We start from the raw sequence: 56167 nt of genomic DNA, 5'->3' as shown, positions 1-56167 counted from the left end.
AAGCCCTGAGCGCCGCTGCCGAGACCGTCATGGAACCGATCGAACTCTTCAGTTACTGGCGGTCCAGCGCGGCGTACCGCGTGCGGATCGGGCTGAACCTCAAGGGCCTGCCGCACCGGATCACCCCGGTGCACCTGGTCCGCGAGGGCGGTGAACAGCACAGCGCGGCGTATGCCGCGCTCAACCCGCAGGAACTGGTGCCGACCCTGCGCCATGGCGAGCGCGTGCTGCAGCAGTCAATGGCGATCCTGGAGTACCTCGACGAGGTATTCCCGGCCACGCCGTTGCTGCCCGGCGATGCCGAGGGCAGGGCGCGCGTGCGGGCACTGGCCCAGCTGGTGGCCTGCGACATCCACCCGCTCAACAACCTGCGGGTGATGCAGTACCTGGACCGCACCCTGCAGGCCAGCGCCGAGGAGCGCACGCAGTGGACGCTGCACTGGATGGCGGAGGGGCTGGCGGCGATGGAAACCCTGCTGGCCGGCCATGCCGCGACGGGCACTTTCTGCCATGGCGACCAGCCCGGCCTGGCCGATGCCTGCCTGGTGCCGCAGCTGTACAACGCGCACCGGTTCGGCCTGGATCTGGCGCCGTACCCGATCCTGCAGCGAATCGAAGCTGCCTGCCTGGCGCTGCCGGCCTTCGACGCAGCGCGGCCCGAGCATCAGATCGACGCGGGGTGACGGTGGGCATCGACCGATCGACGCAGGGAGACGGGTAGGCATCGACCGTTGGTCGATGCGCCGTGTCAATTGCCCCCACCAACGGTGGGGACCTACTGGAACCCGTGCGTGATCGCCGGTGCCGAGCTGGCCGAGTAATCCGCGTACGGGTCGTGCTCGCTGCCGCCTTCGGACAGCCGGAACTTCAACGCCAGGCCATCGCGCGAATCGGCCGCGCGCAGCGCTTCCTCCTGCTCGATGATGCCGTTCTTGGCCATCCGGAACAGGCACTGGTCGAAGCTCTCCATGCCTTCCTCCAGCGACGCTTCCATCGCCGCCTTGATCTCGTGCACCTGGCCGCGGCGCAGCAGGTCGCGGATCATCGGCGTGTTGATCAGCACCTCGGTGGCCGGCAGGCGACGCCCGTCCTTGCCCTTGACCAGGCGCTGGGACACCACCGCGCGCAGGTTCAGCGAGAGGTTCATCAGCACGTTGCGGTGCGCGCTCTCGGGGAAGAAGTTGAGGATGCGCTCGATGGTCTGGTCGGCGTTGTTGGAGTGCAGGGTGGCCAGGCACAGGTGCCCGGTTTCGGCGAACGCGATCGCCGCCTCCATCGTCTCGGCATCCAGGATCTCGCCGATCAGGATCACGTCGGGTGCTTCACGCATCGCGTTCTTCAGCGCGTCGTGGAAGGTATGCGTGTCCAGCCCGACCTCGCGCTGGTTCACGATCGACATCTTGTGCTTGTGCAGGTATTCGATCGGGTCCTCGATGGTGAGGATGTGCCCGGTCGTGGTGGTGTTGCGGTGGTCGATCATCGAGGCCAGCGAGGTCGACTTGCCCGAGCCGGTCGAGCCGACCACCAGCACCAGCCCGCGCGGGGTCATGATGACGTCCTTCAGGACCTGGGGCAGGTTGAGCTCTTCGATGCTGGGGATCTTGCTGCGGATCGCACGGATCACCATGCCGACCTCACCGCGCTGCTTGAACACGTTGACGCGGAAGCGCCCGGCATCGGGCAGGGCAATGGCCATGTTGAGCTCGAGCTCGCGCTCGAACTGCGGGGCCTGGCCTTCATCCATCAACGAGTAGGCGATCTTCTTGACCATCCCGGGCGGCAGCCCGGTATTGCCCAGCGGATAGAGTTTCCCCTCGATCTTGATGTATACCGGTGCTCCGGTCGTCAAGAACATGTCCGACGCGTTCTTTTCGGTCATCAGCTTCAGGAAATAGCCGATATCCATGCGAAATGTTTCCCCAACAATCAGCGGCTTGCCATTGCAAGCGCACCGCAGGCTTCCGACAATGGCCGCGCACACAACTCTGGCGACGGCACCCCCAATGAATCCTAGCTTCGCACAAATACGACGGGCCCTGTATGTGACGGTGTGCGCATTCGCGCTCTCTGGTGCTGCACAGGCGCAGGATGGCGCCCTGGAACTGATGCAGGCCCGGCAGGCGGTCGACAAGGCCACCCAGGCCGATGCCGACCAGTACGCCCCGGACCTGATCGCCGTGGCCCGCCAGGGCCTGGAGCAGGCCCAGCGCGCGGCCGGCGACCGCCGCGAGCGCAAGAACGCGCCGATGCTGGCCGTTCGCGCCACGGTCGATGCCGACCTGGCCCGCGCCCGCAGCGAAGAAGCCACCGCCACCGCCCAGTTGCAGCTGCGTCGCACTGAAGTCAGCCAGCTGCAGCGCCAGCTCGCCACCGGGGAGGACCGCTGATGATGTCCACCAAGATGCGCATGCCCTGCCTGCTGCTGGCCGTCAGCCTCAGCCTGCCGCTGCTGGTCCAGGCCGCCGATGACCCCGCCGTGGCCCAGCTGACCCAGCGCCTGATGGCGATCCAGGCCAACCCGGATGCGGCCCCGCTGGCCGCCTTCGAGCGCCTGCAGGCCCAGCAGGCCGTGGCCGACCTGGCCAAGGCCAAGCGCCGGGATTTGGACCAGGCCCGCTACGTGGCCGAACGCCGGGTCGAGATCGCCGAAACCAGCGTCCGCGCCGCCCTGGCCCAGCGTGAGGTCGACCAGCTCGAACGCACCCGCAGCGAGCTGCTGATCGAAGCCAGCCGCCGCGATGCCCAGCGGGCCCGCCAGGAAGCCGAGCGCCTGCGCGTCCAGGCCCAGATCCAGGCCGAGGAAAGCGAACGCCTGCGCCAGGCGGCCGAACAGGAAGCCCTGGCCCGCCAGGACGCCGAAACCGCGCTCACCAGCGTGGCCGGCAAGCAGACCGCCCGCCTGAGCGCGGCCCAGCAGAACGCGGCCAAGCTGGCCCGTGAAGAAGCCGAGCTGGTGGCGGGCAGCAAGCTGCCGGGCTCCAAATTCGATAGCCGTGGCGAAGTGTTCACCTTCAACGGTGACGCCTTCGCGGCCGGCAAGGGCAGCCTGTCCGGCGGTGCCAAGGGCCAGGCCAAGGCGCTGGCCGAGTACCTGAACATCGGCAAGAAGGGCCGGGTCCGGATCGAGGCCTACGACGCCGCGGCCGGTGTCGGCCAGCAGCGCGCCGAGGCGCTGCGCGACGCGCTCGTGGCCGCCGGTGTGAGCGCCAGCCGGCTGCAGGTCAGCGGCAAGAAGGCGGCGGCGACCAAGGCGCGTTCCGCCGAGGTCATCATCGCGCCGTGATACTTGGCCGGTACCGCGTCATGCCCGTCGGGCATGACGCAACTGGTTGTTTTTGTTTAATTTCCGTTGTTCTGCGTGTTCAGCCTGAACCCCGCCTAGGCGGGCTCGACGATATCGTCTGAAAGGGTTGAACCGGCTTCGAAGCAAGCGTAGGGTCAGTTGTCCGGGTCGCCTTCCGCGGCCTGGACGATTGGAGGGCCGGCAATGCACCAGCGCCACGAATCACAGCAGTCCGAGGTCCAGGTTGAACTGGACGCCGCTGCGGGTTCGCAGGTCAGGGTTGCCCGGCACTCCGCCCCAAGCAGCGCCCCGTGCCGTCAGGCCGGGGCGTTCTTGTTTCTGCAGAAGCGATAGGAGGTTCATCATGTTTGAAGGTCAGCCCCAGAGCGACATCGACGCACGGCGCAAGCAGGATCCGGAATTCAAGGCGCTCTACGAACGGCACCAGAAGTTGAACAAGAAGTGCATGGATGCCGAGCTGGGCGTACTTCCGATAGACCGCCTCACCCTGGGACAGATGAAGCGTGAGAAGCTGCTGGCCAAGCAGAAGCTGGAACGGATGTACGCCTCCCCCGTGCACTGACGCCTTTACCTCCACGTCTATTAGCCCCTACGTCGCGGGCGGTTCCGGTCACCTCGTCGACCGGTGCCGTCCGCGCCGCTTGATGAACGCGGCAACCTGACTTTCGCCGCCAACCGTCGGATAATCACCGGTCCGGCCGCATTGCGGCGCGAATCGATGTGAACCGATGGCAATCCACTCCTCCGTACTCGAACTCATTGGCCAGACCCCGATCGTCAAGGCCCAGCGCCTGGATACCGGCGTCTGCGAGCTTTACCTGAAGCTCGAGAGTGCCAATCCCGGAGGATCGATCAAGGACCGCATCGGCCTGTCGATGATCGAAGCCGCCGAGCAGCGGGGCGACCTCAAGCCGGGCGCGACCCTGGTCGAGGGCACCGCCGGCAACACCGGCCTGGGCCTGGCGCTGGTCGCCCAGCAGAAGGGCTACAAGCTGATCCTGGTGGTACCGGACAAGATGAGCCGCGAGAAGATCTTCAATCTCAAGGCGATGGGTGCCGAAGTGCGCCTGACCCGGTCGGACGTGGCCAAGGGGCATCCGGAGTACTACCAGGACATGGCCAAGCGCGTGGCCGAGGAAACCCCGGGCGCCTACTTCATCAACCAGTTCGGCAACCCGGACAACCCGGCCGCGCACGAGTTCGGCACCGGCCCGGAAATCCTGGCGCAGATGGACGGCGACCTAGACGCGATCGTGTTCGGCTGCGGCAGCTCGGGCACCATGACCGGCCTCTCGCGCGCCTTTGCCACCCTCTCGCCGAAGACCGAGCTGGTGCTGGCCGATCCGGTTGGCTCGATCCTGGCCGAATACATCAATGACGGCGTGCTCAACGACAAGTCGGGCAGCTGGCTGGTGGAAGGCATCGGCGAGGACTTCCTGCCCTCGATCGCCGATTTCAGCCGCGTCACCAAGGCCTACGCGATCAGCGATGCCGAGAGCTTCCACACCGCGCGCGAGCTGCTGGGCAAGGAAGGCATCCTCGGCGGCTCCTCGACCGGCACCCTGCTGGCCGCGGCGCTGAAGTACTGCAAAGAGCAGACCACTCCGAAGAAGGTGCTGGTGCTGGTCTGCGATACCGGCAACAAGTACCTCTCCAAGATGTACAACGACTACTGGATGCTGGACAACGGCTTCCTGGAGCGCCCGCAGTCGGGCGACCTGCGCGATCTGATCCTGCGCCCGTACGGCCAGCGCGACACCGTGGTGATCGGCCCGAACGACCTGCTGACCACCGCCTACCAGCGCATGAAGCTGTATGACGTCTCGCAGCTGCCGGTGATGGACGGCGACCAGCTGGTCGGCATCGTGGATGAAAGCGACGTGCTGCTGCATGTCTACGGCGACGAAGCCCGTTTCCGCGACCCGGTCGCCACCGCGATGGTCAGCAAGCTGGACCGCCTGGACGTGAAATCGCCGATCGAGGCCCTGTTGCCGGTGTTCGACCGCGGCCAGGTCGCCATCGTCATGGACGGCGCCAACTTCCTTGGCCTGATCACCCGCATCGACCTGCTGAACTACCTGCGCCGCCGCGTACAGTAAGCGTCTGTGTCGCAATGAACCCATGTTTATCCGCGTCAACGGCCGATTAAGCCACCGCTGATAGACTTCCGCTCCTTTTGCGGGGGCCCCCCGGGGCTCCCCTTGCTGGGAAACAACATGTCCGATCACGCTTCCTCCGGGCACGGCGACCGCTCGCTCGCCCTGGCCACGCTGGCCATCCATGGCGGCCAATCGCCGGACCCGAGCACCGGCGCGGTGATGCCGCCGATCTACGCGACCTCCACCTACGCCCAGTCGAGCCCCGGCGAACACCAGGGCTTCGAGTACTCGCGCACCCACAATCCCACTCGTTTCGCCTACGAGCGTTGCGTGGCCTCCCTGGAAGGCGGCAGCCGCGGTTACGCGTTCGCCTCGGGCATGGCCGCCAGCTCCACGGTGATGGAACTGCTGGATGCCGGCAGCCACGTGGTGGCGATGGACGACATCTACGGCGGCACCTTCCGCCTGTTCGAGCGCGTGCGTAAGCGCACCGCCGGCCTGCAGTTCAGCTTCGTCGATCTGACCGACCTGGCCGCGTTCGAAGCCTCGATCACCCCGCAGACCAAGATGGTCTGGATCGAGACCCCGACCAACCCGATGCTGAAGATCGTGGACATCGCCGCGGTGGCCGCCATCGCCAAGCGCCACGGGCTGCTGGTGGTGGTCGACAACACCTTCGCCTCGCCGATGCTGCAGCGTCCGCTGGAGCAGGGCGCGGACCTGGTCCTGCACTCGGCCACCAAGTACCTCAACGGGCACTCGGACATGGTCGGTGGCATGGTTGTGGTTGGCGACAACGCCGAACTGGCCGAGCAGATGGCGTTCCTGCAGAACTCCATCGGCGCCGTGCAGGGGCCGTTCGACAGTTTCCTGGCCCTGCGCGGCCTGAAGACCCTGCCGCTGCGCATGAAGGCGCACTGCGCCAATGCGCTGGCCCTGGCCCAGTGGCTGGAAAAGCACCCGGCCGTCGAGAAGGTCATCTATCCCGGCCTGACCTCGCACCCGCAGCACGAACTGGCGACGCGCCAGATGAACGGCTACGGCGGCATCGTCTCGATCGTCCTCAAGGGCGGTTTCGAGGCGGCCAAGCGCTTCTGCGAGAAGACCGAACTGTTCACCCTGGCTGAGTCGCTGGGTGGGGTGGAAAGCCTGGTGAATCATCCTGCGGTGATGACGCATGCCTCGATTCCGGTGGAACGCCGGGAGAAGCTGGGGATCAGTGATGCGTTGGTAAGGTTGAGTGTTGGGGTTGAGGAGCTGGGGGATCTGCAGGTGGATCTGGAGCGGGCCCTGGTGGAAGCAGCCTGATGATGGGTAGACGTATCGAGTTGATGCTGAGCCTGACCGGCCGCGACATCAAGAAGAAGTACAAGGATTCGCTGCTGGGCGCGCTATGGGGCGTGCTCGTGCCGCTGATCATGCTGGCGATCTATACGGTCATCTTCAGCACGATCTTCAGCGCCAAGTGGAAAGGCATCGAAGTCCATACCAAGGTCGATTACGCCGTGCTGCTGTTCATCGGTCTGATCGTCTACAACTTCTTCGCCGAGTCGGTCACCCGCGCGCCGACGGCGATCTTGAGCAACCCGAATCTGGTCAAGAAGGTAGTGTTTCCGCTGGAGGTGCTGCCTCCGGTCGTGGTCCTGTCGTCGCTTTACAACGCGGGCGTCGCAACGATCGCCCTGGTCGCGTTCCTGATCTTCAGCAGTTTCGGATTGCACTGGCAGATCATCCTGCTGCCGCTCCTGATCATTCCGATGCTCGCGCTCACCATGGGCGTGACGTATCTGTTCGCGTCGCTGGGCGTGTTCTTCCGCGACGTCGACCAGTTGGCCGGCCTGCTGGCGCGCATCCTGCAGTACCTGACGCCGGTGCTGTATCCGTCGATCATTTTCCCCGATGCGATCGGCAGGTGGATGCGGTTGAGCCCGCTGGCCATCTATGTCGAGCAGACCCGCGCGCTGATCGTTGCCGGCACCTTGCCCGATTGGGGTCTTTACAGCTGGGCAGTGGCTTGGTCGTTGGCCATCTTCTTCTTTGGTTATTGGTGGTTCCAGCGTACCCGGAGGGCTTTCGCCGATGTCGTCTGAAGATCTGGTCATCGATATCGAGAATGTCAGCAAAGTCTTCAACATTTTCGACAAACCGTCCGACCGGCTGCTGCAAATGCTGCTGCCGCGTCTTGGGCGTGTCCTGCCTGGCAGCGGCAACTGGTCATCCCGGCAGCGCGGCCGCGAGTTCTGGGCGCTGCGTGATGTCAGCCTCAAGGTCAAGCGCGGGGATGCCGTGGGCATCATCGGGCGCAATGGCTCGGGCAAGTCCACGCTGTTGCAGATCATTGCCGGCACGTTGGCGCCGACCAACGGCAAGGCTCACGTCAACGGGCGCATTGCTGCCCTGTTGGAGCTGGGCAGCGGATTCAATCCGGATTTCACTGGCCGCGAGAACGTCATCCTCAACGGCATGATCCTCGGTCTGACCGAGCGTGAGGTCATGCAACGTTTCGACGCGATCGCTGCGTTCGCCGACATCGGCGACTTCATCGAGCAGCCGGTACGCACCTATTCCAGCGGCATGATGTTGCGCCTGGCATTTGCCGTGCAGACCCAGGTCGAGCCGGACATCCTGATCGTCGATGAAGCCTTGGCGGTGGGTGATGCGCTGTTCCAGAAGCGCTGCTTCCAGCAGATGGAAGCGCTGAGGGCCAACGGTTGCACACTGCTGCTGGTGTCGCACGATCAGGAGTCCATCCGGACCCTGACCGACCACGCCATCCTGCTTCGCGATGGTGCCGTGCGCGCGGCCGGTCCTTCCTCGGAAGTGGTCCTGGAGTATCGCAAGCAGCTGCATGATGACGAGCGCGATTACTACGCTTCGCTCAGCGCGCAGCACCTGCAGCATGCGCAGAAGGTCGTGGAGGCGCAGCAGCCGACCGAGGGCCCTGCCCATGACGCATCACCGGTGCTGGGGGCACGCAGCGACAAGCTGTCGTTCGGCGACTACGACTGCGTGGTGGAGCGTGTCCGGATCTTCGATGAACAAGGCGAGGAATGCGCCTATTTCCTGCCGGGTGAGCGTGTCGTCATCGAAGTCGTCGCCCGACCCGTGCGTGACATGGATAAGCTCAACGTCAACATCCGTCTGCGCAACAAGGAAGGCGTCAAGCTTTATTCGTGGGGCACCTTGAACCAGGACGTGACCCGCTGGGCCGAACTCGGCCAGGCGACCCCGAGTGTCTGGGGGACTACTTTCGCGGCCGACACCCCCTTCGCGATACGCTTCTCATTCGACTGCGACCTGGGCGTGAATTTCTACGAAGTTCAGGCTTCCGTTTCTGAAGAAGTGGAGCGTTTCGGGGGCGCGCAACGGATGCTGCATTGGCGCGATGAGGCGGCCTTCTTCCAGGTCGGAATGCGCCAGAAGGAATACACCTTTGGCGGTGTCTGCGATCTGCGCATGCGCGCGGATATTGCCGACGCCCATTGATAGCGGACGGTCCAATGGATATGACTCAGATGGCTGTTGAACACGGACTCTCTCCCGCCACCACCCGTGTGGCGGCGCAGCGCCTGCTGGCTTGGCTGCCTGTAGGCCCCGCGGCCATGCTAGGCGACAGTGCGCCCGGACTGCTGGCTGCGCTGCGTGGTCACGGTATGTCCATCCAGACGGGAGCGACCGGCGCCGATGCGGCCGCCGGCATCATCGTCCTGACCCGGTCCGACGTTCTGGACGACGCAGTGGCCCGCCTGCAGACGCTGCTTGCCGACTTCAGCGGCCCAGTCTGCCTGGTCGTGTCCGGGGCGGCCGCACAGGCGGGCGATCGTGCCTTCTGGGAGGCTGCTGTCATCCAGGCCGAATGGCGCAAGCACCCGCTGAACGAACGCGTCGCGCCCTATGGCGAGCTGGATCGCGTATCGGGGCTGGTCATGCTCGCGTTTGAGCGCGTGCCCTCCGCGGCCGTCGCGGTGTATCCGCTGCAGGCGCTGGTCGAAGAGCGCGATCTGCACACGGACATGACGCGTGAGCCGGGGCGTCGTTCGGATGCACACATGACCCGCTATGCGCAGGCGGCGCAGTTCATCCGCCCGGGCGATCGGGTGATCGACGTGGCCTGCGGCCTGGGCTACGGCTCCTACCAGCTGGCCCATGACAGCCAGGCGGGCTCGTTCACGGGTGTGGACGCCAGTGAATTCGCCGTCGAATACGCCACGGTCAACTTCGCCGCGGTCTCGCCGATCCCGATGCGGTTCGCCGTCGGCGACGCGCAGGACCTGACCGGCATGGCCGATGAGTCGGCGGATTTCGCCGTATCGGTCGAGACGCTCGAGCACCTCCCTGAACCCGACCGTCTGCTGGCGGAACTGCATCGCGTGCTGTCACCGGCCGGCAGGGTGTATGCCAGCGTGCCCAATGACTGGTCCGATGAGACCGGGGAAGATCCCAACCCCTTCCACTTCCACGTGTACGACTGGGAGCGTCTGGTCGCACAGTTCACGCGAAACGGCTTCGAGATCGAAAAGGCGTGGTTGCAGGATGCCGGCGGCGGGCAGAAGCGCTCGCTTTCGGCGCGTTCGATGCTCGAGATCGATCCGGTGGCCGGCCCTGCCTGCGATGGCGAATGGCTGCTCGTCCTGGCGCGCAAACGCACGGCCGCCGTGGCGGTCGACGACGATCCCCTGGCCTCCGTGCGTGCACTTCTCCTCGACGGGCGGCGGGATGATGCCGTCGCGCTGCTGGAGGTTGAGCAAACAGCCGGTACACCATTGCGCAGCGCGCGTGCACTGGCAATGGCGGCGATCCTGGCCGCGGCCGACGGCCGCGCGGATATCGCCGAGTCGCATTGGCGCAGTGTCCAGACGCACGCGCGTCAGGCGCTGGCCGATCCTGTGACCGAAGCCCAGGCCAGTGCCCTGTTGGGCATTGCCGTCGCCCAAGGGGCAGCCGGTTCCGAACTCCCCCCCGGCGCAGTGTACCGGCAGTGGCTGGACCATCCCGTGGCGCTCGATTCGATGTTCTGCGCGGTGCAGACGATGAGTGGCGATGTGGACGACCGCGCCATCACGGCCGGTCCCGTCGACGGCGCCGAGCACATCAACATGGGCGCGCGTGACGTGCGCCAGCTCATCGAGGCAAAGGACTGGCTGGACGCCAAATACCATCAGCATCTGCAGCAGATCGCGGAACTGGAGCAGTATGTCGCTGAATTGGAGCAGGCCCGACACTGGCTGGATGGCCAGTACCACGGCCTGACCGCGGAGCTGAAGCGACTCAACGACGCAGTAAAGCCGTCTGCTGACAATCCGCCAGGATGAGCGCGGGATGAGCACCGTGGCGCCCCCCGTTGCACCCGTCGAGCCGCTGGATCCCGCACTGGCCGGGCCGCTCGCGGCTTACTGCCTGCGCACGGCAGGCCCCGGACGGGTACTGCTTGCCGCCCCCGAGTTGATGTCGCTGGTCGCCCCGCTGCTGGCGGCGGGCTGCGAGGTGGCGTGTGTGTCGCCCTCGCCGGAGGCGTGGCTGCCGCAGAACATCGCGGTGTACCCGACATGGGAGGCTTGGCAGGCTGCTTCGTCCCCTGCGGACCTGCTGGTGGCCTGGACATTCTGGCCGGGCGCCACGGCGGAGGGCTCCGCATCCATGGCGTCGGCGATGCTGCTTGCCTCTCCGGAGGGCCGGGAGGAGGTGGCCGCCGAGTGGCACGGCCGGGCACTGGCCGATGGCTGGCAACGGCACAGCGCCGCGTTCGTGATGTCGGGTGCGCCCGATGGGCTCGATGTCCTTGCGCTGGCCCGTCCCGGCGTCGCCATGCAGCTTGCCGATGGTGGCCGCCTTGCCGGCTGCCATGGCCTGGCGGCGGCCCTGATCCGTCCCGGTGACGCGGTCCTTGCCACGCATGCGGACGCCGACGGGCTCTGGAGGATTCCCTACGAGCAATCGCGCTGCAGTTGGCTGGGGGTGCTGTCCGCGAGCCCTGCGCCCGCGCCGTCGACGGATGGCATTGCGTGGCTTGCACCGGACGTCTGGCAGCAGACGCGGCGCAACGTTGATGTATTCATCACCGTCGTGGACGGCAGCAGTGCCGATCAGGACGGGCTGATCGAGCATGCCGATTCAGCACTCGTGCGCAGCGGGCGGCTGGTGGTGATCCTGCCGATCGAAGCTGGCGGTATCGCCGTGGAAGAGCGACTGCTCGACGAACTGGAGCGGCGGCAGCTAGTCCTGGATCGCGCCTGGTGGCAGCGGACGGATCGCCAAAGTGGCCTTGGCCAGTTCATTGAAATCGCCTGCGACCGGTCGGGCCGGCTGGCGATCGATGCAGGTGCCCCCGCGCTTGCCGACACCCTCATCCTGATGGCAGTGAAGGTGAACGGCGCCGGCGTAGCGCGCGACCCTGAATTGTCCGCACCGAACATCGTGGCCTTCCAGCGCGACTACCTGGATGCCAGTGTCGTGCGCCTGATCGTCGCGATGGGGCTGCGCTTGGAATCGGCCCCGGCGCGCCGGCAACTTGCTTTCCACATTCTGGAAACGTCCCCCAAGGAATCGGCCGACCACGGGGCCGCACTGTGCGTTCTGATGTACGACGGCGTCGCAATGGGAGGCGATCGCCAGGACTACCTGCTTTCCCTGCTGGCCGACTACCTTGGGCAGCCCCCGGGCAATCCCACGGTGCTGCGCTGGCAGGTCTCGCTGACGTATGCGGCGGCGGCCTTCCATCATGCCGCCGGTGACCTCGCCACGGCGGCCAGCCTGTACGAAAAGGTCCTGGGCTTTGATGTGCTGGCCTTCAGCCCGCTGCTAGGGACAAAGACCACCACCGCCGCCGTGCGACTGGGGTGGATCCGTTTCGCCACCGGTGACATCGACGGCGCGCGACACGCATGGTCGCGCGGGTTGGACGAAGCGCGCCGGCTGTCCGGGCAATCCGACTGGCTGGAAGTGGCCGGACATGCGGATGCGCCGGAGACCTTTTCCCTTCCGGAGTTCGCGGCGGTCTTGGACGAGGCGGGCCGCCTTGCATCGGCACTGCGCCTGACCGCAGAAGTGCCGATGCGTCCAGGCCTGACCTGGCAGTGGGCCAATCAGTCATGGCAGCAGCAGCTGACGGAGGCGCGCGCCGCGCTGGTGCAGCGGCAGGCATGGCAGGACCAGTTGCAGGATGCGAAGAATTGGCTCGACGGGCAGTACCACCAGCTGACGGCAGAACTTGAACGCCGTGCCCAGGCCATCGACGCGTTGACTACCAGCAACTGCGACCTGGCGACCGACAACGCCGGTGTCCGCGCCGCGTTCCGGCTCGCGCACCTGCACGCCGTGCAGGAGAAGGAGGATATGGAGCGGCAGCGGGACGCCGCGCGGTCCGACTATGCGGAGCTCGCCGCCCATCACCAGCGTCTATTCGACGCGGCGCAGGATTTGAGCGCGGCTACCCGGGCCGTGCTGGGTACCGTCCCGCAATCGAAACTCCCGGCAGAATCGATTGCCGAGGAGATGTCGCGGCTGGCAGCCTCATTCGACCAGGTACCGCTCAAGCGCCAGCTGCGGATGTTGATGCGCACCCTTGCTTCGCTGCTCGGCGGGAAACAGGAGCGATGATGTCCGACCTCACCGTGATCATCACCTTCCATCGCGAAGGGATACTCGCCCACGCTGCCTTGAAGACCTATCTGCTTTCCCGGGATCTGGCCCGCCAGGCCGAGATCGAGGTGCAGATGATCCTGGTGTTGGACAGGGCCGACGCGGAAACCATGCAGATCGTGCGTGGCCATCCTGACCTGCGCGGCGACGAGGTGATTATCGAGACGGCGGTTGGTGACAGTGCTCTTGCCCGTAACGTGGGCATCGGCTCGGCCAAGGGGACGTACGTCTGCACCCTCGACGGCGATGACCTCATCAGCCGTGATTACCTGCAGAGGCACGTCGAGTTCGCACGGCGTGCGTCGGGGCGGTTTATCCTGCACCCAGAAGTGGTTGCCAGCTTCGGAGTGGACCATCGTTTTACCCGCCAGCTGGACCCGCGGACCATGCCCTTCTCCCCGGACATGATGATCTCCGGAAACCCCTGGGTTAGTGCGGTCTTCGCCCGGCGTGACGTATTCCTGGAGGTGCCGTACGTTGCTTGTTTTCCCCGCCAGACCGGGTTCGGCTATGAGGACTGGCACTGGAACTGTCAGACCATGGCCAACGGTTACGAGCACATGGTCGTTCCCGGTACGGCGTACTTCTATCGCCTCAAAGCCTTCGGTTCGATCAATACGGACAGCAATGCGCTGCGCGCGGTGATGCCGCCGAGCGATCTCTTTGGTCGCTGGGAGCGCCCATGATCCGCAGGGTTGTAGGGCTCGTACGCCGCGTCAGCATCCGCCGGTTGTTCACTGATCCGCGCGCGGAGCTGGGGCGCATTCTCGCTTGGCTAGGCCGGAGCATGGATCGGTTGGCGACGGTTACCGCCCAAGGGCGGGCAGACCTGCCGCCGTGGCTGCACGATGAGATGATCGCGCTGGCCAGCATCGAGCCCGGACTCTTGAATAGCAGTGGCGACACCGATCATTACCGGTACTGCGGTATTTCGATGGTGACCGAGCCGGGCGAACTGTATCGCCGGATCGTGGCAGAGGTAGGCACGTATCCTTACAGCCACGTGCTGATTCTTCCTTGGCTGGAACGCGGTGGCGCCGATCGTGGCGCGTTGTACCACCTCCAGGCATGGACGGAGTGTATGCCTGCCGGGAACATTCTCGTGCTGCTCAGTGAAGCCGCGGATTCGGCATGGATAGACCGCGTTCCTGCGGGCGTGAAGGTGGTCCAGTTCGGTAGGATCACCAGAGACCTGGTCATAGATGACCGGGTCATGCTGCTGACCCGGCTGCTCGTCCAGATGCAGCCGTCGGTGATCCACAACATCAACTCACCGGTGGCCTGGGAGTCCTTCCGGAGGTCCGGCCTGGCCCTGCGCCAGCGCTCGCGTCTGTTCGCCTCGCTTTTCTGCGACGATCATGACGGCAACATGGTGCCCGTCGGTTACGCGCGCAGCTACCTTCGCGGCTGTTACATCCATCTGGCCGCCATCTTCTGCGACAACACCGTGTATCCGGAGACGTGGGCGCTGGACCTGGGTGTCCCCCGCGACGCATTCACCGTCCTGCGTTTTCCCTATGATCGCGCCGTCATCGAGAAGGATGACGTGTTTGAGATCCAAGGGCCGCCCCGTGTGCTGTGGGCCGGCCGGTTCGATCGTCAGAAGCGCCCCGACATTCTCCTCGCAGTCGCCCGCTCGATGCCGACCGTAGGCTTCGATGTTCACGGCGTATCCGTTATCGGTCCCGAGCATCCGGCGATACGCGAACTGCGTACGCTGCCCAATGTCACCCTGCATGCAGCCTTCGCGCGCTTTGAAGACATCGTCACGCCTGCGCATGTAGGTTATCTTTTCACAACTTCCTGGGAAGGCCTGCCCACGATCCTGCTGGATGCGGCTGCGTCAGGGCTGCCCATCGTGGCACCGGCTACGGGCGGTATCGTCGATCTGATCGATAGGGTATGGCTCGTCGACGATCCGGACGATGTAGACGCATTCAAGCAGCGGCTTCACCGGTTGATCGCGGAGCCGGAGTTGCGACGGTCACGGCGTCGTCAGCAATATGCCGCGCTGGCGACCGGGCGCGGCTGGCGCGATTTCATGCATGCCCTGCGCGGCGTCGCAGGTTATCTGCCCGAAGCAAAACCAACGTTCCTCAGTATCAGCCAACAGGAAAGCGCGAAGTGATTATCGGACGGGGACTGGTCGCAACGGCTTTCGCACAGGACTGGCTGCACGACCAGACAACCGTGCTGGTGGCCGCTGGAGTTTCAAACTCCGCCGAAAGCGATCCTGCGGCATTCCTGCGGGAAGAGGCACTGCTGGATGATGTCCTGGCCAGCCCGGCGGCTCGCCTCATTGCCTATTTCGGCAGTTGCGCGGTCGGTAACTCCGCCGAGCGCCAGACTCCTTACCTTCAGCACAAGGCGCGGATGGAGGTGAAGGTTCTCGCCGATCCGCGCGGGCGGGTGTTCCGCCTACCGCAGGTGGTGGGCGAGGGGGGGAACCCACATACGCTGACCAATTTTCTTCGCACCCGGATTGAATCCGGCGAGCCGTTCGACGTATGGGCACGCGCCGAGCGCAACCTGATTGACATCCAGGACGTGGCCACCCTGGGGACGCACGTGCTTCGCCATGCGACCGACTTTCCCCGGTTGATGTCGCTGGCCGACATCCATTCGACCAACATGCTCGATATCGTCCACGCGATGGAGCGGGTGCTGGAGCGTCAGGGGACTTACCGGATACTCGATCAAGGCGTGTCGTTCCCGATCGACACGGAGGACTGCGAACGTGCGGCCAAGGCATCAGGGGTCCGTCTTGGCGATGGATACCTTAACGCGCTGCTTCAGAAATACTATGGTGGACATACTGGAAAAGCGGCATCTTGATGCGAAGGATGCTGTCGACGCGCAGTCGACCTGTACACAAGTATGATCAACGGCCTTCCCCGGCTTTTGCCGCGGATTCGACACTAACTTATTCAGAATTGGTGATGCGCAATGAATGCGGTCAGTAAGCAATGCGGCTGCGGGAGTGATGTATGACCGCCCCGGCATTGAGTGCCATCGTGACGTTCCACGGGGAAGGAATCCTCGCGCATACCTCACTGCGTTCCTATGCGCTGTCCCGTACGGTCGCGCGGAAGGCAGGTTTCGAGGTCCAGCTGGTGCTGGTCCTGGATTGCGCCGACGCGCAGACCCGTGCATTCGTTGTGGGGCACCCGGATCTTGATGGGACCGAGAGCATTGTCGAAACCAAGGTGGGCGATCTGGCGTTGGCGCGCAATGCCGGTGTCGCGGCCAGTCGCGCGGATTACATCTGTACCTTGGATGGCGATGACCTGATTTCCACGAGTTATTTCGTCAAGCACCTTGAAGAGGCTGGCCGGCTGAGCGGACCGTTCGTGCTCCACCCCGAAATGGTGTTGAGCTTCGGCATGTACAGCGCCTACAACTGGCAGGTCGACCAGGCCGGCAGTTATTACGACGAGCGCGCGCTGCTGACGGTCAATCCCTGGATCAGTGCGGCGTTTTCCACCCGCAGGTTGTACGAAACCATTCCCTACGTAGCCTGCTACCCGCGGCAGACCGGATTCGGTTACGAAGACTGGTACTGGAACTGCGAGACCATCGCGCGCGGCGTGGTCCACCGGCTTGCATGGGGATCGGCGTATTTCTACCGTCGCAAGTGGCATGGCTCGCTCAATGAGGCCAGTCACGCGATGAAGACCGTCATTCCGCGGACCTCGCTATTCGCGCCGGGCCGCATCCGCAGCGAGGAGCACCGCCGTGTTTGACCGCTGGACGCACAATCGATGGACGCACAATCGATGGGTGCGCAATCGATATACGCGACGCGTCGCCCACTGGGTGCGCCGCCTCGTGGCGCTGCTGTTTGGTCCGGATGGCGCGCAGGCGGCTACTGGTGCAGCGCCCGGTGCGACGCTCACTGGCGGGATACCTGCCATGCCGGCCTGGCTGTGCGAAGAAATGACCCAGCTCGCTGCGCTTGAGCCGGAACTGCTGCCGCCCGGGACCGGGTTTGACCGCTATGCGTTCTACTCGATTCCAATCAGCACCGCTCCAGGTGAGGTCTATGCCAGGCTCGCCGATGCGATTGGAGAGCAACCGTACAGCCATGTGCTGCTGGTGCCTTGGCTGAAGCAGGGTGGGGCGGACCGCGGAATCCTTTATTACGCGCGCGCCATTGCCGAACACAACCCGGCGGCCCGGATACTGGTGCTGAGCACTGAAAACTCACCCTCGCCGTGGGCGTCACGATTGCCGCCACAGGCGACGCACGTGGACTTCGGCCATCACGCATCGTCGCTGGACTTCGCGCTGCAGGTCTCGGTGATCGTCCGGGTGCTGGTGCAGCTGCGTGCCTCGATGGTGCACATAGTCAATTCACGCGTGGGTTGGGAGGCCATTCTCCGCCACGGGTTGGCGCTGACCCAACATTCGCGTCTGTTTGCCTCGATCTTCTGCGACGATTACGATCTGCGCATGAATCCGGTGGGCTATGCGCGTGACTATCTGCGCTACTGCTATCCCTACCTGTCAACGGTGATCTGCGACAACTCGCAATATCCGCACATCTGGTCGCGGGAGCTGGGCGTGCCCACCTCATTGTTCACCGTTGTCCCCTTCCCTTATGACGGGGAGCCTCCGCAGCTGCCGTCGACGGCGCTGTCCGCCTCCGACCCCGATCGCGTGCTGTGGGCCGGGCGCCTGGATCGCCAGAAACGCCCAGATCTGCTGGCGGCGATTGCCGCGCGGCTGCCTGAAGTGCACTTCGATGTGTATGGCGCCCAGGTGATGGCCGGTGCATCGGCACAGGACCTGGGGAGGCTCAGGTCGCTGCCGAACGTTACCCTGCACGGCGAATTCCAACGCCTGGAGGCCGTCGCCAGTCCCAGCCACTTCGCCTATCTGCACACTACTTCGTGGGAAGGTACGCCCACCATCCTGTTTGATGCGGCGGCCGCCCGCTTGCCGATCTGTGCGCCGGCCGTGGGTGGCATCGTGGATTTCCTGCCGCATCAGGATCTGATCGACGTACCCGACGACATCGACGCGTTCGTGCAGCAGCTGCAGCTGCTGCGCGCGTCAGCCACGCTGCGTGACCAACGTGTGGAGCGTCAGCTTGAATCGCTCGTGCGAAACCGCCAATGGGGCAGCTTCACGGGTAACCTGCAGCGCCTTGATGGCTATCTGGCGTCGCAGGAGCGCAGCGACGACCGAGCCGCCGACAACGCATGATGTTCAGAGAGGACGCACAATGAAGGTTCTGGTTACCGGCGGCGCCGGCTTTGTCGGCTCGCATACGGTCGTGGAACTGGTCGCGGCCGGCCACGAGGTGCAGGTGGTGGAGAATTTCTGCAACAGCGAGCGCTGGATCGTCGAGCGCATCGAGCGCATAACCGGCAAGGCGCTGGCTCTGGACGAAGTGGACATCCGTGATCGCGCAGCGCTGCTGGGCAGCCTGCAGCGCTTCCAGCCCGATGCGGTGATCCACTTCGCCGCGCTGAAGTCGGTGTCTGAAAGCGCCGAGCGGCCTGCCGATTACTACGACGTCAACGTGGCCGGTACCGCCACCTTGCTTGACGTGATGGATCAGGTCGGCTGTCACCGGATCGTGTTCAGCTCGTCGGCTACCGTGTACGGTCAGCCAGATGCCTGTCCGGTGGCCGAAACCGCCCCCGTTGGACCGGGCAATCCCTATGGTCGGACCAAGCTGATCGGTGAGTGGTTGATCCGTGACTGCGTCGCCGCACCGGGTGCGGCGCTCCATGCCGCCATCCTTCGATACTTCAACCCGGTGGGCGCGCATCCGAGTGGTCTCATCGGCGAGCTGCCGCGTGGGGTTCCCAACAACCTTGCCCCCTACATCACGCAGACCGCGGCGGGCCAGCGCGATTACATCCGCGTGTTCGGCAACGATTACGCCACGCCTGACGGCACCGGTGTGCGTGACTACATCCACGTAGTGGACCTGGCCAAGGCGCATGTTGCCGCGCTGGGCGCATTGGGCGGTCGCCGCGAGCGTGACCTCACGCTCAACCTCGGCACCGGTCGCGGTTACTCGGTGCTGGAACTGATCGAGACCTTCGCCACGGTGGTGGGGAAACCCATCCCGTACCAGCTCCAAGGGCGCCGTGCGGGCGACATCGGCGAGTGCTGGGCCGATCCATCGCTGGCCAACGAGGTGCTGGGTTGGCGGGCGGAAGAATCGTTGCAGGATATCTGCACGGACGCCTGGCGCTGGCAGATGAACGTGGCAGGACAGGCCGGCTAAGGCCAAGGTCGGCGGCATGTCGTCGCGGCCGGCACGTTCAGTGCTTCGGCGAGACCCGGAACACCCATACGTTCATTACCACGAACACGATGACAGGCACGGCTATGGCGGAAAACAGGATGCCCCAGCGGTAATCCAGCTGCGCCTGGGAGATCACCGCCATGCCGCCGGCGGACAGCGCGATGTTCAGGCCGTGCACCACCAGGAATTTGCCGGATTCGCTGGCCACCTCGCCCTTGGAGGCAAACGTGAAGTACTTGTGGGCCATGAAGTTGGGCGCCAGCAGCAACAGGTAGGCCACCACGGTGGCCAGCACCGGGTGCATGCCCCCCTTGTCCACCAGCAGCCAGGTGAGCAACGCGAACAACAACGTACTGGTGCCGCCGACCGCGCCAAACCTGACCAGCTTGCCGACCAGCTGCTTCATCTCCGCCCGGTTCACGGCGCGGTGTCCACCGTCGAGTCCACGCGCTCGGCGATGGCGTACTGCGTTGGCGTAGTGAAGTTGAGCAGGATCCGGCCGACATACTCGCCGATGACACCGAGCGCCAGCAGCTGCACGCCTCCCATGATCAGGATGGCGACGATCAACGAGGACCAGCCTACCGCAACGCCGGGATCCAGCAGCTTGTGGATCACGATGATCGCGGCGAACACGAAGCCCGCCGCCGAGATGGCCATGCCGGTCAGCGATGCCATCCGCAACGGGGCCACTGAGAAACTGGTCGCCATCTTCAGCCAAAGCGAGATGGACTTCTTCAGGCTGTATCCCGAGGTGCCGTCCTCCCGCGCGTGGTGGCCGACCGTGCGGGTGGTGATGCGCGCGGTGGCCGACAGGATCAGGCCGTCCAGGTAGATCGCAGGACCGCGGAATTGGACCACTTCGTTGCGCACGCCACGTTTCATCGCCTTGAACGGCGACAGGTAAAGACCCTTGGGCTTTTCCAGCAGCCAGGTCGCCACCCGGTCATTGAAGCGGCTGCCGAGGATTTTCCAGGCGGCGTGCTTGCGCCCCAGGAAGGTGCCGTAGCAGACGTCATTGTCGTCGTCCAGCGCCTCCACCAGGGTGGGGATGTCCGAGGGCGCATGCTGGAGGTCATCGTCCATGGTGACGATGACCCGGCCACGGCATTCGCGCAGGCCGGCGAAGATGGCCATGTGCTGGCCGACGTTCTTGCGCAGGTTCAGCGCCCGGACCCAGGAATGCGTACGGGCCAGTTCGCTGGCCACCTTCCAGGAGCCGTCCGGACTGCGGTCATTGACCAGGATCAGTTCCAGCGAATAGCGCCCGCCGATGGCGGCATCGATGGCGGCGACCAGTGCGGGCAGGGTTTTCTCGCTGCGATAAGCCGGGACGACGATTGAAAGGTCGATCAAGTCCGCCGAGTCGTCAATCGCTGGGGGGGTCGCCATGGCCGTCTCAATCTGGAGGAAAATTCACTCAGTCAGGTAGTATATGCGCGAACCTGGCGCCGTGCACGGTGGGGATCTGTGACGCGTGATGCGTGTCCCTGCCCCCGGTCGCTGGCCAGATCAGGCCACGATGAGAAACGGACGAGGTATCAATTTGAATCGACTTGAACGTTTTTGCGAGATCACCCTCGATCGCCTGGATCGCAGCTACATCTGTTACATCGTCCTGATCCTGCTGGGCATGTACAGCTTGGGCCAGCTTACCGCCCCATTCATCGCCCACGATGACTTCGATTGGCTTCTGTCCGGATTCGACCAAGGCTTCGAGACGCCCCTGAGCAAGGCGGGTTCGGAAGGGCGGTGGGGCAACGTCATCTGGGCCCAGTTCAGTCACCTCCTCGGTATCAGGGCGGCGTTCGGGCTGTATCTTGTCTCGTTTTCACTCATGTGCGTCCTGATAAGCCGTGTGGTGTCGCCATCGGCTGGCGTTTTCGGCGCCCTGTTGCTTTTTCTTTCGCCGATGACCGCAGAGACCATGCAGTGGCCGGTCACCCAAGTCACTGGCGTTGTTGTCACCGTCTTGGGCTGCTTGGCGATGCTCCGGGTCCAGTCGGATGGCCCGCGGCGGTTGGTCATGGCGATTTCAGTCGTCTCGGGATTTCTTTTCTACCCCTCATTCGGGCCGCTGTTCCTGCTGATGTATGCCACGCGCTGCATGGGCGATAGGCGCAGCGTCGTTCTCGGCGGTTTCGTGTATGTCGCCAGTTTTGCCGGCGCGGTACTGCTGGTATTTTCACTGAACTACATCTTCCACGGCACCTTCTCGATCCGGCCTGCTGCGTGGCGTGAGGCCACGCCATTGATGCACGGCGGAACATTGCTGGGAAACATCGAGCGCTATCTCGGCTGGTTTTCCGCCGTGAAAGACATGTGGCCGGCGCTGCTTGGCGGAGCACTGGCGTACCTGCTTTGCTTCCGTTTTCGCGTCCGCGCCCCGCAATGCCTCGCGTTGGTGCTGTTCGGCGGCTTGTTGCTGGGCATCGACGCGTCACTTTCGGTCGTGTCCGGCCTTTCCATGCCGTTGCGCTCTACGGTCTGGCTGTGGCTGCTGCTGTGCATTCCTGTGATCTTCCTCGCCCATGAAAGGAAGACCATCGTGATCGGTCTGCTGCTTGCTTTGCCACTGGTGTACACCGGCGTGACTTTATGGGCCGGCACGTACGCCGATACACGCCACGTCTACCCGGCGATGCAGCGTACTGGCGTGGAGATCGCCCGCGCGCAGGCGGAGAATGCGGGACGGGTAGACGACGTCATCCTCTTCGGGGACGTTCACGCCAATAAACTGATGGGGCGGCTTCACAGCAATCGTGCACTTCGAAATTATCTGTACAAGGACTTCTCCCTCTACACCCGGCAGTGCGAAGAGACGTTGTGCGCCAAGGTCCAGGCGGAAATCGAGACCCGCGCCGAGGTCCCGCAATGGCTGATCATCGACCGTCATCTGGTTTGGGTGCTATCTCCGCAGAACTCCAGCACTTACTGATCTGAATCGCTGCAAGAAACCAAGAGGTTTACACGATGAATGCTGCTGCTGCGCACACGATAGGACTGCGGGCGACCTTGCTCCCGGCAACGGGCGGCCGTCGGGTGCTTCTGGCGTGCATCGTTGTCGCCACGCTTACCGTGTTGGCGCGCTTGCCGTTCGTGCTGACACCGGGCATGTCCACGGATTCGTATGCCTATCTGGACGGGTGGCCGACCTTGGCGCAGTTGGCGGGGCAGGGGCGCTTTGGCCAGTTCCTGGTCTTCAGGCTGCTGGAAGCGCTCGCCGTGGATCCTTTGGCATTTGCAACGTTGTTGCAGGGGGTCGGGTTGGCTCTGTTCGCCTTTACGATGCCATTGATGTTCTCCGCCTTTTCCACCGCGCAGCAGAATCGCTTGATTCCGCTGTGCCTGGCCGCCCTGGTGGTCACGCTGCACCCCTTCTCGGCAGAGATACTGACGTTCTCCGAGGCTTCCTTCACTGCGCTGCTGGCCACCTCAATGGGTGTTCTTGCGGTATTTCTGCTGGCCAAGCGGCCGCGATGGTGGTGGCTGGCCGGCATCATGCTGATTGCTGCACTGTCGATGTATCAACTGCTGATCAATTTCGTCGGCCTGATGATCCTGTTTGGATTCCTGCAAACCTATCTGCGTGTTGGGAACGTGCGGCGGCACGTGTGGGCCGAGTACCGGCCGCTGCTCAACACGGTGATGGTGATGGCCGGCGCATTGGTCGTGTATCTGATCGCGCACAAGGCATTGGTGATGTCGCTGGGTATCCAGGAAGTCGGGCGCGCAGGATTTCTGCCGCTGGCCAAGGTGGGCGGGCGGATGCAGGAGGTGGCTGGCTTGGGAGGATTCCTCTGGAACCGGCCGCTCTTGGTCACCTACGGCCCGGCGGCCAAGTCTCTGCTGTGGGTGATGGCGCTAACGGGCTGGGTGTTCCTGGTGGTGCGATTGCTGGCGCGGCCGCGCGCCGATGCCGCGCTGCCGATCGTGGCGATGTTGCTGGTGCCGGTAGCCGCGATTGGCGTCGTGGCTGTGGGCGCGGTGTGGTGGCCGGCGCCGCGCATCCTGGGCGGCGTGGTGGCAGCGTGGGCCATGGGGATTTACTGGCTGGCCTGGCTGGCCGATGGCCGACTCGGGCGCGTGCTGATCTGCTCGGCTGGCGGTGCATTGCTGCTTGCGTTTTCCGCCGTCGGGCATCGTGTGCACAGTGACCAGATCCAACTGAACGCATTCGATCGGTTGTTGGCGCAGCGTGTCTATACCGAGCTCACCCATGTCGATGGCTTCACTGACCAGACGGCCGTCGTGGTGGTGAATCGCCGCCTGAGTTGGTCACACCCCCTGCCGCTGGCGACGGCGTGGATGGATCTGAACCTGACCGCATTTGCGGACAAACGAGCCATCAAGGGGCTGCTGCAGCTGTCCAATGGTCGCACCTTGAATGTAGTTCCCGCCTTGCCTGCCGATATCAAGGCATGCGAATCCCTCCCCGCTTGGCCAGACATCGGATTTGCGACTGTTCGTTCGTCTGGCGATGTGCTTGTCTGCATCTGACCTCGCCTGTGCGCTGGTAGATTTGAGTTAATCCAGGATACATATGAATACTTTCCAGTCCTTGACGACGGTCAGGACCGCCGATCCGGCCACGCGTTTGGCCCAGGTCTGCATCGCGGTTACCGTCATTACACTGCTTGCCCGTCTCCCCTTCGTCGTCCAGCACGGTCTTTCGATCGATTCGTATTTCTATGTGCGTGGATTCCCCACCATGTCACAGCTGTTCGGCCAAGGCCGTTTTGGCCAGTACATGGTCTTCATGGCCGGTGAGTCCCTGGGCTTCAATGCGCTTACGTTTGGCACTCTGCTGCAAGGCGTTGGCCTGCTGTGCTTCGCGGCGAGCGTCCCACTGGTCTTCACTGCGTTTGACCGTGAAGTCCAGGTGTCGCGTGCCGGTCTGGTGTTGACCAGCCTGCTCATCACGCTGCACCCATATTCGGCTGAGATCCTTTCTTTCTCTGAGGCGTCGTTCACTGCACAGCTCGCAACCGCGATGGGCATTGGCGCCACTTTCATGGTGGCGCGTCAACCACGCCGGTGGTGGGTGGGAGCCGTCCTGCTCGTCCTCGCCCTCTCTATGTACCAGCTGCTGCTGAACTACATCGCGCTGATGCTGCTGTTCGGTGCGATCCAATTGATGGTAAAGAGCCGGGAGGCGCGCGTTTTCGAGTGGCGTCGCTATCGTGAGCTGTTCAGCCCGCTGTTGATGACGCTGGTCGGCCTTGCTGCTTACATGGTGGCCTACAAACTGGTCATCGCCGGATTTGGATTGAGCGAAACCAACCGCAGTCAGTTGTTGCCGTTGAGCATGATCGGTTCCCGTTTCGAAGAGCTGGTGAAGCTCTCTGATTTCCTTTGGAAGCGCCCTTACATCGTTGAAGATGCCCCAGTGGCGTCAGTTCTGATGTGGGTGGCTGCCGCGCTGGGCTGGGCAAGCTTTGTGGTATGTGTGATCATCCGGCGTCCACGGCAGTCGCTGGTGTGCCTGCTGCTGGCTGCGCTGATTCCTTTGGCAGGCATCGGCGTGATCGCGGCCGGCAGTGCATGGTGGCCCGTGCCGCGTGTGCTGGGGGGCATCGTGGTTATCTGGGGGATGGGAGTCTATTGGCTGTTCTACCTGTTCCGGCAGCGCTGGCAGGAGTGGGCAATTGCGATTCCGGTGGGCCTCTCGATACTGGGCGCCACCGCGATTGGCCACCGCATCCACAGTGACCAGATGCTGCTCAACGGCTACGACAAGGTGCTCGCAGCAGAGATCTACCACTCGCTCAACCAGCATCCGGAATTCAACGACCGCAGCCGTATCGCGATCGTCAACCGCAACATGCGTTGGGCGCACCCTGCGACGCTGCCGACCGCCTACATGGATCTCAACATGACCGCCTTCGCGTTGACCGGCGCGCAGCAGGGCGTTCTGCGGATGACCACGGGCCACGAGCTGAACACGGTCGAGCCGACGCCGGAGCACATCGCGGTTTGCGATACCATTCCCACGTGGCCGGCGACGGGATTCACGGCGGTCCTGCCATCGGGTGATGCGGTGGTCTGTCTCTGACACGCAAAAAAAAAGCCAGGCGGTCGTAACCGCCTGGCTCGTGCGCATCTTGACTTACAGCGCCGCTTCCAGCTCGGGCAGCAGGGTGAACAGATCCCCCACCAGCCCGATATCGGCGATCTCGAAGATCGGGGAGTCCGGATCCTTGTTGATCGCGACGATGGTGCCGGCGTCCTTGATGCCGGTCAGGTGCTGGATCGCGCCGCTGATGCCCACGGCCACGTACAGCTCCGGCGAGATGATCTTGCCGGTCTGGCCGACCTGCAGGTCACTCGGCACATAGCCGGCGTCCACGGCGGCGCGCGAGGCACCGACCGCGGCACCGAGCTTGTCGGCGAGCTGGAAGATCACCTTGAAGTTCTCTTCCGAGCCCACGCCACGGCCGCCGGAAACGACACGCTTGGCGCTCTGCAGGTCCGGGCGGTCGGTCGCACCGGCCGCCAGGCCGATGAAGCGGGTGTGGGTCGGCAGGGCCGCATCGACGCTGGCCGCTTCCACGCTGGCGCTGCCGCCCTTGGCCGCTTCCGGCCAGGACGCCGCACGCACGGTGGCGACCACGATCTGGTCGGCCGGCACCTCGACGGTGATGATGGCGTTGCCCGCGTAGATCGGGCGCTTGAAGCTGTGGCTGCCTTCCACGGTCATCAGGTCGGAGACCTGGTTGACCCCCAGCAGCGCGGCCACGCACGGCATCAGGTCCTTGCCGAAGGTGGTCGAGGGGCCGAAGACGTGGGTGTAGCCGGTGGCCAGCTGCGCGATCTGCGGGGCCAGCACCTGGGCCAGCGCCTGCGCGTTGGCGGCGTTGGTCACGGTCAGCACCTTGGCCACGCCGGCCAGCTGCGCGGCCTCGGCAGCCACGGCGGCCGGATCGGCGGCCAGCACCAGCACGTCGATGCTGGCGCCGCTGATCGCGGCGGCCGCGCTGACGGTCTTGGCGGTGGCGGCGTTGAGCTTGCCGTCGTGGTGTTCAGCGACAACGAGGATCTTGGTCATTACAGCAACCCCTTCTGCTTGAGTGCGGCGACCAGTTCGGCCGCGTCCTTGACCATCACGCCCTTGCTGCGCTTGACCGGCGCGGCGTACTGGGTGGTCTTGAAGGTATCCGCGGCGTCCACGCCGAGGTCGGCCAGCTGCAGGGTCTCCAGCGGCTTGGCCTTGGCCTTCATGATGTCCGGCAGCTTGATGAAGCGCGGCTCGTTCAGGCGCAGGTCGGTGGTGACCACGGCCGGCAGATCCACTTCCAGCGTTTCCAGGCCGGCATCGACTTCACGGGTGACCGTGGCCTTGCCGTCGGCAATGTCCAGTTTGCTGGCGAAGGTCGCCTGCGGGCGGCCCCACAGCGTGGCCAGCATCTGGCCGGTCTGGTTGGCGTCGTCGTCGATGGCCTGCTTGCCGAGGATGACCAGGTCCGGCTGTTCCTTCTCGATCAGCTTGAGCAGGGTGCGCGCGGCGGTCAGCGGCTGGATGGCCTGGTCGGTCACCACATGGATCGCGCGGTGGGCGCCCATGGCCAGGCCGTTGCGCAGGTGCGCCTGGGCATCGGCCGGTGCGATCGTGGCGACCACGACCTCGGTGGCGATGCCCTTGTCACGCAGGCGCAGCGCTTCTTCGAGGGCGATTTCATCGAACGGGTTGGGAGACAGCTTGACGCCGTCGGTGACCACGCCGGAACCGTCCGGCTTGACCTGAATGCGGACGTTGTAGTCCACCACGCGCTTGTACGCGACGAGGATTTTCATCTGGTGCGGGATCCTTCAATAACGGGGGGAACGTCCGGTTCTGTACACAGCAACCGGTTCGGGGGTGGGACCGCGATTCTAACTGGCACAGGGGCACCATGCGAATGCGTATGGTTGTGCTGCAGTGCCGCATGAAACTGAGGTAAAACCCCCGCCGTTCACGCTGGGCGGGCAGTCGTGAAGACGGCCGCCATGTATCCTGTTGCGCTGAGTCGGGGCGCCACCAGGCCCCCTGCACGCACATCGAACAGGAGAACGGGTAGTGCCCACATGGCTTGTCACCGGCGGAGCCGGATTCATTGGCGGTAACTTTGTCCTCGAAGCGGTCGCCAAAGGCGTGCGCGTCATCAATCTCGATGCGCTGACCTACGCGGGCAACCTCACGACGCTGACCTCACTGGACGGCAATCCGAACCACGTGTTCGTCGAAGGCGACATCGGCGACCCGGCGCTCGTCGCCCGCCTGCTGGCCGAACACCAGCCGGATGCCGTGCTGAACTTCGCCGCGGAAAGCCACGTGGACCGCTCCATCGACGGCCCCGGCGCGTTCATCCAGACCAACGTGGTCGGCACCCTGGCGCTGCTCGAGGCCGTGCGCGATTACTGGAAGGCACTGCCGGCCGACAAGGGCCAGGCGTTCCGCTTCCTGCACGTCTCCACCGATGAGGTCTATGGCACCCTCGGCGAGACCGGCAAGTTCAGCGAGACCACCCCGTATGCGCCCAACTCGCCGTACTCGGCGTCCAAGGCCGCTTCGGACCATCTGGTGCGCGCGTTCCACCACACCTACGGGTTGCCGGTGCTGACCACCAACTGCTCCAACAACTACGGCCCGTATCACTTCCCCGAGAAGCTGATCCCGCTGGTGATCGCCAAGGCCCTGGCCGGCGATCCGCTGCCGGTCTATGGCGACGGCAAGCAGGTGCGCGACTGGCTGTTCGTGAGCGACCACTGCGAAGCGATCCGCACCGTGCTCGCCAAGGGCCAGGTCGGCGAGACGTACAACGTGGGCGGCAATTCGGAGAAGCAGAACATCGAGGTGGTGCAGGCGATCTGCGCCCTGCTCGATGCGCGTCGCCCGCGTGAGGATGGCCAGCCGCGCGCCAGCCAGATCACCTACGTGACCGATCGCCCGGGCCATGACCGTCGCTACGCGATCGATGCCTCCAAGCTCAAGGACCAGCTCGGCTGGGAGCCGAAGTACACCTTCGAACAGGGCATCGGCTTCACCGTGGACTGGTACCTGGACAACCAGGACTGGGTCAACGGCGTGCTCGACGGCAGCTACCGCCTGCAGCGCATCGGCACCACCGCCTGAGCGCGGTGATCACCAGACAGAGGACAACCGCATGACTCAACGCAAGGGCATCATCCTCGCAGGTGGCTCGGGTACCCGCCTGTATCCGATCACCAAGGGCGTCAGCAAGCAGCTGCTGCCGGTGTACGACAAGCCGATGATCTATTACCCGCTCAGCGTATTGATGCTGGCCGGCATCCGCGACGTGCTGATCATCAACACGCCGCACGAGCAGGCGCTGTTCCAGAGCCTGCTGGGCGACGGCTCGCAGTGGGGCATGAACATCGAGTACGCGGTGCAGCCGAGTCCGGACGGGCTGGCGCAGGCCTACCTGATCGGCAAGGATTTCATCGGCGGCAAGCCGAGCTGCCTGGTGCTGGGCGACAACATCTTCCACGGCCACGGCCTGCGCGAAGTGCTGCGCAACGCCGACCAGCGCGACACCGGCGCGACCGTCTTCGGCTACTGGGTCAATGATCCGGAGCGCTACGGCGTGGCCGAGTTCGACAAGGCCGGCAAGGTCATCGACCTGGTCGAGAAGCCCGAGAAGCCGCGTTCGAACTATGCCGTCACCGGCCTGTACTTCTACGATGGCAACGCCAGCGATTACGCCACGGAGCTGAAGCCGTCGCCGCGCGGCGAGCTGGAGATCACCGATCTCAACCAGCGTTACCTGCGCGAGGGCAACCTGCATCTGGAAGCGCTGGGCCGTGGCTATGCGTGGCTGGACACGGGCACGCACCAGTCGCTGCTGGAAGCCTCCAACTTCATCGAGACCATCCAGACCCGCCAAGGCCTGCAGGTCTGCTGCCCGGAAGAAATCGCTTTCGGCCAGGGCTGGATCACCGCCGAACAGCTGGAAGCGCTGGCGGCGCCGTTGATCAAGAACGGCTACGGCCAGTACCTGCATTCGCTGGCATTGCGGGGCGTGGTGCCGTGAAGCTGATCGAGACCGCGCTCTCCGGCTGCAAGGTGATCGAGCCGGCCGTCTTTGGCGACGATCGCGGTTTCTTCTTCGAAACCTGGAATGCGGATCGTTTTGCCGAGCATGGCCTGCCGGGCGCATTCGTGCAGAGCAATGTGTCCGCCTCGGCCAAGGGCGTGCTGCGGGGCCTGCATTACCAGTGGCCGCGCCCCCAGGGAAAGCTGGTGACGGTGCTGGAAGGCGAGGTATACGACGTGGCCGTCGATATCCGTCGAGGCTCGCCGACCTTCGGCCAGTGGGCTGCGGTGGTGCTGAGTGCGGAGAACAAGAAGCAGTTCTGGATTCCGGAAGGCTTCGCGCATGGTTTCGCCGTGCTTTCCGAACGTGCACTGTTCAGCTATCTGTGCACGGATGTCTACGTCAAGGAAGCCGATGCTGGCATCCGCTGGAACGATGCCGACATCGCCGTCGACTGGCCGATCAGCGCACCAACGCTCTCGGGCAAGGATGAAGCCGCGCCGTTCCTGAAGGACATCGCCGAGGACCGCCTGCCGGTCTACCAGCCGTGACGATCCTGCTGCTGGGTGCCAATGGCCAGCTCGGTCAGGAACTGCGAGGTGCGCTGGCCCCGCTGGGCGGGATCGTGGCGACCACACGCATCGGTGCACTGCCCGATGGCAACGTGTGCGAAGTGGCCGACTTCGATCAGCCTGCTTCGCTGGCGGCACTGCTGGACCGTGTGCAGCCTACCGTGGTGGTCAACGCGGCCGCGTATACCGCGGTCGACCGCGCCGAGGACGACCGCGATGCCGCCTTCCGTGCCAATGCCGAGGCGCCGGGTCTGCTGGCACGCTGGTGCGCGCAGGCCGGCGTCCCGCTGGTGCATTACTCCACCGACTACGTCTTCGACGGTCAGGGCACGCGCCCCTATCGCGAGGATGACGCGACGGCGCCGCTGGGCGTGTATGGCACCAGCAAGCTGGCCGGTGAGGACGCCATCCGTGCGGCCGGTGGGCGGCACCTGATCTTCCGTACGGCGTGGGTGTATGCCTCGCACAGCGCCAATTTCCTGCGCACCATGCTGCGGGTGGGCGCTGATCGTGATGTGCTGCGCGTGGTCGCCGACCAGGTCGGAACGCCGACGCCGGCACGGTTGATTGCGGATGTGACCGCGCAGGCGCTGCAGCATGACGGTGGGTTGTCGGGTACCTGGCATCTGACCGCCAAGGGTGAAACCAGCTGGCACGGCTTCGCCGAAGCGATCTTTGCCGAGGCGGTAGCAGCAGGCGTACTGCCCCGTGCGCCGAGCGTCGAGGCGATCACCAGTGCCGAGTACCCGACGCCGGCCAAGCGCCCCGCCTATTCGCACCTGGATGTGGCGAAGCTGGAAAAGGATTTCGGCCTCACCCTGCCGCGCTGGCAGGACGGCCTGAAGCAGGTCATCGCGGAATGCTGACCGAGGCGTAGAGCCACGCCATGCGTGGCTGACGCGGTGCAGGATCACAGGCAGGTTATCCACGCATGGCGTGGATCTACCGGCAATGAAAAAACCCGGCCTTGGCCGGGTTTTTTTCGATTATCCGCATGCTCAGGTACGACCGTACGTGTCCTCGAACCGCACGATATCGTCCTCGCCCAGATAGCTGCCGGACTGCACTTCGATCAGCTCCAGCGGCAGCTTGCCCGGGTTCTTCAACCGATGGGTCACACCCAGTGGGATGTAGGTGCTCTGATTTTCGGTGAGCAGCAGCACTTCCTCGCCGCGGGTCACTTCGGCGGTGCCGCTGACCACGATCCAGTGCTCTGCGCGGTGGTGGTGCATCTGCAGGCTCAGCGTCGCGCCCGGCTTGACCGTGATGCGCTTGACCTGGAAGCGGGCGCCGTTGTCGATCGAGTCGTAGGCGCCCCAAGGGCGGTACACCTTGCGGTGCCAGGTCGCTTCGGGACGGCCATCGGCCTTGATCCGGGCGACCACCTGCTTGATCTCCTGCATCCGGTCACTCTTGCCGACCATGACTGCGTCGTCGGTCTCGACCACGATCACGTCATCCAGCCCGACCAGCGCAATCAGGCGCTCGCCGTAGGCGAAGGTGTTGCGGCAATCAATCGCGATCACATCGCCGTGGTGCGCATTGCCATCGCCATCCTGTTCGGACACGTCACGCAGCGCCGTCCACGAGCCCACGTCGTTCCAGCCGGCATCCAGCGGCACGACCACGGCGTCGGCGGTCTTTTCCATCACTGCGTAGTCGATGGAATCCGACGGCACAGCGGCGAAGGCCTCCTTGTCCAGGCGGGTGAAATCGTTGTCGCGGCGCGCCTGCTGCCAGGCGGTGCGGCTGCCGGCCAGCATGGCGGGATTGAACTTCTCCAGCTCGGCCAGGAAACGGGACGCCTTGAACAGGAACATGCCGCTGTTCCAGAAGTACTCCCCCGACTGCACGTAGGCACTCGCGGTTTCAGCATCCGGCTTCTCGACAAACCGATCCACGGCGCGGACATCACCGTTGGAGGCTGCCTTGATGTAGCCGTAGCCGGTTTCCGGGCCCGTCGGCACGATGCCGAACGTCACCAGCTTGCCGGACTCGGCAGCCGGAACCGCGCGAAGTACCGCAGCGCGGAAGGCATCTTCATCGGCGATCACATGGTCCGAGGGCAGCACCAGCAGCAGCGCGTCATCGCCATCGCGGGTCGCTTCGAGTGCGGCCACCGCGATCGCCGGTGCGGTGTTGCGGCCGACCGGCTCCAACAGGATCGCCTGCGGCTCCACGCCGAGCTGCTGCAGCTGCTCGGCGGCCACGAAGCGGTGCTCCTCGTTGGCGACGATCAGCGGCGCGCGGCCGGCGATCGCTGCCACACGCTGCCAGGTCGCCTGCAGCATGGTCTGTTCGCCGGCCAGGGCCAGGAACTGCTTGGGGTAGGACTCGCGCGACAGCGGCCACAGGCGGGTGCCGGAGCCACCGGAAAGGATGACGGGAAGAAGGTTCTGCATGGTGGGGGTACTCGCCTCAGGCGTCCTTGAGCAATTGCGAAATTTCATCGGTGCGCGCGCGCAGCAGTGCTGCATCGCCGCGGGTTTCAACATTCAGGCGCAGCAGCGGCTCGGTGTTGGAGCTGCGCAGGTTGAAGCGCCAGTCGCCGAAATCGGCACTGATGCCGTCGGTGTGGTCCAGCGCGGGTGCCTGCGCGGCGTAGTGCTCCATCACGCGTGCGACGGAACGCTTGGCATCGGCCACCTTGAAGTTGATCTCGCCGCTGCACGGGAACTTCTGCATGCGGGCTTCGACCAGATCGGCCAGCGAGCGGCCGGACTCGGACACCAGCGCGGCGATCAGCAGCCACGGGATCATGCCGGAATCGGCGTAGGCGAACTCGCGGAAATAATGGTGCGCACTCATTTCGCCGCCGTAGACGGCATTTTCCGAGCGCATCTTTTCCTTGATGAAGGCGTGACCGCTCTTGCACAGCACCGGCAGGCCACCGGCGTCCTCGACCATTTCCACGGTGTTCCAGGTCAGGCGCGGGTCGTGCACGATCTTGCCGCCGGGTTGGCGCGCCAGGATCGCCTGGGCGAGCAGGCCGACCAGGTAATAGCCCTCGATGAAGCGGCCGTTGTGGTCGAAGAAGAAGCAGCGGTCGAAGTCGCCATCCCAGGCGATGCCGAAGTCCGCGCCATGCTCGCGCACGGCCTGCGCGGTGAGCTCGCGGTTCTCCGGCAGCAGCGGATTGGGGATGCCGTTCGGGAAGCTGCCATCGGGCTCATGGCAGATGCGGATGAATTCCAGTGGCAGGTGCGGGGCGAGCAGATCCACGATCGTGCCGGCGCCGCCGTTGCCGGCATTGACCACCAGCTTCAGCGGCTTGAGCGCCTTCGGTTCGATGTAGCTCAGCAGATGCGCGATGTAGGCGCTCTTGTCCGGATGCGACTGCAGGCCGGCGGTCGGCGCGGCGGCGGGCGCCTGGTCGGCTTCGACCGCATCGGAGATCGCGAACAGGCCGGTATCGGAGCTGATCGGACGCGCCTGCTCCTTGACCAGCTTCATGCCGTTGTAATCCATCGGATTATGGCTGGCGGTGACCATCACGCCACCGGCGGCCTTCAGGTGATCGACCTGGAAATAGACTTCCTCAGTCCCGCACAGGCCGATATCGAGCACTTCACGGCCGGCGCCGCGCAGGCCGGCGGCCAGAGCGTCCTGGAGGGCCCCGCTGGTCAGGCGGACATCGTGGCCCACGACCACGGTGCCGGGCGACAGCTGCGCGGCCAGTGCCACGCCGATACGGCGGGCCAGATCTTCGTTCAGTTCATCCGGAACCCGGCCGCGGATGTCGTACGCCTTGAATGCGGGGAGCGTCATCTATTCAGTCCTTCTGACAGTCAGCGCAGTAGTCTAGCCGCTGCCGTGTATGGGAATCGTTTTCAGCCGGCTGGGCGGGCGGGCAGCGGACGCCAAAGCCGGGGAAAGGCCCGTGCAATGGCTACAATGCCTGCTTCCATCAACGAGGTGAGGGCGTAGATGAGCAAGTCCCCAGACAACGCCGGGCGACGTGGCAAGCAGTACGCCAGTGCGGCCGAGGCGCTGCAAGGTGCCATCGCCGATGGCCAGACCCTGGCGGTTGGCGGGTTCGGCCTGTGCGGTATTCCCGAGGCGCTGATCGCCGCGCTGCGCGATACCGGTGCCAAGGATCTGACCGTAATCTCCAACAATGCCGGCGTGGATGGCTTCGGCCTCGGCCAACTGCTGGCGACCCGGCAGATCCGGAAAATGATCTCGTCCTACGTGGGCGAGAACAAGGAATTCGAACGCCAGTACCTGGCCGGCGAGCTGGAGCTGGAATTCAACCCGCAAGGCACCCTGGCCGAGCGCCTGCGTGCCGGTGGTGCGGGCATCCCGGCCTTCTTCACCGCGACGGGCTACGGCACGGTGGTGGCTGAAGGCAAGGAAACCCGCGAATTCGATGGCAAGCACTACGTGATGGAGACCGCGCTGCGCGCCGACGTCGCGCTGGTCAAGGCGTGGAAGGCCGACGAGGCCGGCAACCTGGTGTTCCGCAAGACCGCGCGCAACTTCAACCCGGCCTGTGCGATGGCCGGCAAGCTGTGCATCGTGGAAGTGGAAGAGGTGGTGCCGGTGGGCAGCATCGATCCGGACCAGGTGCACCTGCCGGGCATCTACGTGCACCGCATCGTGCACAACCCGCATCCCGAGAAGCGTATCGAACAGCGTACCGTGCGCCAGGAGGCGAACTGAGATGGCCTGGACCCGCGATGAAATGGCACAGCGCGCCGCGCGCGAACTGACCGACGGCGCCTACGTGAACCTGGGCATCGGCCTGCCGACGCTGGTCGCCAACCACATTCCCGACGGCGTGGATGTGTGGCTGCAGTCCGAGAACGGCCTGCTCGGCATCGGACCGTTCCCGACCGAGGCCGAAGTGGATGCCGACCTGATCAATGCCGGCAAGCAGACGGTGACCGCACGCGCGGGCGCCAGCTACTTCGGCAGCCACGACAGCTTCGCGATGATCCGCGGCGGCCACATCAACCTGGCCATCCTCGGCGCGATGCAGGTGACCGACAAGGGCGACCTCGCGAACTGGATGGTGCCGGGCAAGATGGTCAAGGGCATGGGGGGGGCGATGGACCTGGTCGCCGGCGTGCAGCGCGTGGTGGTGCTGATGGAGCACACCGCCAAGAGTGGTGAGCACAAGATCCTGCCCGAGTGCACGCTGCCGCTGACCGGCGTGGGCGTGGTCGATCGCATCATCACCGACCTGGCGGTGTTCGATGTCACCGACAAGGGACTGGTGCTGGTCGAGGCGGCCCCGGGGGTGGGCATTGATGAGCTGAAGGAAAAAACCGGCGTGGCGTTCAGCGGCTGACCGATCCGGCGACACCGGCCGCGACTCTGCCGCGGCCGGTGAAGCTGTCGTCCGTGGCGAGCGTCTCCAGCCAGGGACCCGCCGACCAATGGCCATCGGCCAGGCACTGAAGTGGCAGCAGCACACCCTCGGGGTCGAAGCTCAGGTGCTGCACATCCTCACCCACTGCCGCGCAGGCGTCGGCGATGAAGGTCAATGCGCCCTGATGGACCCGGGCGAGGGATGCCTGGCCCGTGGCGGACAGCTCGGGCGGCGCGAACATCGGCTCGCGTCCACTGCCGGTGTCGCGGAAGCCGCAGAACTGACCGGACGGTGCTGCCAGCAGTGCTTCAAGCAGAAGGTCATGGGCCAGAATCGGCGAGGCCTCCTCCGGTGCCGTGCGACCATCGTGATACCGGGCCGCCGCCCAGCCATGTCCTTCCACCTTCCGGGCAGCGGCACGCAATGCCAAGTACGCTCCGCCCAAGGGGCGGTCAATGATGCTCGACAGATAGGTCTGGATGGTGCCGGCATAGCCGATATCCGCGACCAGAGCAGCATCGTCTCCAACGGTCTCGCGCCAGTACGCCAGGTAGGCGTCGCGTTCGTGCGCTGCGATGCTCAGCAAGGAGGGTAGCGCCGGCGCCAGCGTCACGATGGCCTGATCCAGCATTTCAGGTAGATAGATGTCGCGATCTGCCAGGGTGCCCACCTGCTCGCGGACGGCCACAGCGGCTTCTTCACCCAGGCGCGAGGCAACGAGGTTTACCAGAGGACCGGTGTAAGTGCCATGCAGCAGCCGCTCGAGATCGGCTGCTTTGCGCAGGCTGGCCATGCCTGCGGCGCGTCGGGATACCAGAAGGTATGACGACGTCAGCGATCGCAGAGCCGGCGCGCTGCCGGCCAAGACGTCCCATGCTTGCTGCAGCAGGAATCCCTCGCGGCTGAGGAAGAGCACCGTTCCGATCTCGCGCTCTTTCGCGAGGTTTGCCAGCCACACCAGATAATCCAGAACGACGGGTCCCAGGACCGTATAGCCCGCACTGTAGGCATCCAGCGTGGGTCGCGGCGAGAGATGGGCCGGACTCCGATCGCCCACCGCGGCGAAATGGTTGGCGAGCAGACCCCGCCACAACTGCTCGGGCCATGGTGCGTTGAGCCCGGCGGCGTGTCGGAGCGGGCGCAGTGCCGGCACCATGTCCAGCAACGCCGAAGGGCGCACGATATGGACGGGGGAAATCAGGCCGGACAACTGTGGAATCTGCACATCGGCGTGCTCGTTGTCGCCTATGTGCAGCCAGCGTTTCATCGGGATGCCTTCACGCTGTGAGATCGTCGCCCATGTGGCGGGATCGTCCTTGCGCATCGCTGTCTCGCACGATACCCACCACTCCGAGGTGAGCGCCAACACGGCGGGCGGCAGCACCTGGCGGAGCACTGCGGCTGGCAGGTACATGTCCGATAGCGCGACAACGCGTTTGCCTTGCAATGCCTTTACGGCTTCCAACACCCCTTCGCGCGGACGCAGTAGACGCTGCTCGGTGGTGATTTCCAAGTCCAAGAGCGCCTGCGGTTCCACGGTGGAGTCCAACGCAGGGAAGTGCGTGTAGATCTCATCAAGGGTGGGATCGCGTCCGTTCGACATGCGCGCGCGTTCTTCCGCGAGCTGCCGCGCCGCCGAGAAATCATCCACGCCGAACTGAGCCAAGGCCTGGAAAGAGAGATAGTCGCGCGCGGCGTGTGGTGACAGGAACGGACGGGTCACCAACGTATCGAATACATCGGTAGTAACCAGATCTGCATCCAACGCGGAGAGCTGGATGCGGGTGGCAACCGGTGTGGCGAACGCCTCGGTCCAGTTGCGCTGCCCCTCGCTGATCAGGTGCGGTGTGTCGCCCGGGGCCAGTACCCCGACAAGCAGATCCTGGTGGCGCGTGATGGTGGCCAGAAGGCGCTCCACTGCGTGCTGCAGGGTGCCATCCACTTGGCCGGTTTCAACGGGGAAATCGCTGGTAGTCAGATTCAGCGCGAAGAGGGGGCGCAGTGCATCGACGCGTGCCCAGAACATGGAGCCTGCCGGATAATCGATGTAGGCCGTGCGATCTATCTCCATGCCCAGCCGTGCCGCCAATGCTGCGCAGACATCGGCGTTGCTCAGCCATGTGTGTGCCCAGGGGGGGAGGCTTTCATAGGTTTCCGGGTAGACCATGCCAAGACGGGGCTCGGCGGCGAACATGCCCAGAATCCATGCGACCCGTGTTTCGCTTCCAAGCAACGATCGCAGCAGGTAGTGCCGCCACTGCTCCTGCTCGCTGCCCGTGTACAGCGACTTCTTGGTGTGGATATGGCCGACGATATCCAAGGCCATGATCTCGGCGCGGAACGTGACCAGCAGCGGCGCGATATCGCGGCCACGATTGGGCACGACGCGGACGTGCAATGCAGAAAGATGCGGAACCTTTGCAAAGCGTTCTTCGGCCTGGACCTTGGCCGTGTCGTCCATCACTGACACGAGCAACTCGAACGGCACCGGGATGTGCGCCAGCAGCTCTGCGAATTCTTCTATGAGATCCGGGTAGTACACATGGGCCATGAGCCCGACGCGCTGCTGGAGCCGGGCAAGGGGCACGGGCGCGGGAAACAGGTGTTCCACCGGCTGCGCCACCTGGATGCGTGATGCGCTGGCCTGCTTGAGCCGATTGACGAGCCCACGAACACCCATTGCAGAGGCGACCTTGAAAGCGCGCCGCAGTACCGACCACAGCCCGGACAGCCCACCGCCATGCCGGGAGACCGCCTGGTTGGCTGCGCGGATCGCGCGGGTTACAGACGAGCTCATAGCGCCACTTCCTGGCGGCGCGCAGCGAACGGCACCGGTGCGCTGAAGTGGCGCGCGCTGGGTACAGCCTCGCTGGCAGCCGTCGCGGTGTGTGAAGCGCTGAGGCGAAGTGGGGCCATGGGGTGCTCTTTCAACGATGCCGGTCCGGCAGACGGTCATTTTCGATCTTTGGTGGACAGGGGGCAAATCCACTGCGACCTGCTCTGGTCGGGATACGCTCACCGGCAAAGGAATGCTAGCGTTCACCCCATGGATCTCCACCTCCCCGACGCCCAGGTGCACTGGCACCGCCACTGGCTCTCCCGCGACGCCGCCGACAGCCTCCGGCGCACCCTCCGCGACGATGTCCCGTGGGAGGTGCACAGGATCCGCATGTTCGGCCGCCAGGTCGACTCCCCGCGCCTGAGCTGCTGGATGGGCGACCCGGCCGCGCGCTACCGCTATTCCGGCACTGAGTTCGTGCCGCAGCCCTGGCATTCGGCGCTGCTGCCTGTGCGCGATCAGTTGACGGCTTTCTGCGGCCACACGTTCAACAGCGTGCTGCTGAACCGCTACCGCGATGGCGATGACGGCATGGGCTGGCACAGCGACAACGAACCTGAGCTGGGACCGGCGCCGGTGATCGCGTCAGTGAGCCTGGGCGCGCCGCGGCGGTTCCTGCTGCGGCGTCGGGATGACCATGCGAAGAAGGCCGAGGTACTGCTCGACCACGGGGATCTGCTGGTGATGGGCGGGCAGACCCAGCGCCATTACCAGCATTCCCTGCCGAAGAGCGCGCGACCGCTGGCCGAGCGCCTGAATCTCACGTTCCGCTGGATTACCGCACCCGGGCAGGGGTGACCGCGCTGCGGGCGTGATCCTGCTCGCCGGTCACCAGCGTCCAGCCCACCACGTTCGTGGTCAGCGTCTGCAGGCCCTGTTCCAGCGCGGCGGTCACCTGGGCGACGTCGGTGCTGCCGACCGGGTTTTCCTGGCGGAACGTACGATCAGCGACGACGCGCTGGTCGAGCACGTGGATCAGCTTGGCGTTGACTTCGATCAGCGCGGTCGGCGTGGCCTGGCCACGGTAATCGGCTTCGAAGCGGCGCACGTCCATGGCCAGCTTGTAGTCGGCGCGGATGCCGGTGGTGACCCGGGCCACGCCGTTGATGCGGCCGGAATCCTCGAAGCCGCGCACCAGCGCGTCGTCGAGCATGTCGGTGGCCGGCTGGGCCCAGCTCACGCCCTTGTAGACCTCCAGTTCGGAGGGGGTCGGGCGCACGTTGATGCGCGGGCTGTCGACCACGCGCGCGGCGCTGGGCTTGACCAGCACCAGCTGCCAATCGACGGTCGGCCAGCCCGGATCAGCCTGGATGCGGACCACGGGCGAATAGATCGTCACCGCGCTGCGTTCATTGCTGCCCAGCAGCGAGCAGCCGCCAAGCGCGGCGATCAGGGCGATCGGCAGCAGGGGCCGGAAGAAGGTCGGGCGGCTCATTTGGGTTCGAACTCCTTGGGTGCGTCGCGGCCGAGCAGGTAACGTGCCGGGTTGTTGTCCAGGCGGTCGCTGACCCGGCGCAGGTCGCGGATCAGGCCGCGCAGTTCGGTCAGGGTCGGGCCGAGCTGGGCCAGGCCATCATTGGCGAAGCTGTTGATCGCGGCGCGGTTCTCGCCAAGGATCGAGTCGGCATTGCCGGCGGCCGAATCCAGCTTGCTCAGCGTGGTCTCCAGCTTGTCCAGGATCGGCGGCAGCTGCTGCACGAGGTTCTTGTCCAGGCGCTGGATGGTGCCGTTGGTGCTCTTGAGGGTGACGTCCAGGCTGCGCGCGGCATCGCGCGCGCTGAGCAGCAGCGCCTGGGTGCCCTGGTCACGGTCGGCCAGGCCGCCGCTGATCGTTTCCAGGTTGGCCAGGGTCGCGTTGATGCTGGCCACGTTGCGGTCGCTCAGCACCTGGTCCATGCGCTCGACGATGCGGTTGGCCACGTCGGTGATGTTCTGCAGCGCCGAGGGCGTGGTCGGGATGATCGGGGCCGGGTCCTTGTTGACCGCGGTCAGCGCGGCGGACTGCGGCGTGCCGCCACTGAGCTGGATGATCGACGGGCCGGTCAGGCTGGTGATCGCCAGCTTGGCGCGGGTGTCGGTCTTGACCGGCGTATTGGAGTTCAGCCGGATCCGCGCGACCACCTGGCGCGGATCATCCGGGACCAGGTTCAACTCGGTGATCGAGCCGACCGCGATACCGTTGTACTGCACCGGGCTGCCGACCGACAGGCCGGTGACCGCCTCGCGGAACACCACGCGGTATTCCGTCCAGGTGCGGTCGGAGGAGTACTTGGCGGCCCACAGCCCGAAGGCCAGCAGCGCCAGGCCCACTATCAGGGCGAAGGCGCCGATCAGGACGTAATTGGCTTTGGTTTCCATGGCTTACTCGCTCTCGTGCTTTGCATCGCGCGCAGCACGCGCGCGCGGTCCGTGGAAGTACTCCTGGATCCACGGGTGGTCCAGTTGTTCGATCTCGTGCAGCGGGGCGTTGGCGATGACCTTCTTGTCGGCCAGCACCGCCACCCGGTCACAGATCGCATACAGGGTGTCCAGATCGTGTGTGATCAGGAAGACAGTGAGGCCCAGCGCTTCCTGCAGGGTTTTGATCAGGCGGTCGAATGCGGCCGCGCCGATCGGGTCCAGCCCGGCCGTGGGCTCATCCAGGAACAGCAGCGGCGGGTCCAGCGCCAGCGCCCGGGCCAGGCCGGCGCGCTTGCGCATGCCGCCGGACAGCTGCGAGGGCAGCTTGTTGATCGCATCGGCGGGCAGGCCGGCCAGCTTCACCTTGAGCAGGGCCAGCTCGTAATGCCAGCGCTCGGGCAGCTCGCCGTGATGTTCCTTCAGCGGCACCTGCACGTTCTCGCCCACGGTCAGCGAGGAGAACAGCGCGCCATCCTGGAACAGCACGCCGGTGTTGCGTTCGATATGCAGCCGGTTGGCCGGATCGCTGGAGCGGGCGTCGACGCCGAGCACCTCGATCTGGCCATCGTCCGGCGTGCGCAGGCCGAGGATGCTGCGCATCAGCACCGACTTGCCGGTGCCCGAGCCGCCGACCACGCCGAGGATCTCGCCGCGGCGCACGTCCAGGTCCAGACCGTCGTGCACGACCTGCGTGCCGAAACGGTTGGTCAGCCCGCGCACGCGGATCAGCAGCTCGCCGTCGTCGGTGGCGGCGTCGCGGTCAGGGGCCGGGGCGGTATCGGTGTTCATCGGTTACCAGCCCATCTTCATGAACCACAGCGCGGCGAACGCGTCGAGGATGATCACCAGCGAAATGGCCTGCACCACGCTGGAGGTGGTGCGCTCGCCGACCGACTGCGCGGTGCCTTCGACCTTGAGGCCTTCCAGGCAGCCGATCAGGCCGATCACCAGCGCGAACACCGGCGCCTTGGACAGACCGACCAGCATGTTGCGCACTTCCATGGTGTCGTGCATCCGCGCGATGTACATCTGCGGCGGGATATCCAGATCGAATGCGCCCACGGTGATGCCACCGGCCAGGCCGGCGACCATCGCGATGAAGGTCAGCAGCGGCAGGGTGATCAGCAGGGCGATCAGGCGTGGCAACACCAGCAGGTCGACCGGGTCCAGGCCGAGCGTCTTCATTGCGTCGATTTCTTCGCGGGCCTTCATCGCACCGATCTGCGCCGTGAACGCACTGGCAGTACGGCCGGCCAGCACGATCGCGGTCAGCAGCACCGCGAACTCGCGCAGGAAGGCGATGCTGACCAGCTCGACCACGTAGATCTCCGCGCCGAAGTCGCGCAGGATCGTCGAGCCGAGGAACGCGATCACCGCGCCCACCAGATACGACAGCAGCGCCACCAGCGGCACCGCATCCAGGCCGACCTGTTCCATCTGGGCGACCGTGGCGGTGAGACGGAATCGGCGCGGTTCCTTGACCAGGCGCGCGCCCTTGACCAGGTTCTCGCCGAGGAAACTGGCCAGCGCCACGATGTTGTGTCCCATGCCGTGCACGCTGACACCGAGCCGCTCCAATGCGGCGAGTACGCCGAAGTCGCGCTTGGCCTTGGGCCGATCGTCGGCGACTTCCTCGATGGTCGAGACCAGCGCGCGATGCTCCTCGCGGAACGTCACGGCGTCTTCGCCCAGGTCGGCGCGGTGCGCGACCCGCAGCAGCTGCAGTACGCCGGCCGAGTCGAGCAGGGTGATCCCGCTGGCATCCAGGCCGGTCACTTTTTCCGGAAGGCCGCGCAGCACTTCGGCCGCGTCCAGCGCGGTGCGTAAGGTCCAATGGCCGGACAACCGGATCAGGCCGGGGTCCTGGGCATCCTGCTCGAGATGGGGGGCTTGGTCTGAGGTCATGTAGGCGTCCTGCGCGCAGCATAACCTGTCCGGGTGCATGGCTCGCGTATGCGCCGACCGGGCTGAACGCGTCGGTCGGCAAGGCCGGGGACTGCACACCGCGGCACGATGACACCGGGATTCTTCAGGCCGGGGCGTGTTCGGGTAATACTACGGCGCATGTCTGCCGACGCCCCCACCATCGTTGCACCACCGGCCACCTACGCACAGCGCGTGGCCTTCGTTTCGGAAATGGCCGGGCGCCTGCACAGCTATGGCACCACCGCGCAGCGGCTGGAAGCAGCCGTGGTCGCGCTGGCGCAGCGCCTGGACCTGGATTGCGAGCCGTGGTCGAACCCGACCGGGCTGATCCTGAGTTTCAGCGACCCGACCAAGGCGATCGGTTCCTCCGACATCACCCGCGTGATCCGGCTGGCACCGGGCGAGAACGACCTGCATAAACTCAGCATCGCCGACCAGATCACCGATGCGGTGGCCAACGGCACCATGAGCATCGCGCAGGGGCATACCGCACTGCGCCAGCTGGACAAGGACCCGGGCCGCTGGGGCAAGATTCGCACCATTCTCTCCTACAGCCTGGGCGCAGCGGGCGTGGCCGGCCTGTGGAAACTGCCGTGGCTGGATATCGCCACCGCCGGCGTGATCGGCCTGCTGATCGGCGTCATGGGCATGTACACCGACCGCCGCCCGGCCACGCGCGAAGCCAATGAGGCCTTGGCGGCGCTGCTGGCCGGCTCGGTGGCGACGCTGGTGGCCTCCTTCATCGGGGCGCTCAATCTCAATACGGTGATCATCGCCTCGCTGGTGGTACTGCTGCCCGGGATGTCGCTGACCAATGCGGTCAACGAGCTGGCCAGCCAGCATTGGGTCTCGGGCACGGCGCGGTTTGCCGGTGCGGTGACCACGATCCTGAAACTGACGGTCGGCGCGGTGATCGCGGTGACACTGGCGGACATCGTTGGGCTGGAACCGCTGGTGCGTGCCTCGCGGCCGCAGGCCGACTGGGTCGAATGGGGCGCGCTGCTGCTGGCCGCGTTCGCCTTCGCGATGTTGTTCAAGGCCAACCGTCGTGATTTCCCATGGGTGATGGCCGCGGCGGTCGCCGGCTATGCGATCTCCAAATTCGCGGGCCAGGCCTGGGGCATCCCGGCCGGCATTTTCATGTCGGCGATGCTGCTGACCGCCGCCGGCAATCTGTTCGGTCGCCTGGCCCAGCGCCCGGGCGCGATCATCCGCCTGCCCGGCATCATCATGCTGGTGCCCGGCAGCACCAGCCTGCGCGGGGTGCTGACCCTGGTCCAGCAGCAGGACATGAGCGCCGGCCAGACCGTGCTGATGACGGTGCTCAACGTGGTGATGGCGCTGGTGGCCGGCCTGCTGTTCGGCAATCTGCTGGTTCCGGCGCGCAAGAATCTCTGACCGTCCCGGTCGGTGCACGCCCGGCCGGCGGAAACGAAAACGCCGGCGCGAGGCCGGCGTTTCCATCTGCAGCAGTGACTGACCGGCTTACTTCTTGATCAGGAACTCTTCGACCTTCTTGCCCTTGGCGGTATGCGCGGCCAGCCAACGCGGCTGCTTGCCACGGCCGGTCCAGGTTTCCTTCGGGTTGGCCGGGTTGCGGTACTTCGGGGCAACCTTGCCGAGCTTGCGCACGGCCTTGGCCGGGGCCTTGGTGGCCTTGCCCGCGGCGCGGCCACGTGCGGCCGGTGCGGCGCCGCCGAACAGCTCTTCCACCGAATAGCCCTGGGCCTTGGCCAGCTTGGTCAGCTGTGCGCGGACCTTGCTGATCGCCGGACGCTTGGCGACGATGGTCTGCTGCTTCTTGGCGTTCTTGATCAGCGCGCCCAGCTCTTTGGCGGACAGGCCGCTCAGGTCAATGCTCATCTACTACTCCGCAATATATTAAGGACAGGGTGAGCCGGTCCTTGGCATCGGAAACAGCATACATTCTCTTTTGCGAAATACACAAACAAACTGTAAATATTGAAACCGGGTCCGCCATTGAAAAAGGCCGGGTTACTCACCCGGCCTTTTGTCATTACTTGGTCAATTTTGCCAGCAGCGCGTCCTTGTCGAGGACCTCCGCTTCGGCCGCGCTGCGCGCGCGGTACTCGAAGGTACCGGCGGCGACGCCGCGTTCGGAGACCACGATCCGGTGCGGCACGCCGATCAGTTCCATGTCGGCGAACATCGCGCCCGGACGCAGGCCGCGATCATCCAGCGCCACGTCCAGGCCGGCGGCCTGCAGCTGCGCCAGCAGTTCGGCGGCGGTGGCCGACACGGTCTCGTCCTGCTTCGGGTTGATCATGCAGACCACGACCTGCCACGGCGCCATCGCATCCGGCCAGATAATGCCGGCGTCGTCATGATTCTGCTCGATCGCCGCCGCGACGATGCGCGAAATGCCGATGCCGTAGCAGCCCATCGCCAATACCGCGGCCTTGCCGTTCTCGTCGAGCACGGTCGCGTTCAATGCCTGCGCATACTGGCGGCCGAGCTGGAACACGTGGCCGACTTCGATGCCGCGCGCGACCTTCAGTTCACCGCCATCGGCGGCACGATCGCCGGCCTTGGCGTTGCGGATGTCCGCCACTTCCGGTTCGGGCAGGTCACGGCCCCAGTTGACGCCGGCGATATGGAAACCGGCTTCATTGGCGCCGACGACGAAATCGGCCAGTGCGGCGACCTCGCGGTCGGCCACGATGCGGATCGGCTGGGCGGGGTTTAGCGGGCCGAGGAAGCCGGGCTGGCTGCCCAGGTGCGTGGCGATTTCCGCCTCGCTGGCCATGCGGTAGCCCTGCAGGCCTTCGACCTTGCCCAGTTTGATTTCATTGACGTCGTGATCGCCGCGCACCAGCGCCAGCACGAAACCGGCCTCGCTCATGATCGCGATCGATTTGACCGTGCGTTCCAGGCCCAGGCCGAGCAGGGCGGCCACGGCCTCGCAGGTCTTCTGCGTGGGCGTCTCGACCTTGCGCAGCGTTTCGCTGGCGGCCGGACGCTCGCCGGGCGTGGCGGCGATGGCCGCTTCCATGTTGGCCGCATAATCCGAGCCGGTGGAAAACACCAGCGCGTCCTCGCCCGATTCGGCGATCACGTGGAATTCCTGCGAGGCGTCGCCACCGATCGCGCCGGAGTCGGCCTGCACCATGCGGAAATCCAGGCCCAGGCGGGTGAAGATGCGGCTGTAGGCCGACTTCATGTTCTCGTATTCGCGCACCAGGCACTCATCGTGCAGGTGGAAGGAATAGGCATCCTTCATCAGGAATTCGCGCGAGCGCATCACGCCGAAACGCGGGCGGATCTCATCGCGGAACTTGGTCTGGATCTGGAAGAAATTGACCGGCAGCTGCTTGTAGCTGGACAGCTCCTGGCGCGCGAAGTCGGCAGCGGCCTCTTCGGCGGTCGGGCTGTAGCAGAACACCTGCTCCTTGCGATCCTTGATCTTCAGCAGCTGCGGCCCGAACTTTTCCCAGCGGCCGGTGGCTTCCCACAGTTCCTTCGGCTGGATGGTCGGAATCTGGAATTCCACCGCACCGGCACGCTCCATTTCCTCACGCACGATGCGCTCGACCTTGCGCAGCACGCGCAGGCCCAGCGGCGACCAGGTGTACAGCCCCGAGGCCAGCTTGCGGATCATGCCCGCGCGCAGCATCAGGCGGTGGCTGGTCAGCTCCGCGTCGCTGGGGGTTTCCTTGGTGGTGTGCAGGTGGAACTGGGAGAGGCGCATCGTCGGCTTCGCTGAACGGCAGAAGCCGATATTCTGCCAGTCCGGCCGCCACGATGGGGGGTGCCGGTGGTTTTCGGCCCCGCGCGGCGGGGCCGGCGGCTCAGGCCTTGGGCGTGCAGTAGGCCTGGATGGCGGCCTCGGCCAGGGTCTTCTGGGCGCTGCGCTGCGCGTCGGTCAGCGCGGTATCGGCCTTGCCGTCGCCATCGGTGTCCTGCAGGACCTTGCCCGGCCCGTCGAGCAGGGCGAGGTTGCCGCGGGCGTCGGTGCAGGCCTTGTTCTCGGCCGGGGCGGCTGCCGTCGCGCGCGGGACCGGGTCCAGGTTCTCGACCTGGCGGGCCTCGTATTTCTGCCCGGTCGGCGGCTTCTCCGAATACTGGGTGACGCCGTTGGCGTCTTTCCACTTATAGACGTTGCCGGCGCTGGCCGTGGCGCTGGCGAGCAGCAGCAGGGCGCTCAGACGGGACAGGGCACGCATGGCAACTCCGGGAACGGGACAGAGCCGGGATTGCAGCACCCCGGGCCGGTGCTGGCAAGCTAAACTGGCCCCATGGATCAACTGAAACCCCCGCCGCGCTCGCGCAGCATTTACCTGCTGCCCAACCTGTTCACCACCGCAGGCCTGTTCGCCGGCTTCTACGCGATCATCGCCGCGGCCAATGGCGACTTCGTCAATGCCGCCATCGCGGTGTTCGTCGCCGCGGTCATGGACGGCCTGGACGGCCGCGTGGCCCGGCTGACCGGCACCAGCAGCGAATTCGGCGTGCAGTACGACTCGCTGGCCGACCTGGTCAGCTTCGGCATGGCCCCGGCCCTGGTGATGTACCACTGGTCGCTGTCGTGGCTGAAGTTCGACGACCCGGTCCTCGGCCGTGTCGGCTGGGCGGTCGCCTTCCTGTACGCCGCCTGCGCCGCGCTGCGCCTGGCCCGCTTCAACACCCAGGTCACCGTGGTCGACAAGCGCTGGTTCATCGGCCTGGCCAGCCCGGCCGCCGCTGGCCTGATGATGTCCTTCGTCTGGGCCTTCGCCGATGGCAACCTCGGCTGGGACGGCAACCAGCTGCGCTATGTCGCCCTCGGCGTGACCCTGGTGTCGGCCCTGCTGATGGTCAGCCGGATCCGCTTCTGGAGCTTCAAGGGCAGTGGCGAAAAGGGACCGCGCGCGGATCGCGTGCCGTTCCTGGCGCTGGCCCTGGTACCGATCGCCATCGCGATCATGGTCATCGATATGCCTCGCGTGCTGTTCGCGGTGGGCGTGGTGTATGCCTTGTCCGGCCCGTGTTACTGGGTGTGGCAGCGCACCCGCAAGACGGTCGAGCCGAACGCGTGAGCGGGCAGGCGCTGCCGCCATTGTGGTCGCCGGCGCAGCAGTCCTGGCTGCAGGCGATGGGCTATACGGTGTTCGTCGACGGCAGCGTCGAGCCGGAAGCCCTGGCTGTGCCGGAGATCGAGGTGCGTGCGGCCCCGCTTGCCGAGCCGGCGGCGCCGGTGCGTTCCCCGCGCCCGGCGCCGCCGGCGGATGCGCCGCCACCGGTGCGGCGCAACGCCCCACGCACAGTGGAGGAACAGGCCCCGGCCAGTGCTTCGACCGCCGCTCCGACTCGCGCAGGTGGCGGACGGCGTGCGGCGGTCCGGATGCCCGATCGCCTGCAGATCGCCCTGCTGCGCGCCTCCGGCTGCAACCCGGCCGAGCCGGACACCCAGGCCCTGATGGCCAGCTGGAACCTGGACGAACTGCGCAGCAGCGCCGCCGCCAAGCGTGCGTTGTGGCCGCAACTGCGCGCGCTGCGCAAGCGGGGCCGGCCGTGAGCGCGGTGAGCTCGCCACGGCCGTTGTCGCTGCGCGCGCTGCGCGAAAGCGACCTCAATGCGGTGATGGCGATCGAGGTGCGAGGGTATCCGTACCCGTGGACCCGCGGCATCTTCCAGGACTGCCTGCGTGCCGGCTATCCGGGCCTGGCGATGGAGGAGGACGGCCTGTTGATGGGCTACGGCCTGCTCAGCATCGCCGCCGATGAAGCGCATATCCTCAACATCTGCGTGGATCCGCTGTGCCAGTCGCGCGGTCATGGCCGTCACCTGTTGCGTGCGCTGGTGAAACTGGCGCGCGACCATGGTGCGCACCGCGTGTTCCTGGAAGTGCGGCCGTCCAATACCTCGGCCGTGGCGCTGTACCACAGCGAGGGCTTCAACGAGATCGGCCGCCGGCCGCGTTATTACCCGGCCCGCGAGGGGCGCGAGGATGCGTTGGTGATGGCGATCGAGCTGGTCGACGACGACATCCAGGTGATGCCGCCGCTCTGACGGCCCGATGTAGAGCCACCCCATGGGTGGCTGCGCCCGAGGCCGGATCGAAGAGCAGCCACCCATGGGGTGGCTCTACCCTGGCCCCGGAAAGGCGGCCACGCATGGCGTGGCGCTACCTCCGCCCATGCGCTTACAGCTTCGCGCGCTGCGAACGCAGACCCGCCAGCTGGGCGGTCCACTCGACCAGGCGCACGCGCTCCTGTTCGACCACCGCCGCCGGCACCTTGTCGGTGAACTTGGACAGCTTGGTTTCGCTCTTGTCCTTTTCCGATTCCACCCGGGCGATTTCCTTGTCCAGGCGCGCGCGTTCGGCGCCCAGATCGACCAGGCCTTCCAGCGGCACCAGCAGGGTGAGATCGCCCACGATCGCGGCGGCGGCCGGCGGCGTGTCGCTGCCGTTGGCCAGCCACTCGATGCGCTCCAGCTTGAGCAGGAACGACAGCGAGGAGGTGAAACGGCTCATGCGCGCACGATCGTCGTCGTTGCCACCCTGCAGCAGCAGCGGCACCAGCTTGGACGGCGGCACGTTCAACTCGCTGCGCACGCGGCGCAGGGCGTTGACCATCGACTTCAGCCATTCCACATCGGCTTCGGCGCGGGCGAAATCACCGGCGAACTCCTCGGCGGTCGGGTACGGCCGCAGCGAAATGGTGTCGTCGGTGATGCCCAGGCGCGGAGCGACCTGGCGCCACAACTGCTCGGTGACGAACGGGGTCAGCGGGTGCAGCAGGCGCAGCAGCGCTTCCAGCACGTACAGCAGGGTGTGGCGGGTGCTGTTGGCATCGTCCGCGTCGGCACCGTTGAGGGCCGGCTTGGTCAGTTCCAGGAACCAGTCGCAGAACTCGTTCCAGGCGAATTCGTACAGGCACTGCGCCAACAGGTCGAAGCGGTAGTTGGCGTAATGCGTCTGCGCTTCGGCCGAGACCGCGGCCAGGCGCGCGAGGATCCAGCGCTCGGCATCGGTGCGCGGCTGCGGCACGCCGGTGAAGCTGCTGCCCTCGGTGTTCATCAGGCTGAAGCGGCTGGCGTTCCACAGCTTGTTGCAGAAGTTCTTGTAGCCCTCGGCGCGGTTCATGTCGAACTTGATGTCGCGGCCGTGGGTGGCCAGCGCGGCGATGGTGAAGCGCAGCGCGTCGGCACCATGGGCGATGATGCCCTCGGGGAATTCGCGGCGCGTCGCCTTCTCGATCTTCGGCGCGTCCTTGGGCTTCATCAGGCCGGTGGTGCGCTTGGCCACCAGGTCCTCGATGGAGATGCCGTCGATGATGTCCAGCGGATCCAGCACGTTGCCCTTGGATTTGGACATCTTCTGGCCCTGCGCATCGCGGATCAGGCCGGTGATGTAAACGTCCTTGAACGGAATCTTCCCGGTGAAGCTGTCGGTGGCCATGATCATGCGGGCCACCCAGAAGAAGATGATGTCGAAGCCGGTGATCAGCACCGACGACGGCAGATAGCGCTCGAAACCGCGCGCGTCCATCGCCTGCTCGTTCGGCCAGCCCAGGGTGGAGAACGGCCACAGCTGCGAGGAGAACCAGGTCTCCAGCACGTCGCTGTCCTGGTGCAGGGCGACATCGGCGGCAAGGGTGTTCTTCGCGCGGGCCTCGGCTTCATCGCGGCCGACATAGCAGTTGCCCGCCTCGTCGAACCACGCCGGAATCCGGTGGCCCCACCACAGCTGACGGCTGATGCACCAGTCCTGGATGTTCTCCATCCAGTGGCGGTAGGTGTTGATCCAGTTGGCCGGAACGAACTGGATCGACCCGTTTTCAACGAGCTCCAGGCCACGCTTGGCCAGCACGTCCATCTTCACGAACCACTGGTCGGTGAGGTACGGCTCGATCACCTGCTGGGTACGATCACCGCGCGGCACCTGCAGCTTGTGCGCCTTGGTCTCGACCAGGATGCCGAGGTCTTCCAGCTCGGCCAGGATCACCTTGCGCGCTTCGTAACGGTCCAGCCCGCGGTACTTCTCCGGGGCGTTGTCGTTGATCGCCGCGTCCGGGGTGAACAGGTTGATCATCGGCAGGTCGTGGCGCAGGCCGACCTGGTAATCGTTGAAATCGTGCGCGGGGGTGACCTTGACCACGCCGGTACCGAACTCGCGGTCGACGTAGTCGTCGGCGATCACCGGGATCTCGCGGTCGGTCAGCGGCAGCTTGACCATTTTGCCGATCAGGTGCGCGTAACGCTCATCCTCCGGGTGCACCATCACCGCGGTGTCGCCCAGCATGGTTTCCGGGCGGGTGGTGGCCACGGTCAGGGTGCCGCTGCCGTCGGCCAGCGGGTAGCTGATCGACCACAGGAAGCCGTCTTCCTCCACGCTCTCCACTTCCAGATCGGAGATGGCGGTCTTCAGCACCGGATCCCAGTTGACCAGGCGCTGGCCACGGTAGATCAGGCCCTGCTCGTGCCAGCGCACGAAGGCCTCGACCACCGCTTCGGACGGCTGCGGGTCCATGGTGAAGGTGCTGCGCGACCAGTCGCTGGAGGTGCCCAGGCGGCGCATCTGGCGCTCGATGGTGTCACCGGACTGCGCCTTCCACTCCCATACCTTCTCGATGAAGCCGTCGCGGCCCAGCGAATCGCGGGTCTCGCCGGTGTTGGCCAGGGCCAGGTTGCGCGACACCACCATCTCGGTGGCGATGCCGGCGTGGTCGGTACCCACCTGCCACAGCGTGTCGTAGCCGCGCATGCGGTGGTAGCGCACCAGCGCATCCATCAGGGTCTGCTGGAAGGCATGGCCCATGTGCAGCGTGCCGGTCACGTTCGGCGGCGGCAGCAGGATGGTGTACGGCTCGCCCTTGCCGGACGGCTTGAAATGGCCGGCCTTCTCCCACGCGTCGTACAACGCGGTTTCAAAGGTTTTCGGGTCGTAGCTGGAGGCGAGTTGGGTCATGCGGGAACCAGGATCGAATACGGAAGGTGGGGGTGCCGGAAGCTCAGCGCCCGAAGGCGCGGCGGATCTTCTGGTCGGTATGGAACTGCGAGACCGCGTAGGCGGCCCAGATCGCGGCGGGCAGCCAGCCGATCAGCGTGATCTGCAGGATCAGGCAGAGGATGCCTGCGATCGGGCGGCCGATGGTGAAGAAGGCGAACCAGGGAAAGATCAGGGCGATCAACAGGCGCATCAAGGGTCTCCGGGGTCGGCGGCGACCGGACGGGCGCCGCGCGGGTTACATGTCGTACTTGTTCAGGTCAAAGCCCAGCGCCTTGTACTGGCGCCAGCGCTCGCGCAGCGGTTCGCGCGCTTCCGGGTCGGCCGGGACCACTTCCAGCACGCGGTCGCAGGCGGCCAGGTAGGGGTCGTCGCGCAGGTTGATCACCAGCGGACGGGCCGGGGCCTCGGTGCCGGGAACGGCGATCAGCACCAGCGCTTCTTCCTCGTCCATGTCTTCGCCGGCGATCTGGTGCGGAATGTAGGCATCGTTGTCGAATGCCCACAGCAGCTCGTCCAGCTCCTCGGCCTGGGCCTGGTCGCGCGCCAGCACCAGGGTGAACAGCCCGGCGTCGTTGGCCTTGCGGGCCAGTTCGCAGACCAGGCGCAACGGCTCGGTCAGGAAGCGGGGCTTGGCGATCAGGTAGAAATCAGCACGGGACATGGCAGGGCCTGGAGCGGAGGGGGAACCCGGCGCCAGGCCGGGCGGGATCGCGGCCACCGCAGGGCGGCCGCGATCGGGCAGGGCATCAGGCGCGGGCGACCTGGTCCAGCAGCCACTGGCTCAGCAGGCCAACCGGGCGACCGGTGGCCATCCCGCGCTTGCCTTCGTCGCTGGCCACGCCGGCGATGTCCAGATGGGCCCAGCGCTGGCCTTCGGCGAAGCGCGACAGGAAGCAGCCCGCAGTGATCGCACCGGCCCAGCGGCCGCCGATGTTGTAGATGTCGGCGAAGCTGGAATCCAGCATCGGCTGGTATTCGTCCCACAGCGGCAGGCGCCAGGCGCGGTCGAACACGTGTTCGCCGGCGGCCAGCAGCTCGTTGGCCAGGTCGTCGTGCTTGGTCATCAGGCCGGCGGTCTGGTGGCCCAGGGCGACCAGGCAGGCACCGGTCAGGGTGGCCACGTCGACCAGCGCGGCCGGCTCGAAGCGCTGCGCGTAGGTCAGCGCGTCGCACAGGATCAGGCGCCCTTCGGCGTCGGTGTTGCCGACTTCGATGGTCTTGCCCGACATCGAGGTGATCACGTCCGACGGGCGGTAGGCATTGCCGTCGATGGCGTTCTCGACCGCCGGCACCACTACCACCAGGTTCAGCGGCAGCTTGGCCGTCACGGCCGCGACGAAGGTGCCGATGACGTTGGCGCCACCGCACATGTCGTACTTCATTTCTTCGATGCCGCCCTGGGTCTTCAGGTTGACGCCACCGGTGTCGAAGGTGATGCCCTTGCCGACCAGCACGTAGGGCTTGGCGTCGCCGCCATTGCTCCACTTCAGCACGACCAGGCGCGGGCGGTTGGCCGAGCCGCGGGCCACGGCCAGCAGCGAGCCCATGCCCAGCGCTTCCATCTGCTGCTCGTCCAGGATCTCCGCCTCGGCGCCGTCATGGGCCTGGGCGAACGCGACCGAGGACTCGGCCAGGTAGGCCGGGGTGCAGACGTTCGGCGGCAGGTTGCCCAGCTCGCGGGCGTACTGCACGCCGGCGGCGATGGCCTGGCCCTGGGCCAGCGCCTGGGTGTCGGTGCCGGCGATGGCCAGCGTGGTCAGCCCCGGCTCGTCGGCCTTCTTCTTGCCCAGCGTGGCGCTGTAGCGGTAGGCGGCGTGGTCGGCGGTGATGATGGCCTGGCGGATGTTCCAGGCGGCATCGCGGCCCTTGACCTCGATCTCGGTCAGGGTGAACAGCGCGTGGTGGTTGACCCCGCTCTTCAGGGCGCGGCTGGCATCGCCGACCGCCTTGAGGTACTGCGGCACGCCGAATTTGGCCGGCTCGCCCAGCCCGACCACCAGCACGCGCGCGGCGGTGACGCCGGGCAGATCGTGCAGCAGGGTCGTGTTGCCGGTCTTGCCGCCCACGTCGCCGCGGGCGATCAGGGCCGACAGGCGGCCACCGGACGCGGTGTCCAGGGCCTGTGCCGCCGGGCTCAGGGTCTGGTCGGCATAGGCGCCGACGATGACGCAATCGCACTCGGCCGAGGCCGGCGCTGCGTGGTTCAGGGTGAATTCCAGGGCCATTGATCAGATTCCGTTGGCAAATCCGTACAATCGCGAGCTGTTTACGTCCCGTCAGTAGACTGGGCAGCACCGCGAACGAATCCGAGAGTTTAAACCACCGCCCCATGTCGAAGCTCGATCGCTATCTCCTGCGTGATTTCGTCCAGAGTTTCCTGGCCACCCTGATCGTGTTGCTGGTGGTGAGCGTCGGTGGTGTCCTGGTGGACATCCTCGGCAACATCGCCGACGGCCGCCTGCCTGCCCGCCTGCTGTTCTCGCAGCTGGGTCTGCAGTTCATCGTCTATATGCCGCTGATCCTGCCGCTGGCGCTGATGCTGGGCCTGCTGCTGGCCACGGCCCGGCTCTACCGGGACTCGGAAATGGCGGTCATCACCGCCATCGGTGTCGGCCCGAGGCGCCTGCTGCGCCCGCTGCTGATGCTGGTGGTGCCGGTCGTGGGCCTGATCGCCCTGTGCTCGCTGTGGCTGGGCCCCTGGGCCGACCGCACCGGCGAGACCATGATCGACGAGGCCAACCGGAGCGTGGTCATGGCCGGGCTGGAGGCGGGCAAGTTCACGTCCCTGCCCAATGGCGGCGTGGTCTACCTGTCCTCGGTCTCCCCGGACGGCACCCAGCTGGGCAAGGTCTTCATGCAGCGCCAGAAGGAGGACAGTATCGAGGTGATCTCCGCCGATCGTGGCCGGATGTACTTCGAAGGGGCCAAGCAGCGGTACCTGGAGCTCGACGACGGTCATCAGGTGCAGGGCCCGGCCAATGGCGCCCTGGACTACAAGCTGCTGACCTTCGCCCGCAACGACGTGGCGATGCCCGACGGTGCCGAAACGCGCAAGGACGACGACCCCGAGCTGCTGCCGACCACGCAGTTGTTCGGCGATGAGCGCCCCGAGGCGCAGGCCCAGCTGCACTCGCGCATCGCCCCGCCGCTGATCGCCCTGGCCTTCGCCCTGATGACCCTGCCGCTGGCCCGCAGTTCGCCGCGCCAGCAGCGCTACGGCCGGATGATGCTGGCCTTCCTGGCCTACATGGTGGGCATGAACCTGATGTTCATCGGCACCCGCTGGATCGCCGATGGCAAGATTCCCGGCATTGCGGGCCTGTGGTGGCTGACCCTGCCGTTGCTGGCACTCGCCCTGTGGATGTATTTCCGCGACGGCAAACTGTCGCGTCCCCGGAGGACCGCATGAACGTGTTGCGCCCCATGCGGTTCGATCTGTACCTGGGCCGTGCCGTGTTCGGCACCGTCCTGTTGACCTGGGCCGTGCTGGTCGGCCTGGACGTGGTGATGGCCTTCTCCGGCGAGTTCAAGGACGTCGGCAAGGGCAGCTACACGCTCGGCCACGCCGCTGCCTGGGTGCTCTACACCGTGCCGCGCCGCGCCTACACCTTCTTCCCGACCGCCGCCGTGATCGGCGCGCTGATGGGCCTGGGCCAGCTGGCCGCCACCTCCGAGCTCACCGCACTGCGCGCGCTGGGCCTGTCGCGCAAGCGCCTGAGCGTCTCGGTGGCGATCGCGCTGTCGCTGATGACCGCGGTGATGGTGTTCAGCGGCGAAACGCTGGGCCCGTGGGGTCAGAGCAAGGCGGACGAGATCAAGGCCAGCGCGAAGTGGGGCAGCAGCCTCAGCGCGGCCCGCTATTCGGGCGTGTGGGCGCGCGAAGGCGATACGTTCCTCAATGCTCAGAGCGGCGACGAGCAGTTGCAGGCCGGCGGCGGTACGCGCCTGATCCTGCACGATGTGCGTCTGTACAAGATCGCCGAGGACGGCCGGCTGGCCTCGTTGACCTATGCGGCCACCGCCGAGCACGGTGCCGACGGCTGGGTGTTGAACAAGATCCGCCGCGATACCTTTGGTGAGCGTTCGGCGACGCGCGAGACGGTCGAGTCCGAACCGTGGAATTCACGCCTGGACGCGGCGGCGCTGGCCAGCGGCATTTCCAAGCCGCGCAACCTGACGGCGATGGATCTGCGCACCAGTATCGAGTACCGCAAGCGCAATGGGCTGGACGCGCGCGATTACGAGGATGTGTACTGGAGCCGCTGGTTCTATCCGATCAATGTGCTGGCACTGTGCCTGGCGGCGGTGCCGTTCGCGTTCGGTTCGCTGCGCAGTGGCGGGATGGGCAAGCGCTTGTTCCTGGGCATTCTGTTCGCGCTGGGCTTCTGGTTGCTGCAGTTGTTCTTCGGCCGCATGGCCGGTGCGCTGAAGTTCGATTACCGGATTGCGTATGCGTTGCCGCCGATCATGATGATGGTGGTATCCGGGTTGCTGTTCCGACGAAAGTCCGGCTGATTCCTCTGCTCGAACGTCAGGCGCCAGAGGTCAAAAGCCGAAGCCAAAGCCAAAGCCAAAGCCAAAGCGGCCACCATGTGCTCTCGAGCTAGGCGCGACGGACTTGCCATTCCGGGACCCGCCGCAAGTCCCGCTCCGCGGCCCGGCCCAGCCGCTGGCGGCTGTGCGTTCAGTCGCATGCGAGGCAGTGCCTCGCAAGCAATGCGCCTTCACCCATGTAGCAACTGTGTTGTTGGAGGGACTTCGGCCCCTCCAGCAGACGGGCGCGGTAGTGCCGGCCGCTGGCCGGCAGCCTTTGGAGATGTGCC

The 56167-nt window shown here is 65.5% G+C and carries 52 protein-coding genes and 1 pseudogene (1 of these 53 cut by a window edge); 33 read left to right on the top strand and 20 right to left on the bottom strand.

The features are described from left to right. On the top strand, positions 1–9 hold the 3' end of the coding sequence (locus tag HDC96_RS18090; RefSeq protein WP_179461156.1) for a fumarylacetoacetate hydrolase family protein. It extends 981 nt beyond the left edge of the window; only the last 9 of its 990 coding nucleotides appear in the window; its start codon lies off the left edge, out of view; its stop codon occupies positions 7–9. 20 nt (positions 10–29) lie between these two features. Further along, positions 30–683, top strand: coding sequence for a maleylacetoacetate isomerase (gene maiA / locus HDC96_RS18085; RefSeq protein ID WP_179461155.1), 654 nt, complete (start codon positions 30–32; stop codon positions 681–683). 92 nt (positions 684–775) lie between these two features. Here the strand turns inward: maiA and HDC96_RS18080 are convergent, their stop codons facing one another. Continuing rightward, positions 776–1906 (bottom strand): PilT/PilU family type 4a pilus ATPase, encoded by a 1131-nt coding sequence (locus HDC96_RS18080; RefSeq protein ID WP_179461154.1) that lies wholly within the window; start codon positions 1904–1906, stop codon positions 776–778. Positions 1907–2003: 97 nt separating this feature from the next. Here HDC96_RS18080 and HDC96_RS18075 point away from each other — a divergent pair, with 97 nt between their 5' ends. The 15 genes from HDC96_RS18075 (at position 2004) to galE (ending at position 19285) form a co-directional block, all read left to right on the top strand. Beyond that, positions 2004–2387, top strand: coding sequence for a DUF4398 domain-containing protein (locus HDC96_RS18075; protein WP_179461153.1), 384 nt, complete (start codon positions 2004–2006; stop codon positions 2385–2387). A 2-nt stretch (positions 2388–2389) separates the two neighbouring features. Beyond that, a complete protein-coding gene (locus HDC96_RS18070) occupies positions 2390–3283 on the top strand; it encodes a hypothetical protein (RefSeq protein ID WP_179461152.1) in 894 nt (297 codons plus the stop codon). A 364-nt stretch (positions 3284–3647) separates the two neighbouring features. Next, the gene (locus tag HDC96_RS18065; protein WP_176990672.1) at positions 3648–3866 is read left to right on the top strand and encodes a YdcH family protein; all 219 of its coding nucleotides are present in this window, start codon (positions 3648–3650) and stop codon (positions 3864–3866) included. Between the two features lie 166 nt (positions 3867–4032). Beyond that, on the top strand, positions 4033–5403 hold the full coding sequence (locus HDC96_RS18060) for a pyridoxal-phosphate dependent enzyme (RefSeq protein WP_176990673.1): 1371 nt from the start codon (positions 4033–4035) through the stop codon (positions 5401–5403). A gap of 117 nt (positions 5404–5520) precedes the next feature. Continuing rightward, positions 5521–6711: a cystathionine gamma-synthase gene (locus HDC96_RS18055; protein WP_179461151.1), complete on the top strand. Its 1191-nt coding sequence runs from the start codon at positions 5521–5523 to the stop codon at positions 6709–6711. A gap of 2 nt (positions 6712–6713) precedes the next feature. After that, the gene (locus HDC96_RS18425; protein WP_179461150.1) at positions 6714–7493 is read left to right on the top strand and encodes an ABC transporter permease; all 780 of its coding nucleotides are present in this window, start codon (positions 6714–6716) and stop codon (positions 7491–7493) included. Beyond that, positions 7483–8889: an ABC transporter ATP-binding protein gene (locus tag HDC96_RS18045; protein WP_179461182.1), complete on the top strand. Its 1407-nt coding sequence runs from the start codon at positions 7483–7485 to the stop codon at positions 8887–8889. The genes HDC96_RS18425 and HDC96_RS18045 overlap by 11 nt, the downstream gene beginning before the upstream one ends. Positions 8890–8918: 29 nt before the next feature. Continuing rightward, a complete protein-coding gene (locus HDC96_RS18040) occupies positions 8919–10715 on the top strand; it encodes a methyltransferase domain-containing protein (protein ID WP_179461149.1) in 1797 nt (598 codons plus the stop codon). Positions 10716–10722: 7 nt separating this feature from the next. Continuing rightward, positions 10723–12999 carry a hypothetical protein gene (locus HDC96_RS18035; RefSeq protein WP_179461148.1) on the top strand — a complete coding sequence of 759 codons (2277 nt, stop codon included), beginning with the start codon at positions 10723–10725 and terminating at the stop codon, positions 12997–12999. Beyond that, on the top strand, positions 12999–13727 hold the full coding sequence (locus HDC96_RS18030) for a glycosyltransferase family A protein (protein WP_179461147.1): 729 nt from the start codon (positions 12999–13001) through the stop codon (positions 13725–13727). Before HDC96_RS18035 ends, HDC96_RS18030 begins: the two co-directional genes overlap by 1 nt. After that, entirely contained in the window at positions 13724–15169 is a 1446-nt protein-coding gene (locus HDC96_RS18025; protein WP_179461146.1) for a glycosyltransferase family 4 protein, read from the top strand. The genes HDC96_RS18030 and HDC96_RS18025 overlap by 4 nt, the downstream gene beginning before the upstream one ends. Further along, the gene (locus HDC96_RS18020) at positions 15166–15876 is read left to right on the top strand and encodes an NAD-dependent dehydratase (protein ID WP_179461145.1); all 711 of its coding nucleotides are present in this window, start codon (positions 15166–15168) and stop codon (positions 15874–15876) included. The genes HDC96_RS18025 and HDC96_RS18020 overlap by 4 nt, the downstream gene beginning before the upstream one ends. Before the next feature lie 152 nt (positions 15877–16028). Next, entirely contained in the window at positions 16029–16784 is a 756-nt protein-coding gene (locus tag HDC96_RS18015) for a glycosyltransferase family A protein (protein WP_179461144.1), read from the top strand. Next, the gene (locus HDC96_RS18465) at positions 16777–18249 is read left to right on the top strand and encodes a glycosyltransferase family 4 protein (protein ID WP_179461143.1); all 1473 of its coding nucleotides are present in this window, start codon (positions 16777–16779) and stop codon (positions 18247–18249) included. The genes HDC96_RS18015 and HDC96_RS18465 overlap by 8 nt, the downstream gene beginning before the upstream one ends. 19 nt (positions 18250–18268) lie before the next feature. Continuing rightward, positions 18269–19285, top strand: coding sequence for a UDP-glucose 4-epimerase GalE (galE, locus tag HDC96_RS18005; protein ID WP_179461142.1), 1017 nt, complete (start codon positions 18269–18271; stop codon positions 19283–19285). Between the two features lie 37 nt (positions 19286–19322). Here the strand turns inward: galE and HDC96_RS18000 are convergent, their stop codons facing one another. Together HDC96_RS18000 and HDC96_RS17995 are read right to left on the bottom strand one after the other, a co-directional pair. After that, positions 19323–19712, bottom strand: a complete 390-nt coding sequence (locus tag HDC96_RS18000; RefSeq protein ID WP_179461141.1) for a GtrA family protein — start codon at positions 19710–19712, stop codon at positions 19323–19325. A gap of 11 nt (positions 19713–19723) precedes the next feature. Next, positions 19724–20698, bottom strand: a complete 975-nt coding sequence (locus HDC96_RS17995) for a glycosyltransferase family 2 protein (RefSeq protein WP_218842347.1) — start codon at positions 20696–20698, stop codon at positions 19724–19726. Between the two features lie 154 nt (positions 20699–20852). Here HDC96_RS17995 and HDC96_RS17990 point away from each other — a divergent pair, with 154 nt between their 5' ends. From HDC96_RS17990 to HDC96_RS17980, 3 genes are read left to right on the top strand one after another with little or no spacing between them, the layout of a single operon-like run. Then, positions 20853–22244: a hypothetical protein gene (locus HDC96_RS17990; RefSeq protein WP_179461140.1), complete on the top strand. Its 1392-nt coding sequence runs from the start codon at positions 20853–20855 to the stop codon at positions 22242–22244. A gap of 35 nt (positions 22245–22279) precedes the next feature. After that, entirely contained in the window at positions 22280–23806 is a 1527-nt protein-coding gene (locus HDC96_RS17985; RefSeq protein ID WP_179461139.1) for a glucosyltransferase domain-containing protein, read from the top strand. Positions 23807–23849: 43 nt separating this feature from the next. After that, a complete protein-coding gene (locus HDC96_RS17980) occupies positions 23850–25361 on the top strand; it encodes a glucosyltransferase domain-containing protein (RefSeq protein WP_179461138.1) in 1512 nt (503 codons plus the stop codon). A gap of 54 nt (positions 25362–25415) precedes the next feature. On the opposite strand, the gene HDC96_RS17975 is transcribed toward HDC96_RS17980, so the two are convergent. Continuing rightward, a complete protein-coding gene (locus HDC96_RS17975) occupies positions 25416–26354 on the bottom strand; it encodes an electron transfer flavoprotein subunit alpha/FixB family protein (protein WP_176990682.1) in 939 nt (312 codons plus the stop codon). Next, positions 26354–27100, bottom strand: coding sequence for an electron transfer flavoprotein subunit beta/FixA family protein (locus HDC96_RS17970; RefSeq protein WP_179461137.1), 747 nt, complete (start codon positions 27098–27100; stop codon positions 26354–26356). The genes HDC96_RS17975 and HDC96_RS17970 overlap by 1 nt, the downstream gene beginning before the upstream one ends. Positions 27101–27362: 262 nt before the next feature. Here HDC96_RS17970 and rfbB point away from each other — a divergent pair, with 262 nt between their 5' ends. From rfbB to rfbD, 4 genes are read left to right on the top strand one after another with little or no spacing between them, the layout of a single operon-like run. Further along, positions 27363–28418: a dTDP-glucose 4,6-dehydratase gene (rfbB, locus tag HDC96_RS17965; protein WP_179461136.1), complete on the top strand. Its 1056-nt coding sequence runs from the start codon at positions 27363–27365 to the stop codon at positions 28416–28418. A 31-nt stretch (positions 28419–28449) separates the two neighbouring features. Continuing rightward, positions 28450–29337: a glucose-1-phosphate thymidylyltransferase RfbA gene (gene rfbA, locus HDC96_RS17960; RefSeq protein ID WP_179461135.1), complete on the top strand. Its 888-nt coding sequence runs from the start codon at positions 28450–28452 to the stop codon at positions 29335–29337. Then, a complete protein-coding gene (rfbC, locus tag HDC96_RS17955; protein ID WP_179461134.1) occupies positions 29334–29891 on the top strand; it encodes a dTDP-4-dehydrorhamnose 3,5-epimerase in 558 nt (185 codons plus the stop codon). The genes rfbA and rfbC overlap by 4 nt, the downstream gene beginning before the upstream one ends. After that, positions 29888–30778: a dTDP-4-dehydrorhamnose reductase gene (gene rfbD / locus HDC96_RS17950; RefSeq protein WP_179461133.1), complete on the top strand. Its 891-nt coding sequence runs from the start codon at positions 29888–29890 to the stop codon at positions 30776–30778. The genes rfbC and rfbD overlap by 4 nt, the downstream gene beginning before the upstream one ends. Before the next feature lie 132 nt (positions 30779–30910). Here the strand turns inward: rfbD and HDC96_RS17945 are convergent, their stop codons facing one another. Both HDC96_RS17945 and HDC96_RS17940 read right to left on the bottom strand, forming a co-directional pair. Beyond that, entirely contained in the window at positions 30911–32314 is a 1404-nt protein-coding gene (locus tag HDC96_RS17945; RefSeq protein ID WP_179461132.1) for a mannose-1-phosphate guanylyltransferase/mannose-6-phosphate isomerase, read from the bottom strand. 16 nt (positions 32315–32330) lie between these two features. After that, positions 32331–33680, bottom strand: a complete 1350-nt coding sequence (locus HDC96_RS17940) for a phosphomannomutase (protein WP_176991040.1) — start codon at positions 33678–33680, stop codon at positions 32331–32333. A gap of 159 nt (positions 33681–33839) precedes the next feature. Between HDC96_RS17940 and HDC96_RS17935 the strand changes: the two genes are divergently transcribed. Both HDC96_RS17935 and HDC96_RS17930 read left to right on the top strand, forming a co-directional pair. Next, positions 33840–34574 (top strand): CoA transferase subunit A, encoded by a 735-nt coding sequence (locus HDC96_RS17935; protein ID WP_070426573.1) that lies wholly within the window; start codon positions 33840–33842, stop codon positions 34572–34574. Position 34575: 1 nt separating this feature from the next. After that, complete coding sequence (locus HDC96_RS17930) at positions 34576–35205, top strand: CoA transferase subunit B (RefSeq protein WP_179461131.1); 630 nt, start codon at positions 34576–34578, stop codon at positions 35203–35205. Here HDC96_RS17930 and HDC96_RS17925 read toward each other — a convergent pair. Then, positions 35195–38023: a rhamnan synthesis F family protein gene (locus tag HDC96_RS17925; RefSeq protein ID WP_179461130.1), complete on the bottom strand. Its 2829-nt coding sequence runs from the start codon at positions 38021–38023 to the stop codon at positions 35195–35197. The two genes, HDC96_RS17930 and HDC96_RS17925, sit on opposite strands and share 11 nt — an antisense overlap. Then, a complete protein-coding gene (locus HDC96_RS18415) occupies positions 38020–38142 on the bottom strand; it encodes a hypothetical protein (RefSeq protein ID WP_257018799.1) in 123 nt (40 codons plus the stop codon). Before HDC96_RS18415 ends, HDC96_RS17925 begins: the two co-directional genes overlap by 4 nt. 130 nt (positions 38143–38272) lie before the next feature. Here HDC96_RS18415 and HDC96_RS17920 point away from each other — a divergent pair, with 130 nt between their 5' ends. Further along, positions 38273–38863, top strand: coding sequence for an alpha-ketoglutarate-dependent dioxygenase AlkB (locus HDC96_RS17920; RefSeq protein WP_179461129.1), 591 nt, complete (start codon positions 38273–38275; stop codon positions 38861–38863). Here HDC96_RS17920 and HDC96_RS17915 read toward each other — a convergent pair. The 4 genes from HDC96_RS17915 to HDC96_RS17900 are packed head-to-tail and all read right to left on the bottom strand — an operon-like array spanning position 38841 to position 42370. Beyond that, a complete protein-coding gene (locus tag HDC96_RS17915) occupies positions 38841–39500 on the bottom strand; it encodes an ABC-type transport auxiliary lipoprotein family protein (RefSeq protein ID WP_179461128.1) in 660 nt (219 codons plus the stop codon). The genes HDC96_RS17920 and HDC96_RS17915 overlap by 23 nt on opposite strands. Further along, positions 39497–40423 carry an MlaD family protein gene (locus tag HDC96_RS17910; RefSeq protein WP_179461127.1) on the bottom strand — a complete coding sequence of 309 codons (927 nt, stop codon included), beginning with the start codon at positions 40421–40423 and terminating at the stop codon, positions 39497–39499. The genes HDC96_RS17915 and HDC96_RS17910 overlap by 4 nt, the downstream gene beginning before the upstream one ends. Positions 40424–40426: 3 nt before the next feature. Next, on the bottom strand, positions 40427–41254 hold the full coding sequence (locus tag HDC96_RS17905) for an ABC transporter ATP-binding protein (RefSeq protein ID WP_176991045.1): 828 nt from the start codon (positions 41252–41254) through the stop codon (positions 40427–40429). 3 nt (positions 41255–41257) lie between these two features. Next, positions 41258–42370, bottom strand: coding sequence for an ABC transporter permease (locus HDC96_RS17900; RefSeq protein WP_179461126.1), 1113 nt, complete (start codon positions 42368–42370; stop codon positions 41258–41260). Between the two features lie 159 nt (positions 42371–42529). On the opposite strand from HDC96_RS17900, the gene HDC96_RS17895 reads away from it, so the two are divergent. After that, positions 42530–43789, top strand: coding sequence for a threonine/serine exporter family protein (locus tag HDC96_RS17895; protein WP_179461125.1), 1260 nt, complete (start codon positions 42530–42532; stop codon positions 43787–43789). Positions 43790–43879: 90 nt separating this feature from the next. Here the strand turns inward: HDC96_RS17895 and HDC96_RS17890 are convergent. From HDC96_RS17890 to HDC96_RS17880, 3 genes and pseudogenes are all read right to left on the bottom strand, one after another. After that, positions 43880–44254, bottom strand: a pseudogene (locus HDC96_RS17890) (H-NS histone family protein); the annotation flags it as partial. A 154-nt stretch (positions 44255–44408) separates the two neighbouring features. Then, positions 44409–46100, bottom strand: coding sequence for a proline--tRNA ligase (locus tag HDC96_RS17885; protein WP_179461124.1), 1692 nt, complete (start codon positions 46098–46100; stop codon positions 44409–44411). 100 nt (positions 46101–46200) lie between these two features. Continuing rightward, positions 46201–46575 (bottom strand): DUF4124 domain-containing protein, encoded by a 375-nt coding sequence (locus tag HDC96_RS17880; RefSeq protein ID WP_179461123.1) that lies wholly within the window; start codon positions 46573–46575, stop codon positions 46201–46203. A 72-nt stretch (positions 46576–46647) separates the two neighbouring features. On the opposite strand from HDC96_RS17880, the gene pssA reads away from it, so the two are divergent. From pssA to rimI, 3 genes are read left to right on the top strand one after another with little or no spacing between them, the layout of a single operon-like run. Next, the gene (pssA, locus tag HDC96_RS17875) at positions 46648–47427 is read left to right on the top strand and encodes a CDP-diacylglycerol--serine O-phosphatidyltransferase (RefSeq protein ID WP_176991050.1); all 780 of its coding nucleotides are present in this window, start codon (positions 46648–46650) and stop codon (positions 47425–47427) included. Next, positions 47424–47906, top strand: a complete 483-nt coding sequence (locus HDC96_RS17870; protein WP_343203026.1) for a hypothetical protein — start codon at positions 47424–47426, stop codon at positions 47904–47906. Before pssA ends, HDC96_RS17870 begins: the two co-directional genes overlap by 4 nt. Then, on the top strand, positions 47903–48400 hold the full coding sequence (gene rimI, locus HDC96_RS17865) for a ribosomal protein S18-alanine N-acetyltransferase (protein ID WP_176991052.1): 498 nt from the start codon (positions 47903–47905) through the stop codon (positions 48398–48400). Before HDC96_RS17870 ends, rimI begins: the two co-directional genes overlap by 4 nt. Before the next feature lie 133 nt (positions 48401–48533). On the opposite strand, the gene HDC96_RS17860 is transcribed toward rimI, so the two are convergent. The 4 genes from HDC96_RS17860 to HDC96_RS17845 all read right to left on the bottom strand — a co-directional run bounded on the left by HDC96_RS17860 (position 48534) and on the right by HDC96_RS17845 (position 53569). Next, positions 48534–51302 carry a valine--tRNA ligase gene (locus HDC96_RS17860; RefSeq protein ID WP_179461122.1) on the bottom strand — a complete coding sequence of 923 codons (2769 nt, stop codon included), beginning with the start codon at positions 51300–51302 and terminating at the stop codon, positions 48534–48536. A 43-nt stretch (positions 51303–51345) separates the two neighbouring features. After that, on the bottom strand, positions 51346–51534 hold the full coding sequence (locus tag HDC96_RS17855) for a YqaE/Pmp3 family membrane protein (protein ID WP_121042605.1): 189 nt from the start codon (positions 51532–51534) through the stop codon (positions 51346–51348). Between the two features lie 45 nt (positions 51535–51579). Next, on the bottom strand, positions 51580–52005 hold the full coding sequence (locus HDC96_RS17850; protein ID WP_019182556.1) for a DNA polymerase III subunit chi: 426 nt from the start codon (positions 52003–52005) through the stop codon (positions 51580–51582). Positions 52006–52090: 85 nt separating this feature from the next. Continuing rightward, positions 52091–53569: a leucyl aminopeptidase gene (locus HDC96_RS17845; protein ID WP_179461121.1), complete on the bottom strand. Its 1479-nt coding sequence runs from the start codon at positions 53567–53569 to the stop codon at positions 52091–52093. A gap of 104 nt (positions 53570–53673) precedes the next feature. Here HDC96_RS17845 and lptF point away from each other — a divergent pair, with 104 nt between their 5' ends. Both lptF and lptG read left to right on the top strand, forming a co-directional pair. Beyond that, positions 53674–54753 carry an LPS export ABC transporter permease LptF gene (gene lptF, locus HDC96_RS17840; protein ID WP_179461120.1) on the top strand — a complete coding sequence of 360 codons (1080 nt, stop codon included), beginning with the start codon at positions 53674–53676 and terminating at the stop codon, positions 54751–54753. After that, positions 54750–55859 carry an LPS export ABC transporter permease LptG gene (lptG, locus tag HDC96_RS17835; protein ID WP_257018798.1) on the top strand — a complete coding sequence of 370 codons (1110 nt, stop codon included), beginning with the start codon at positions 54750–54752 and terminating at the stop codon, positions 55857–55859. The genes lptF and lptG overlap by 4 nt, the downstream gene beginning before the upstream one ends. Positions 55860–56167: the final 308 nt, after the last annotated feature.

This window comes from Stenotrophomonas sp. JAI102, from assembly GCF_013409105.1.
In the GTDB taxonomy this organism is placed as follows: Bacteria; Pseudomonadota; Gammaproteobacteria; order Xanthomonadales; family Xanthomonadaceae; genus Stenotrophomonas; species Stenotrophomonas maltophilia_AA.
This window is presented reverse-complemented; position numbering and strand designations above follow the sequence as displayed.

What these genes read in the sequence shown, in the direction of transcription:
- maiA (WP_179461155.1), top strand. Translation starts at nt 30, where the DNA reads ATGGAACCGATCGAACTCTTCAGTTACTGGCGGTCCAGCGCGGCGTAC.
- HDC96_RS18080 (WP_179461154.1), bottom strand. Translation starts at nt 1,906, where the DNA reads ATGGATATCGGCTATTTCCTGAAGCTGATGACCGAAAAGAACGCGTCG.
- HDC96_RS18075 (WP_179461153.1), top strand. Translation starts at nt 2,004, where the DNA reads ATGAATCCTAGCTTCGCACAAATACGACGGGCCCTGTATGTGACGGTG.
- HDC96_RS18070 (WP_179461152.1), top strand. Translation starts at nt 2,390, where the DNA reads ATGTCCACCAAGATGCGCATGCCCTGCCTGCTGCTGGCCGTCAGCCTC.
- HDC96_RS18065 (WP_176990672.1), top strand. Translation starts at nt 3,648, where the DNA reads ATGTTTGAAGGTCAGCCCCAGAGCGACATCGACGCACGGCGCAAGCAG.
- HDC96_RS18060 (WP_176990673.1), top strand. Translation starts at nt 4,033, where the DNA reads ATGGCAATCCACTCCTCCGTACTCGAACTCATTGGCCAGACCCCGATC.
- HDC96_RS18055 (WP_179461151.1), top strand. Translation starts at nt 5,521, where the DNA reads ATGTCCGATCACGCTTCCTCCGGGCACGGCGACCGCTCGCTCGCCCTG.
- HDC96_RS18425 (WP_179461150.1), top strand. Translation starts at nt 6,714, where the DNA reads ATGGGTAGACGTATCGAGTTGATGCTGAGCCTGACCGGCCGCGACATC.
- HDC96_RS18045 (WP_179461182.1), top strand. Translation starts at nt 7,483, where the DNA reads ATGTCGTCTGAAGATCTGGTCATCGATATCGAGAATGTCAGCAAAGTC.
- HDC96_RS18040 (WP_179461149.1), top strand. Translation starts at nt 8,919, where the DNA reads ATGGCTGTTGAACACGGACTCTCTCCCGCCACCACCCGTGTGGCGGCG.
- HDC96_RS18035 (WP_179461148.1), top strand. Translation starts at nt 10,723, where the DNA reads ATGAGCACCGTGGCGCCCCCCGTTGCACCCGTCGAGCCGCTGGATCCC.
- HDC96_RS18030 (WP_179461147.1), top strand. Translation starts at nt 12,999, where the DNA reads ATGTCCGACCTCACCGTGATCATCACCTTCCATCGCGAAGGGATACTC.
- HDC96_RS18025 (WP_179461146.1), top strand. Translation starts at nt 13,724, where the DNA reads ATGATCCGCAGGGTTGTAGGGCTCGTACGCCGCGTCAGCATCCGCCGG.
- HDC96_RS18015 (WP_179461144.1), top strand. Translation starts at nt 16,029, where the DNA reads ATGACCGCCCCGGCATTGAGTGCCATCGTGACGTTCCACGGGGAAGGA.
- galE (WP_179461142.1), top strand. Translation starts at nt 18,269, where the DNA reads ATGAAGGTTCTGGTTACCGGCGGCGCCGGCTTTGTCGGCTCGCATACG.
- HDC96_RS18000 (WP_179461141.1), bottom strand. Translation starts at nt 19,712, where the DNA reads ATGAAGCAGCTGGTCGGCAAGCTGGTCAGGTTTGGCGCGGTCGGCGGC.
- HDC96_RS17995 (WP_218842347.1), bottom strand. Translation starts at nt 20,698, where the DNA reads ATGGCGACCCCCCCAGCGATTGACGACTCGGCGGACTTGATCGACCTT.
- HDC96_RS17985 (WP_179461139.1), top strand. Translation starts at nt 22,280, where the DNA reads ATGAATGCTGCTGCTGCGCACACGATAGGACTGCGGGCGACCTTGCTC.
- HDC96_RS17980 (WP_179461138.1), top strand. Translation starts at nt 23,850, where the DNA reads ATGAATACTTTCCAGTCCTTGACGACGGTCAGGACCGCCGATCCGGCC.
- HDC96_RS17975 (WP_176990682.1), bottom strand. Translation starts at nt 26,354, where the DNA reads ATGACCAAGATCCTCGTTGTCGCTGAACACCACGACGGCAAGCTCAAC.
- HDC96_RS17970 (WP_179461137.1), bottom strand. Translation starts at nt 27,100, where the DNA reads ATGAAAATCCTCGTCGCGTACAAGCGCGTGGTGGACTACAACGTCCGC.
- rfbA (WP_179461135.1), top strand. Translation starts at nt 28,450, where the DNA reads ATGACTCAACGCAAGGGCATCATCCTCGCAGGTGGCTCGGGTACCCGC.
- HDC96_RS17945 (WP_179461132.1), bottom strand. Translation starts at nt 32,314, where the DNA reads ATGCAGAACCTTCTTCCCGTCATCCTTTCCGGTGGCTCCGGCACCCGC.
- HDC96_RS17940 (WP_176991040.1), bottom strand. Translation starts at nt 33,680, where the DNA reads ATGACGCTCCCCGCATTCAAGGCGTACGACATCCGCGGCCGGGTTCCG.
- HDC96_RS17935 (WP_070426573.1), top strand. Translation starts at nt 33,840, where the DNA reads ATGAGCAAGTCCCCAGACAACGCCGGGCGACGTGGCAAGCAGTACGCC.
- HDC96_RS17930 (WP_179461131.1), top strand. Translation starts at nt 34,576, where the DNA reads ATGGCCTGGACCCGCGATGAAATGGCACAGCGCGCCGCGCGCGAACTG.
- HDC96_RS17925 (WP_179461130.1), bottom strand. Translation starts at nt 38,023, where the DNA reads ATGAGCTCGTCTGTAACCCGCGCGATCCGCGCAGCCAACCAGGCGGTC.
- HDC96_RS18415 (WP_257018799.1), bottom strand. Translation starts at nt 38,142, where the DNA reads ATGGCCCCACTTCGCCTCAGCGCTTCACACACCGCGACGGCTGCCAGC.
- HDC96_RS17920 (WP_179461129.1), top strand. Translation starts at nt 38,273, where the DNA reads ATGGATCTCCACCTCCCCGACGCCCAGGTGCACTGGCACCGCCACTGG.
- HDC96_RS17915 (WP_179461128.1), bottom strand. Translation starts at nt 39,500, where the DNA reads ATGAGCCGCCCGACCTTCTTCCGGCCCCTGCTGCCGATCGCCCTGATC.
- HDC96_RS17910 (WP_179461127.1), bottom strand. Translation starts at nt 40,423, where the DNA reads ATGGAAACCAAAGCCAATTACGTCCTGATCGGCGCCTTCGCCCTGATA.
- HDC96_RS17905 (WP_176991045.1), bottom strand. Translation starts at nt 41,254, where the DNA reads ATGAACACCGATACCGCCCCGGCCCCTGACCGCGACGCCGCCACCGAC.
- HDC96_RS17900 (WP_179461126.1), bottom strand. Translation starts at nt 42,370, where the DNA reads ATGACCTCAGACCAAGCCCCCCATCTCGAGCAGGATGCCCAGGACCCC.
- HDC96_RS17895 (WP_179461125.1), top strand. Translation starts at nt 42,530, where the DNA reads ATGTCTGCCGACGCCCCCACCATCGTTGCACCACCGGCCACCTACGCA.
- HDC96_RS17885 (WP_179461124.1), bottom strand. Translation starts at nt 46,100, where the DNA reads ATGCGCCTCTCCCAGTTCCACCTGCACACCACCAAGGAAACCCCCAGC.
- HDC96_RS17880 (WP_179461123.1), bottom strand. Translation starts at nt 46,575, where the DNA reads ATGCGTGCCCTGTCCCGTCTGAGCGCCCTGCTGCTGCTCGCCAGCGCC.
- pssA (WP_176991050.1), top strand. Translation starts at nt 46,648, where the DNA reads ATGGATCAACTGAAACCCCCGCCGCGCTCGCGCAGCATTTACCTGCTG.
- HDC96_RS17860 (WP_179461122.1), bottom strand. Translation starts at nt 51,302, where the DNA reads ATGACCCAACTCGCCTCCAGCTACGACCCGAAAACCTTTGAAACCGCG.
- HDC96_RS17855 (WP_121042605.1), bottom strand. Translation starts at nt 51,534, where the DNA reads ATGCGCCTGTTGATCGCCCTGATCTTTCCCTGGTTCGCCTTCTTCACC.
- HDC96_RS17850 (WP_019182556.1), bottom strand. Translation starts at nt 52,005, where the DNA reads ATGTCCCGTGCTGATTTCTACCTGATCGCCAAGCCCCGCTTCCTGACC.
- HDC96_RS17845 (WP_179461121.1), bottom strand. Translation starts at nt 53,569, where the DNA reads ATGGCCCTGGAATTCACCCTGAACCACGCAGCGCCGGCCTCGGCCGAG.
- lptF (WP_179461120.1), top strand. Translation starts at nt 53,674, where the DNA reads ATGTCGAAGCTCGATCGCTATCTCCTGCGTGATTTCGTCCAGAGTTTC.
- lptG (WP_257018798.1), top strand. Translation starts at nt 54,750, where the DNA reads ATGAACGTGTTGCGCCCCATGCGGTTCGATCTGTACCTGGGCCGTGCC.